56 protein-coding genes (2 of these 56 cut by a window edge) are annotated in these 55,821 nt (G+C 58.5%); 18 read left to right on the top strand and 38 right to left on the bottom strand.

Annotated elements, in window-relative coordinates; genetic code table 11:
- From AAHA39_RS11345 to AAHA39_RS11335, 3 genes are all read right to left on the bottom strand, one after another.
- Positions 1–954, bottom strand: the 5' portion of a protein-coding gene (locus AAHA39_RS11345; RefSeq protein ID WP_320656004.1) for a tetratricopeptide repeat-containing diguanylate cyclase. Its footprint begins 921 nt before the window's first position; 954 of the gene's 1,875 nt are visible here — the first part of the coding sequence; the start codon lies at positions 952–954; its stop codon lies off the left edge, out of view.
- 159 nt (positions 955–1,113) lie between these two features.
- On the bottom strand, positions 1,114–2,568 hold the full coding sequence (gene viaA, locus AAHA39_RS11340) for an ATPase RavA stimulator ViaA (RefSeq protein WP_320656003.1): 1,455 nt from the start codon (positions 2,566–2,568) through the stop codon (positions 1,114–1,116).
- A gap of 10 nt (positions 2,569–2,578) precedes the next feature.
- Complete coding sequence (locus AAHA39_RS11335) at positions 2,579–4,192, bottom strand: ATPase RavA domain-containing protein (RefSeq protein ID WP_320656002.1); 1,614 nt, start codon at positions 4,190–4,192, stop codon at positions 2,579–2,581.
- Between the two features lie 235 nt (positions 4,193–4,427).
- On the opposite strand from AAHA39_RS11335, the gene AAHA39_RS11330 reads away from it, so the two are divergent.
- From AAHA39_RS11330 to AAHA39_RS11320, 3 genes are all read left to right on the top strand, one after another.
- Entirely contained in the window at positions 4,428–4,859 is a 432-nt protein-coding gene (locus AAHA39_RS11330) for a DNA polymerase III subunit psi (protein WP_156853877.1), read from the top strand.
- Between the two features lie 52 nt (positions 4,860–4,911).
- Positions 4,912–5,361, top strand: coding sequence for a ribosomal protein S18-alanine N-acetyltransferase (gene rimI, locus AAHA39_RS11325; RefSeq protein WP_320656001.1), 450 nt, complete (start codon positions 4,912–4,914; stop codon positions 5,359–5,361).
- Between the two features lie 304 nt (positions 5,362–5,665).
- Positions 5,666–7,456: an AMP-dependent synthetase/ligase gene (locus AAHA39_RS11320; RefSeq protein ID WP_042030688.1), complete on the top strand. Its 1,791-nt coding sequence runs from the start codon at positions 5,666–5,668 to the stop codon at positions 7,454–7,456.
- 63 nt (positions 7,457–7,519) lie between these two features.
- Here the strand turns inward: AAHA39_RS11320 and gshA are convergent, their stop codons facing one another.
- From gshA to AAHA39_RS11300, 4 genes are all read right to left on the bottom strand, one after another.
- Positions 7,520–9,118, bottom strand: a complete 1,599-nt coding sequence (gene gshA / locus AAHA39_RS11315; protein WP_320656000.1) for a glutamate--cysteine ligase — start codon at positions 9,116–9,118, stop codon at positions 7,520–7,522.
- A 61-nt stretch (positions 9,119–9,179) separates the two neighbouring features.
- A complete protein-coding gene (locus AAHA39_RS11310; RefSeq protein ID WP_320655999.1) occupies positions 9,180–11,993 on the bottom strand; it encodes a M16 family metallopeptidase in 2,814 nt (937 codons plus the stop codon).
- Positions 11,994–12,019: 26 nt separating this feature from the next.
- Positions 12,020–12,457 carry a YqaA family protein gene (locus AAHA39_RS11305; protein ID WP_156853880.1) on the bottom strand — a complete coding sequence of 146 codons (438 nt, stop codon included), beginning with the start codon at positions 12,455–12,457 and terminating at the stop codon, positions 12,020–12,022.
- 79 nt (positions 12,458–12,536) lie between these two features.
- Complete coding sequence (locus AAHA39_RS11300) at positions 12,537–13,511, bottom strand: NADP-dependent oxidoreductase (RefSeq protein ID WP_320655998.1); 975 nt, start codon at positions 13,509–13,511, stop codon at positions 12,537–12,539.
- A 56-nt stretch (positions 13,512–13,567) separates the two neighbouring features.
- Here AAHA39_RS11300 and AAHA39_RS11295 point away from each other — a divergent pair, with 56 nt between their 5' ends.
- Complete coding sequence (locus AAHA39_RS11295) at positions 13,568–13,735, top strand: hypothetical protein (protein WP_162516863.1); 168 nt, start codon at positions 13,568–13,570, stop codon at positions 13,733–13,735.
- Between the two features lie 49 nt (positions 13,736–13,784).
- Here AAHA39_RS11295 and AAHA39_RS11290 read toward each other — a convergent pair whose 3' ends face one another.
- Positions 13,785–14,786 carry a Preprotein translocase subunit SecY gene (locus tag AAHA39_RS11290; RefSeq protein ID WP_320655997.1) on the bottom strand — a complete coding sequence of 334 codons (1,002 nt, stop codon included), beginning with the start codon at positions 14,784–14,786 and terminating at the stop codon, positions 13,785–13,787.
- Between the two features lie 257 nt (positions 14,787–15,043).
- On the opposite strand from AAHA39_RS11290, the gene AAHA39_RS11285 reads away from it, so the two are divergent.
- Positions 15,044–15,340, top strand: coding sequence for a hypothetical protein (locus AAHA39_RS11285; RefSeq protein ID WP_209297463.1), 297 nt, complete (start codon positions 15,044–15,046; stop codon positions 15,338–15,340).
- Positions 15,341–15,380: 40 nt separating this feature from the next.
- Here AAHA39_RS11285 and AAHA39_RS11280 read toward each other — a convergent pair whose 3' ends face one another.
- The 4 genes from AAHA39_RS11280 to rpsF form a co-directional block, all read right to left on the bottom strand.
- Complete coding sequence (locus AAHA39_RS11280; protein ID WP_320655996.1) at positions 15,381–16,121, bottom strand: ferredoxin--NADP reductase; 741 nt, start codon at positions 16,119–16,121, stop codon at positions 15,381–15,383.
- A gap of 101 nt (positions 16,122–16,222) precedes the next feature.
- Entirely contained in the window at positions 16,223–16,669 is a 447-nt protein-coding gene (gene rplI / locus AAHA39_RS11275) for a 50S ribosomal protein L9 (protein WP_005340490.1), read from the bottom strand.
- A gap of 52 nt (positions 16,670–16,721) precedes the next feature.
- Entirely contained in the window at positions 16,722–16,952 is a 231-nt protein-coding gene (rpsR, locus tag AAHA39_RS11270) for a 30S ribosomal protein S18 (protein ID WP_005308890.1), read from the bottom strand.
- A 30-nt stretch (positions 16,953–16,982) separates the two neighbouring features.
- Positions 16,983–17,369, bottom strand: coding sequence for a 30S ribosomal protein S6 (gene rpsF, locus AAHA39_RS11265; RefSeq protein WP_005308887.1), 387 nt, complete (start codon positions 17,367–17,369; stop codon positions 16,983–16,985).
- Between the two features lie 237 nt (positions 17,370–17,606).
- On the opposite strand from rpsF, the gene AAHA39_RS11260 reads away from it, so the two are divergent.
- Positions 17,607–18,830 carry an Nramp family divalent metal transporter gene (locus tag AAHA39_RS11260; protein ID WP_198038004.1) on the top strand — a complete coding sequence of 408 codons (1,224 nt, stop codon included), beginning with the start codon at positions 17,607–17,609 and terminating at the stop codon, positions 18,828–18,830.
- 108 nt (positions 18,831–18,938) lie between these two features.
- Positions 18,939–19,796 carry a hypothetical protein gene (locus tag AAHA39_RS11255; protein ID WP_320655995.1) on the top strand — a complete coding sequence of 286 codons (858 nt, stop codon included), beginning with the start codon at positions 18,939–18,941 and terminating at the stop codon, positions 19,794–19,796.
- A gap of 73 nt (positions 19,797–19,869) precedes the next feature.
- Here the strand turns inward: AAHA39_RS11255 and AAHA39_RS11250 are convergent, their stop codons facing one another.
- Positions 19,870–20,763, bottom strand: a complete 894-nt coding sequence (locus AAHA39_RS11250; protein WP_320655994.1) for a LysR family transcriptional regulator — start codon at positions 20,761–20,763, stop codon at positions 19,870–19,872.
- A 144-nt stretch (positions 20,764–20,907) separates the two neighbouring features.
- Here AAHA39_RS11250 and AAHA39_RS11245 point away from each other — a divergent pair, with 144 nt between their 5' ends.
- The 5 genes from AAHA39_RS11245 (at position 20,908) to AAHA39_RS11225 (ending at position 24,409) form a co-directional block, all read left to right on the top strand.
- On the top strand, positions 20,908–21,582 hold the full coding sequence (locus tag AAHA39_RS11245; protein WP_320655993.1) for an SDR family oxidoreductase: 675 nt from the start codon (positions 20,908–20,910) through the stop codon (positions 21,580–21,582).
- Between the two features lie 14 nt (positions 21,583–21,596).
- Positions 21,597–22,433 (top strand): MFS transporter, encoded by an 837-nt coding sequence (locus AAHA39_RS11240; protein WP_320655992.1) that lies wholly within the window; start codon positions 21,597–21,599, stop codon positions 22,431–22,433.
- 110 nt (positions 22,434–22,543) lie between these two features.
- Positions 22,544–22,966, top strand: a complete 423-nt coding sequence (locus AAHA39_RS11235; protein ID WP_320655991.1) for a VOC family protein — start codon at positions 22,544–22,546, stop codon at positions 22,964–22,966.
- Between the two features lie 128 nt (positions 22,967–23,094).
- Positions 23,095–23,868, top strand: a complete 774-nt coding sequence (locus tag AAHA39_RS11230; RefSeq protein ID WP_236350039.1) for a glycine betaine ABC transporter substrate-binding protein — start codon at positions 23,095–23,097, stop codon at positions 23,866–23,868.
- Positions 23,869–23,962: 94 nt separating this feature from the next.
- Positions 23,963–24,409, top strand: a complete 447-nt coding sequence (locus AAHA39_RS11225) for a PACE efflux transporter (RefSeq protein ID WP_320655990.1) — start codon at positions 23,963–23,965, stop codon at positions 24,407–24,409.
- A gap of 113 nt (positions 24,410–24,522) precedes the next feature.
- Here AAHA39_RS11225 and hupA read toward each other — a convergent pair whose 3' ends face one another.
- A complete protein-coding gene (hupA, locus tag AAHA39_RS11220) occupies positions 24,523–24,795 on the bottom strand; it encodes a nucleoid-associated protein HU-alpha (RefSeq protein ID WP_005340484.1) in 273 nt (90 codons plus the stop codon).
- Positions 24,796–25,125: 330 nt separating this feature from the next.
- On the opposite strand from hupA, the gene AAHA39_RS11215 reads away from it, so the two are divergent.
- Together AAHA39_RS11215 and AAHA39_RS11210 are read left to right on the top strand one after the other, a co-directional pair.
- Positions 25,126–25,608 (top strand): Rsd/AlgQ family anti-sigma factor, encoded by a 483-nt coding sequence (locus AAHA39_RS11215; RefSeq protein WP_033112959.1) that lies wholly within the window; start codon positions 25,126–25,128, stop codon positions 25,606–25,608.
- A gap of 101 nt (positions 25,609–25,709) precedes the next feature.
- On the top strand, positions 25,710–26,090 hold the full coding sequence (locus tag AAHA39_RS11210) for a PilZ domain-containing protein (RefSeq protein ID WP_041209115.1): 381 nt from the start codon (positions 25,710–25,712) through the stop codon (positions 26,088–26,090).
- Positions 26,091–26,179: 89 nt separating this feature from the next.
- Here AAHA39_RS11210 and radA read toward each other — a convergent pair whose 3' ends face one another.
- Entirely contained in the window at positions 26,180–27,547 is a 1,368-nt protein-coding gene (radA, locus tag AAHA39_RS11205) for a DNA repair protein RadA (protein WP_041209114.1), read from the bottom strand.
- A 100-nt stretch (positions 27,548–27,647) separates the two neighbouring features.
- Here radA and AAHA39_RS11200 point away from each other — a divergent pair, with 100 nt between their 5' ends.
- Positions 27,648–30,029: a PilZ domain-containing protein gene (locus AAHA39_RS11200; protein WP_320655989.1), complete on the top strand. Its 2,382-nt coding sequence runs from the start codon at positions 27,648–27,650 to the stop codon at positions 30,027–30,029.
- A 44-nt stretch (positions 30,030–30,073) separates the two neighbouring features.
- On the opposite strand, the gene AAHA39_RS11195 is transcribed toward AAHA39_RS11200, so the two are convergent.
- Positions 30,074–30,979 (bottom strand): alpha/beta fold hydrolase, encoded by a 906-nt coding sequence (locus AAHA39_RS11195; RefSeq protein WP_320655988.1) that lies wholly within the window; start codon positions 30,977–30,979, stop codon positions 30,074–30,076.
- Between the two features lie 28 nt (positions 30,980–31,007).
- Positions 31,008–32,018, bottom strand: coding sequence for a phosphoserine phosphatase SerB (serB, locus tag AAHA39_RS11190; RefSeq protein ID WP_320655987.1), 1,011 nt, complete (start codon positions 32,016–32,018; stop codon positions 31,008–31,010).
- Between the two features lie 120 nt (positions 32,019–32,138).
- On the opposite strand from serB, the gene AAHA39_RS11185 reads away from it, so the two are divergent.
- Positions 32,139–32,759: an AhpA/YtjB family protein gene (locus AAHA39_RS11185; protein WP_104016050.1), complete on the top strand. Its 621-nt coding sequence runs from the start codon at positions 32,139–32,141 to the stop codon at positions 32,757–32,759.
- Between the two features lie 67 nt (positions 32,760–32,826).
- Here the strand turns inward: AAHA39_RS11185 and deoD are convergent, their stop codons facing one another.
- The 7 genes from deoD to AAHA39_RS11150 form a co-directional block, all read right to left on the bottom strand.
- A complete protein-coding gene (deoD, locus tag AAHA39_RS11180) occupies positions 32,827–33,543 on the bottom strand; it encodes a purine-nucleoside phosphorylase (RefSeq protein WP_005340471.1) in 717 nt (238 codons plus the stop codon).
- Positions 33,544–33,623: 80 nt separating this feature from the next.
- Positions 33,624–34,832, bottom strand: coding sequence for a phosphopentomutase (locus AAHA39_RS11175; protein WP_043851167.1), 1,209 nt, complete (start codon positions 34,830–34,832; stop codon positions 33,624–33,626).
- A 14-nt stretch (positions 34,833–34,846) separates the two neighbouring features.
- Positions 34,847–36,178 (bottom strand): thymidine phosphorylase, encoded by a 1,332-nt coding sequence (deoA, locus tag AAHA39_RS11170; RefSeq protein ID WP_019445563.1) that lies wholly within the window; start codon positions 36,176–36,178, stop codon positions 34,847–34,849.
- Between the two features lie 109 nt (positions 36,179–36,287).
- Positions 36,288–37,061 (bottom strand): deoxyribose-phosphate aldolase, encoded by a 774-nt coding sequence (deoC, locus tag AAHA39_RS11165; protein WP_033112950.1) that lies wholly within the window; start codon positions 37,059–37,061, stop codon positions 36,288–36,290.
- A 389-nt stretch (positions 37,062–37,450) separates the two neighbouring features.
- A complete protein-coding gene (locus AAHA39_RS11160) occupies positions 37,451–37,621 on the bottom strand; it encodes a XapX domain-containing protein (RefSeq protein ID WP_005340467.1) in 171 nt (56 codons plus the stop codon).
- 125 nt (positions 37,622–37,746) lie between these two features.
- Positions 37,747–39,021 carry a NupC/NupG family nucleoside CNT transporter gene (locus AAHA39_RS11155; protein WP_033112949.1) on the bottom strand — a complete coding sequence of 425 codons (1,275 nt, stop codon included), beginning with the start codon at positions 39,019–39,021 and terminating at the stop codon, positions 37,747–37,749.
- A gap of 216 nt (positions 39,022–39,237) precedes the next feature.
- Positions 39,238–40,017, bottom strand: a complete 780-nt coding sequence (locus tag AAHA39_RS11150; protein WP_320655986.1) for a TatD family hydrolase — start codon at positions 40,015–40,017, stop codon at positions 39,238–39,240.
- Between the two features lie 41 nt (positions 40,018–40,058).
- Here AAHA39_RS11150 and AAHA39_RS11145 point away from each other — a divergent pair, with 41 nt between their 5' ends.
- Positions 40,059–40,694, top strand: coding sequence for a type II secretion system protein (locus AAHA39_RS11145; protein ID WP_320655985.1), 636 nt, complete (start codon positions 40,059–40,061; stop codon positions 40,692–40,694).
- Between the two features lie 296 nt (positions 40,695–40,990).
- Here the strand turns inward: AAHA39_RS11145 and luxS are convergent, their stop codons facing one another.
- From luxS to AAHA39_RS11120, 4 genes are read right to left on the bottom strand one after another with little or no spacing between them, the layout of a single operon-like run.
- Positions 40,991–41,500 carry an S-ribosylhomocysteine lyase gene (gene luxS / locus AAHA39_RS11135; RefSeq protein ID WP_033112946.1) on the bottom strand — a complete coding sequence of 170 codons (510 nt, stop codon included), beginning with the start codon at positions 41,498–41,500 and terminating at the stop codon, positions 40,991–40,993.
- 18 nt (positions 41,501–41,518) lie between these two features.
- A complete protein-coding gene (locus tag AAHA39_RS11130; protein ID WP_042030721.1) occupies positions 41,519–42,121 on the bottom strand; it encodes a transglycosylase SLT domain-containing protein in 603 nt (200 codons plus the stop codon).
- A 50-nt stretch (positions 42,122–42,171) separates the two neighbouring features.
- Positions 42,172–42,510 (bottom strand): nitrogen regulatory protein P-II, encoded by a 339-nt coding sequence (gene glnB, locus AAHA39_RS11125; protein WP_005308848.1) that lies wholly within the window; start codon positions 42,508–42,510, stop codon positions 42,172–42,174.
- Positions 42,511–42,519: 9 nt separating this feature from the next.
- Positions 42,520–44,142 (bottom strand): NAD+ synthase, encoded by a 1,623-nt coding sequence (locus tag AAHA39_RS11120; protein WP_320655984.1) that lies wholly within the window; start codon positions 44,140–44,142, stop codon positions 42,520–42,522.
- Positions 44,143–44,289: 147 nt separating this feature from the next.
- Between AAHA39_RS11120 and AAHA39_RS11115 the strand changes: the two genes are divergently transcribed.
- Positions 44,290–44,787 (top strand): GspH/FimT family pseudopilin, encoded by a 498-nt coding sequence (locus AAHA39_RS11115; protein ID WP_043851171.1) that lies wholly within the window; start codon positions 44,290–44,292, stop codon positions 44,785–44,787.
- A gap of 21 nt (positions 44,788–44,808) precedes the next feature.
- On the opposite strand, the gene tapY2 is transcribed toward AAHA39_RS11115, so the two are convergent.
- The 10 genes from tapY2 to ileS all read right to left on the bottom strand — a co-directional run.
- A complete protein-coding gene (gene tapY2, locus AAHA39_RS11110; RefSeq protein ID WP_269319552.1) occupies positions 44,809–45,072 on the bottom strand; it encodes a type IVa secretion system protein TapY2 in 264 nt (87 codons plus the stop codon).
- Between the two features lie 8 nt (positions 45,073–45,080).
- Entirely contained in the window at positions 45,081–48,686 is a 3,606-nt protein-coding gene (locus AAHA39_RS11105; protein ID WP_320655983.1) for a pilus assembly protein, read from the bottom strand.
- Between the two features lie 11 nt (positions 48,687–48,697).
- Positions 48,698–49,120: a pilus assembly PilX family protein gene (locus tag AAHA39_RS11100; RefSeq protein ID WP_320655982.1), complete on the bottom strand. Its 423-nt coding sequence runs from the start codon at positions 49,118–49,120 to the stop codon at positions 48,698–48,700.
- A complete protein-coding gene (locus AAHA39_RS11095; protein WP_320655981.1) occupies positions 49,117–50,115 on the bottom strand; it encodes a PilW family protein in 999 nt (332 codons plus the stop codon). Before AAHA39_RS11095 ends, AAHA39_RS11100 begins: the two co-directional genes overlap by 4 nt.
- Positions 50,112–50,681: a type IV pilus modification protein PilV gene (pilV, locus tag AAHA39_RS11090; protein WP_041209100.1), complete on the bottom strand. Its 570-nt coding sequence runs from the start codon at positions 50,679–50,681 to the stop codon at positions 50,112–50,114. Before pilV ends, AAHA39_RS11095 begins: the two co-directional genes overlap by 4 nt.
- 3 nt (positions 50,682–50,684) lie before the next feature.
- Positions 50,685–51,092, bottom strand: a complete 408-nt coding sequence (tppA, locus tag AAHA39_RS11085; RefSeq protein WP_033114080.1) for a type IVa pilus pseudopilin TppA — start codon at positions 51,090–51,092, stop codon at positions 50,685–50,687.
- A gap of 110 nt (positions 51,093–51,202) precedes the next feature.
- On the bottom strand, positions 51,203–52,138 hold the full coding sequence (gene ispH, locus AAHA39_RS11080; protein WP_320655980.1) for a 4-hydroxy-3-methylbut-2-enyl diphosphate reductase: 936 nt from the start codon (positions 52,136–52,138) through the stop codon (positions 51,203–51,205).
- On the bottom strand, positions 52,138–52,590 hold the full coding sequence (gene fkpB, locus AAHA39_RS11075) for an FKBP-type peptidyl-prolyl cis-trans isomerase (RefSeq protein ID WP_320655979.1): 453 nt from the start codon (positions 52,588–52,590) through the stop codon (positions 52,138–52,140). The genes ispH and fkpB overlap by 1 nt, the downstream gene beginning before the upstream one ends.
- Complete coding sequence (gene lspA, locus AAHA39_RS11070; RefSeq protein WP_182927160.1) at positions 52,587–53,084, bottom strand: signal peptidase II; 498 nt, start codon at positions 53,082–53,084, stop codon at positions 52,587–52,589. The genes fkpB and lspA overlap by 4 nt, the downstream gene beginning before the upstream one ends.
- Positions 53,084–55,821: the 3' portion of an isoleucine--tRNA ligase gene (ileS, locus tag AAHA39_RS11065; RefSeq protein WP_320655978.1), read on the bottom strand. 124 nt of this gene lie beyond the right edge of the window; only the last 2,738 of its 2,862 coding nucleotides appear in the window; its start codon lies beyond the right edge, outside the window; it ends in the stop codon at positions 53,084–53,086. The genes lspA and ileS overlap by 1 nt, the downstream gene beginning before the upstream one ends.

The raw sequence follows: 55,821 nt of genomic DNA, 5'->3' as shown, positions 1-55,821 counted from the left end.
TCCCATCACCAGTTGCCAGTGACCCTGAGTAACGCTGTCGATGTCGTCACTACGACGAATGATCATCTCGGCCTGGCGTAATTTTGCCATGGCCTGCTCACTCAGCCCCTGCAAGTGCAAGACTGTAGCCAACTCAATCTGGCACCAGACCAGAGCTCCTTCCTGCTGCTGTCGCTGATAGTATTGCTCCGCCTGTTCCAGTAACGGGCGAGCACGCTCATACCCCCCCATCTCGCTATAGAGCACCCCCTGCTGCGAGACAATCTCCATCTGGCGATCTACATCCCCCTGAGCTTCGTACTCTTTTTCCAACTCATTGAAATAGCCCTCGGCCCGCTCATAGAGACCCATCCGCCGGTAAGCATTGGCAATGTGGCTCAACGTCTCCCGCGCCTTGCTATCGAGCCCCAGAGCTTCATAACTGCGGTGGGCATCCATCAGCTCCTGCAACCCTTCCGCCAGCTTGCCCTGATAGGCATACAGATCACCACGCTGACTGAGTATGTCCGCTTCCTGCAACCTGTCACCCAGATTGTGCGCCAGCTGCAAGGCATGCTCGTAACCGGCCTCTGCCTCCTTCATGTTGCCAAGCAGCTGCTGATGAAAGGCGCGGCAGGTGAGTAGGCCCGCTTCGGTGAGGCCATCCTTGCGTTCACGGGCCCGCTGCAGTGCCTGGTCGGCAAACTCCACCACCCGGCGATATTCGCCATCCCGCTCGGCAGGCATGGCCCAGCACTGCAGGCGCACAATGCGCCCCTGCACATCAGGTGGATAGGCATCATAGTTTGCTGCAAGCACGGCAACACGCAGCCGGAAAACACGCTCGCTGTGACTACCCTCTTCCAACTGTTGCAGCTCTCGGGAGAGTTTTGGCTCGGCAAGCGGCTCTCTGGCTGCCCATACGGAGCTACTGCAAAGCGCGGTCAGCAAGAGCAGGGCGAGAAAACGTATCATGCGGGGTCACTTCTCCAGTCAGAGAACACAGCCATTGTGCAGCAAATCATAACTGCTCATCCCACAACGTACAGCAACCACTGACAGCAACCAAACAACGCGCCATATCAATCAGCTAAAGGCAGCCTCAAGTGGATTATGACTTGGCAAGACGTCGGCTCAGTGCTGTTGCCAGCGCCGCAGCAAGCGGCCGCGCAGGCCACAATCGAGCAACCAGCTGTTGTCGAACACCCGCAGCAGTGCCTGCTTGGCGTGACGGGACATGGCGACGGCGTGGAAACGTGTCTGGCGCTGACGATAGCGGTTCATCTGATCGAGCAGGGCGTGGGGCAGGCTCTGGGCGATAAAATCGGAGATGACCAGCACGTCCGCCTTGGCAAAGGCGGGATCATCGAGCTTGGCCAGTGCCTTCTCGAGGCAAGGCACCAGATCGGTACCGCCGTGAAAACTCATGGAGAGGAAGCGCTCCGCCTTCTCCAGTCCGGTATCGGCGGTGATCTCGAGGGTCGCCACCTCGGTGGAGAAGAGCATCAGATAGCAACCGCGCTTCTCGTCCATCGCCACCCGCAGCAGGGCCAGAAACAGTGCCTTGGCGCACTCCTCCGGATATCCGCCCATGGAACCGGAGGTATCGACGCAGACGATAAAGGGGCCGCGCTGCTGCAGCTGCTTACCCCCCTGCTCCGGGGTGCGCAGCATGATGCGCTGGCGCGGCAGGGTACCCCGCGACTGATAACTGAGCAGGCGCCGCTCCAGATAGCGGCGGTAAAACTCCAGCTCCAGTTCGGGCAGCCCCAACATCACCGCCTCGCTTGGCAGCAGCCGCATCAAATCGCTCGCCTGATGAATGCCCACCAGATCGTCCGGCACATCGTCGCTGGGTGCCGGTTCCAGCTCCAGCACCTCGACCGGCGGCACCGGCTGCTCTTGCGCCCGCCGATCCCGCTCGCTGCGCCCGAGCAGACCGGCAATCTCCGCCAGCAGCGGCTCGCGCTGCAACATGCGGGCATACTGCTTGACCAGCACCAGACTGCGCTTGTGCCAGCTCCCCTGCGCCAGATCCCACAGACCACCGGCGGAGATCTTGTTGGGGTCGAGGGCATCGGCCAGGGTACGGCTCGCCAGCAGCTGATCCTCAATCTCCTGACGCTGCTTCTCCCGCTCCGCCTCGGCGATCTGCTGCTGCAGCTGCAGCAGGCTACCCACCAGACTGGCACGCCACTTGTCGATAAAGAGCTGGCACAACCCCTCGGTGGGGTGAGCCATCAGCTGGCGCACCAAGGAGCGCGCCTCGCCGGCAAAGGGGCTGTACTGCTCCAGCGACTCCAGCAAGCTTGGTAAACGGCCAACCAGCTCGGTCATCGGCAGTTGCCGATGGGCCTGATAGAGCAGGTACTCCTGCTCCAGCGCCACTGGCACCGGTTTGTGGCGGATCTCTTCGCCCAGCTGCTCGCCCCAACTCTGCAGACGCTTTTTCAGCAGCTTGCCTTGAAGCGGGGAGCGCCTGATGAACTCGGAAATCTTGGGCGAGGCTGCCAGCAGCGCCACCACCTCGCCCGCCAGCTCCCCCTCGCCCATCAGCAGTCCCAGATCCAGCATGCCGATCTCAAGCATGATCTGCCCCTTAGCCGTCCAGTCGCGGCAACCGCTCGCGCCACTGCGCCAATTCGCTACGCAGCAGCTCGAGATCCCGTCCCAGCACGAAGAAGCTGTCTTCCACCTGCTGCAGCCAGCGCGAGGCGATAAAGAGGTGCTGCTGATGACGTTCAAACAGGCTGCGCTGCTGCTTGAGCTCCTGCTGTACCTTGCCGGTCTGGCTCTGCAACTCGTCGAGCGCCTGCAACCAGGGCTCCAGCACCACCTCGGGGATGGCGCTGCGCTCCACCAGCACCAGCGGGATCTGCTGACGCTGGATATCGAGCACCTGCAGCCGCAGTTCGTCGTCGAGCACCAGTTCGTAGTGCCCCTCTTTCGGGTTGCCGAGCGGATGGCCAACCAGCGCCTCGCCGGTGGGGCGCCAGTGCGAGAGCAAGGTACGATCAAACATCAGGGTATCGGTCAGCCGCTCGGGATCGCTACCATCCAGCGGGGCCGGTGTGAGCAGATGGAAGTGCACCTGCTTGCCAAAGGGTCTGGCATTGGCGAGCGGGATCTCGATCCCCCGGGCGCGGCGGCCAAACCACTGCTTGCGCTGCCGCGCCTTGCAGCAGAGGCGTTGAGCCACGCTCTGTTTGAGCTGCTTGAACTGGTCGCGCAGGGCCAGCAGCTGGCGGGTCATCGCCAATTGCTGATAGCCATAGAGACGGGAGAACTCGGTCATCATCTCCAGCAGGGCAGTGCGGGACTCCTCGTCATGCCAGAGGCAATCCTTGAACAGCAGCAAATCGAGCGGGGCCACCTCGTCGCGACCATTGAAAAAGGCGCTCGCCTTAATGAGCCGTACCGCCTTCTTCCAGCGTCGATCCGACACATAGCAGCGGTGCGCCAGCTGGCTGTCGAGCTGCTGACGCAGTTGATAGATAAGCTCGAAGCAGGCATCCGGCAGCCGCACCTGTTCAATCTCGCCCTGCCACTGCTCGTACTCGTCCCCGCGGATCTGCAACAAAGCGGGCAGGTTATGGTGCGAGTGACCGTCGCTGGCCAGCATCGCCTGAAAGTTGGACTTCTCCAGCACCCGATCCATCCAGATCCGCACCAGCATACGGTCATAGAGCGCTTCCAGCCCGCTGTCCGGCGCTGGCAGCTCGTTCGAGGCGGTTACCAGCAGCCGCATCGGAATGGGGTGCTGGCTGTCACCGTTGCGAAACTGCCGCTCGTTGATGGCGGTGAGCAGGGTGTTGAGGATGGCGGGGCCCGCCTTCCAGATCTCGTCGAGGAATACCACCTCGGCCTCGGGCAGGTAGCCGGCGGTGAGGCGCAGATATTTGCCATCCTCCTTCAGCGCCTGAATGGAGAGGGGGCCGAACACCTCCTCCGGCGTACTGAAGCGGGTCATCAGGTATTCGAAGTGGCGGGCCTCAAAAAACGCCAGCTTGAGGCGGCGGGCAATCAGGCTCTTGGCTATGCCGGGCGGGCCCAGCAGAAACACGCTCTCGCCACTGAGCGCAGCCAGCAAACCGAGGCGCAGGGCATCCTGCCGTTCATAGAGCCCCTCCCCCAAGGCGGCCAGCAGGCGAGGCAGGCGCTCCTGAATGGGAATGGCACGCGCAGAGTTCGTGGCTTGAGCTAAAGGCGACATAGAGACAATTCCAGGCTGGGATGATGATAAGCCCAAGGGGTGAGGGTCACCTGTTCGTCCTTGGGGTTTCTCTTGTTATGATATTTATCCGGTCTTATTTCGCCAGAATACCCGACTCTGACAGGAAAAAAACCGGATAACCCCCGCAGAGGGCCGCAAAGGGTGCAGAGCAACCCGTTCGCGTGTACCCTGCCGGCACGATTTTCCCCAATGCAGCCAAGAGAGTGACTCCCCCATGATAGACCCCGTACGTCAAAGCATGCTAGCCCGCATGGGCATTCAGAGCTGGCAGCTGCGTCGTCCGGCCATGCTGGGTGTCGCCCCTGCCGAAGAGGCAGAAGTAGCCAGTACGGAATCGCCGCAAGAGGCTATCCCACAGGCCCCTCGCCCTGCCGGCAAGCTCTGGCTGCTGGCTCAGGCACTGCCTGCCGCGACACTGCTGGAGGATATCTGCCAGCTGCTCGCCATCAGAACCGATGAGGTCACGCTGCTGAGCACGCCCCCGGAGGCGCACTGGCTGCAACAGGAGCCGTCACCGCTGCTCTGGCTGACCGAGGCCGATTCCCGCTGGCCCGATGCCCTCGTCTGCCCGCTCGCCCCCGGCAGTGCCGAAAAGCGGGCACTGTGGCAACAGTTGCAGCCACATCTCGCCGCCCGGACAGCCTGACCCAATCCCATGCCCGTCGTTGCGGGCTTTGACGTTATCCCACGGAGCCACCATGCCTGAGTTTCGCCCCCTGCTCGAAGCCGACTTCGACCTCGTCTATCCCATCGAACAGGCCGCCCACAAGGAGCCCTGGAGTCAGGCCAACCTGCTCTCCTGCTTTGGCCCCCGCTACCTCAACACCCTGATGCAGGTCGATGGCAAGCCGGCGGGCTTCTATATCTCGGATCTGGTGGCGGGCGACAGCTCGCTGATGAACATCTGCGTCCACCCCGCTTTTCAGGGCAAGGGGCTGGGCCGGGCGCTGCTGCAACATTATCTCGCGCACAGCAAGCAGAGCGGGGCGCAGGCCTGGTTCCTCGAGGTGCGCGCCGGTAACCAGACCGCCATCAATCTCTACGAGAGCGCCGGTTTTGCCGAGTATTGCCGCCGCGCCGACTACTATGGTACCGGCCAGGATCGGGAAGACGCCGTGTTGATGTCGCGCCTGTTCGACTTCGGCTGATCCCGGCAATAACGCCCCACCGACATAGTGACTGAAAGAGGAGGAAACCAAGCCCTCCTCTCTCCTCCCCCATTTCCCGATCCACTTCGCTTGCCTACTCCCCTTGCCTTCCGGGCTTCTGCCTCTAACGTCGGATCCGGTCTCAACCAAGCCGCTCGCACTGTGCAGAAGATGGGCTATTTGCCCTCTTTGTGATCCAGAACAAACGGCGAACACTTGTAAGCTGTAATATTGGAGTTTAAACTCTAGCCCGCTTTTTAGTGCCCTCGTGGGCGTACAACTGTAACGAAAGGATGTTTGATTGATGCCGAAGCTTCATCTGGTTCAATTGATGCGCGAGCGTATTGCCCGACTTGGCAACAAGGCTGCCCTGCGCGTTCAGCAGGATGGTCAATGGCGTGCCATCGGCTGGCGCACTCTGGGTCAGGCCATGGACTACTGTGCCCAGGCCCTGATCCGCGCCGGACACCAGCCCACCGAAATGGTCGGCATCTATTCGCGCAACATGCCGGAGTGGACCCAGGCCGATCTTGGCATCCTCGCCGCGCGCGGCGTCAGCGTCCCCATCTACCCCACCAGCACCCTCGATCAGCTGCGCTATATCGTGCGCGATGCCAACATCGGCCTGCTGTTTGTCGGCGAGCAGCCCCAGTTCGATCAGGCACTGCAACTGATTGAAAGCGGCGAGATCCGCCAGATCGTCGCCCTCGACGGCAGCGTCAACCTGCGCGGCTGCGCGCAAGCGAGCCACTTTCAGGAGTTTCTGGTCTCCGGCAACCATCAGCCCAGCGAGCAGGAGCTGCGGGTACGGGAGAGCCAGTACCGGATGGATGATCTGCTGACCCTGATCTACACCTCCGGTACCACCGGCGAGCCCAAAGGGGTGATGCTCGATTTCGCCAACATCGCCGCCTGTTTCGAGATGCACAACAGCCGCCTCGATCTGAACGAGCAGGATGTGTCGCTCTGCATGCTGCCGCTCAGCCATGTGTTCGAGCGCGCCTGGAGCTACTACGTGCTCTATTGCGGTGCCGAGAACGTCTACATCCGCGATCCGCAGAAGGTGATGGATGTGATTGGCGACGTGCAGCCGACCGTGATGTGCGCCGTGCCGCGCCTCTACGAGAAGGCCTACGCCATGATCCAGGCCCGGGTTGCCCAGGCTCCGCGCCTGCGTCAGGCCCTGTTTGGCTGGGCCACCCGCGTTGGCAAGCAGATGGTCGCCACCCGTCAGGCTGGCAAGTCCGCCTCCCCCCTGCTCTACGGCCAGCTCTGGCTTGCCGAGCGGCTGGTGTTTCGCAAACTGCGCGCCCGCTTTGGCGGTCGTACCCGCTTCCTGCCGGTGGCCGGTGCCCGTCTCGCCGACGATGTGAACCTCTTCTTCCAGGCGATGGGGCTCAACCTCAAGTACGGCTACGGCATGACCGAAACCACCGCCACCGTCTGCTGCTACGAAGATCAGCAGTTCAAGCTCGGCTCCATCGGCACAGTGCTGAACGGAATCGAAGTGAAGTTGGGTGAGAACAACGAGCTGCTGGTGCGCTCCCCCACCGTGATGCGCGGCTACTATAACAAGCCGGAAGCGACCGCCGAGGTGATGACCGAAGATGGTTTCCTGCGCACCGGTGATGCCGCCGAGCTCGACAGCGAAGGCAACATCTACTTCACCGAGCGCCTCAAGGAGCTGATGAAGACCTCCAACGGCAAGTACGTGGCGCCGCAACTGGTCGAGGGGACCATCGGCAAAGATCGCTTCATTGAACAGATCGCCATCGTCGCCGATGCCCGCCACTTCGTCTCGGCGCTCATCGTCCCCTGCTTCGAGTCGCTGGAGGAGTACGCCCGCTCCATCAACCTGCAGTACCAGTGCAAGACCGAGCTGCTGCGCCACTCCCGGGTAGTGGAGTTCTTCGAATCACGCATCGCCGATCTGCAAAAAGAGCTGGCCAAGTTCGAGCAGGTGAAGAAGTTCACCCTGCTGCCGAGCGCCTTCTCCATGGAGCTGGGTGAACTCACCCCCACCATGAAGCTGCGCCGCAAGATCATCGAAGCCAAGTACCAGAGCGAAATCGAGGCCATGTACAGCCACGTCTGATACCGCTCGGGTTTCCGGAAACAAAAAAGCCGCTCATCGAGCGGCTTTTTTATTGGTCTGCCGTCAGGCAGTGCTCTTGCTGGTCCCGAAGTAGTCGGCCAGGAAGTCATCGAACGACACGCTGTCGCTGCGCTCGCGCTCCCGCTGCTTGGCCAGCGAATCCTTCGCCTCACCGGCAAAGTAGGCTTCATCCCAATACTGCAACTCGCCTGCCAGCAGCTCCTCGCGATACCGGCTCGCCAGCTTGTCGCCGTAGCAGCCATTGTCCTTGCCACTCTCCAGCAGCTCCTTGAGCATGCGAGCGGAGTAGGTGAGCTCGGGGTCGAGCAGCTTCTCCCGATGCATCGCCAGCGTCTCGCGGTAGCGGTTGCGACCACAGCAGCGATCCAGCAGATCGGCCACCTGAGCCAGCTCGTCGAACAGCTTGAGGCCGTACTCTTTGAGACCAATGGCATTGCCCTGCTCATCTTCAAGCGTCAGGCCGGGGCGACGCCCCTCCAGCACCACCTTGCTCTGGTTGCGGCGATTGCGGGCAATCTCCTCCTCGCTCAGCACCGGAGAGGGGCGCAGCAGACACCAAACCAGGAACAGGTCGAAGAAGCGGATTTGATCGGCGTCGATCCCCAGCGGCGTGAAGGGGTTGACGTCAACGGTACGCAGCTCGATGTACTCTATGCCGCGCTGCTCCAGCGCATCCGACGGCTTCTCGCCGCTACGCGGGGTGCGCTTGGGCCGGATCGGGGCATACAGCTCGTTCTCCAGCTGCAGCACGTTGTCGTTGAGCTGGCGATACTCCCCATTCACCTTGACCCCGATCTTGGCGAACTCGGGATCATGGGTATTGATGGCGCGGCGCAGACTGCTGACATAGGCCGGCAGATTGTCGTGGCTGATCTTGAGCCCCGCCTGGGAGCTGTTGGTATAGCCCAGATCGGAGAGACGCAGCGCGGTGGCGTAAGGCAGATAGAGGGTGCCCTTGCCGGTCTTCTCGAACGGCAGGTTGCTCTTGCGCCCTTTGAGGAAGGATTCGCAGATGGCCGGCGAGGCACCAAACAGGTAGGGCACCAGCCAGCCGAAGCGGTAGACGTTGCGAATAAGCCCCATGTACTTGTCGGAGATAAAGCGCTGGCTACAGCACCCTTCGCACACCAGATCCTGCCACTCACTCCAGAAGCTGTCGGGCATGGAGAAGTTGAAGTGTACCCCGGCGATCACCTGCATCAGACTGCCGTAGCGATTCTTCAACCCCTGCCGGTAGAGAGTCTTCATTTTGCCGATGTTGGAGCTGCCGTACTGGGCCAGCCGGATGCTCTCCTCACCGCCAACGAAGCAGGGCATGGAGAGCGGCCAGATCCGCTCGTCACCCAGATGACGCATCACATGGTGATGGATGTCACCCAGTTGCTCCATCAGGCTGTCGAGGGAGTCGGTGGCCGGGGTGATGAACTCCAGCAGGCTTTCCGAGTAGTCGGTGGTGATGTTGGGATGGGTCAGGGCCGAGCCCAGCGACCGGGGATGGTCACTCTGGGCGAGTCGGCCATCCGGCGTGATGCGCAGACATTCACGCTCGATCCCGCGCCGAATCCCCTTGAGAGCAGTCAATCGCTCGGGAGATCCCAGCGCAGTCAGCAACTCGGTGAGTGACAAGCTTGTTGTAGTCATATTCACGGCTCATGTGAGGCCGCCCCATCCGGGGCGGCTCTTGATTTTTATAAAGCGTCAGTTACGGCAACTGCAGCGGATAGATGGGAAGATGAAGCTCCTTCAGGGGTTTTTCAAGCTTTTGCTTGTCTCCCACCACCACGATCACCATGTCGGCCGGATTGAGCCAGCGGGCAGCACTCGCCTTGAGCGTCTCGGCCGACACCGTCTTGATCAGGTTGTTCTGGGCCTGCACATAGTCCGGTTTCAGGTCATACATCACCATCTGCAGCAGGAAGCCCGCCTTCTGGCCCAAGGTCTCGTAAGAGAGGGCATCCTGCTGGGAAACTGCGCTACGCATATAGGCGAGCTCGACCGGGGTAGGGCCGCTCTTGCGGTAGTTGTCCATCTCCTTGAGGAACTGGCGAATGGCATCCACGGTCGCATCGGTACGCACATTGGCACCGGTGGCGAAGGTGCCCACCTCGCGGTTGGCGGAGAAGCCGGAGCTGGCACCGTAGGTGTAGCCCTTGTCTTCACGCAGGTTGAGGTTGATGCGGCTGTTGAAGTTGCCACCCAGGTTGAAGTTCATCAGCCCGGCGGTGAAGTAGTCACCCGTGGTATCGAACGGCATGGCACGGCGGCCGATGCGGATCACCGACTGGGGCGCCCCCGGTTTGTCCACCAGATAGATGCCCGGCTTGGCCTGCTTGCCCTTGAGTTTGAGATCCCCCAGAGCCGGCGTCGCCCCTTTCCAGTCGCTCAGGAAGCCGAGCTGCTCTTCGATCAGCTTCTGGCTCACATCGCCCGCCACCACAACCTTGCCATTGGAGGGGTTGTAGTAGGCCTGATAGTAGTGCTTCACATCCGCCAGCGTCAGCTTGGCCACATCGGCAGGTACCCCGTCGGAGGGTTGGCCAAGGCGGTTGTTCTTGCCATAGACCAGCTCGCGGAATGCCTGTCCCGCCAGCCATTCAGGCTGCTGCTGGGCCTGTTGCATCCCCTGCAGCATTTGCGCCTTGACCCGCTCAAAGTCCGCCTCCCGCATACCGGGGCGCTCGAACACTTCGCGCACCAGCGCCAGCGTCTGTGGCAACTTGTCAGCCAGCGAGCTGATGGTGATCAGCGTGTTGTACTGGGCACTGGAGACATCGATGCTTGAGCCCAGCTTTTGCAGCTCGTCGCTGAGCTGCCCCTCGGTCAGGCGTACTGACCCCTGCCCCATCATGGCGGCGGTCAGATTGGCCAGCCCCAGCTGCCCCTTCTCCTCGGCCCGGATACCGCCCGGCAGGGCGATCATGATGGAAACCGCCGGGATCTCGTCACTTCGGGTGCCGATGATCTCGATGTTCTTGTCGAGTTTGCCGTGCCAGATGGCTGGCACCTTGACGCTCACCGCATCGGCCGCCTTGGGCTGTACGCTGCGATCGAAACTGTCTTTTACCGGTCGCTCGGCCAGCGCCTGATCATGCTTGCTGTAGTCCGGCAGCTCGCGTTTGGCCGGAGTGAAATTCGGGGTGGCGACCTGCCACTCGGCCTTGCCTTTGGGCACCACGCTCAGCACTACCGCCGGCTTGTTGGCAATGAACTGGTCGTAGGCGGTTTTGACCTGCTCCGGCGTCACCTTGCCGATGGCGTCGAGGGTCTTGAAGACGTAGTTAGGATCCTGGGCAAACACCTGACCCATGGCGAGCTGGCTCACCTTGCCGGAGACGCTGTCGAGCCCCCAGATAGCCGAGGCACGATAGCTGTTGATCGCCTTCTCCAGATCCTCCGGCTTGAGGCCGCGCTGGGCGAACTCGCCGATCACCTTGTCCACTTCGCTCTTGAGGGTCTTGAGGCTGCCATCGACTGCCGGGTTGGGGTAGGCGTAGACGGTCAGGGTACAGGCCAGCTCTTCGCAGTAGTGCGAGGCGCCCGCATCGATCGCCTTGCCGGTCTTGACCAGCGACTGGTAGAGCATGGAGCTGGCGCTGCCGCCGAGCACATCGGCAAACATGTCGAGTGCCGGCTCCTGCGGATCACCCAGTGACACGGTCGGATAGCTGATATAGAGCAGCGGCAGGTGCACCTTGTCCTGCAGCGTCACGTAGCGGGTCTCGGGCAGGGTGACCGGTTTTGGCGTCGGCTCGGCCACTTCCGGGCCGCGCGGGATGGAGCCAAAGTACTTCTCGATCCAGTCGAGGGCCTGCTTGCTGTCAAAATCACCGCCCAGAGTCAGAGTCGCGTTGTTGGGGCCATACCAGCGCAGGAAGAACTGCTTGAGGTCGTTGACATCAACCCGGTCGAGATCCTCCACATAGCCGATGGGCTGCCAGGAGTAGGGGTGAGTGCGCGGATAGAGCGCCTCGCCCACCTTCTCGCTCACCAGGCCGTAGGGCTGGTTGTCGATACGCTGGGCCCGCTCGTTCTTGACGGTGGCGCGCTGGATCTCGAACTTCTTCTGGCTCACCGCGTCGAGCAGGAAGCCCATCCGGTCGGCCTCCAGCCACAGCACCTTCTCCAGCTGGTTGGCCGGCACGGTTTCGTAGTAGTTGGTGCGGTCCTTGTTGGTGGTGCCGTTCATGTCACCACCGGCTTCGTTGATGATCCGCATATGCTCCTGATCACCGACGTGCTTGGAGCCCTGGAACATCATGTGCTCGAAGAAGTGGGCAAAACCGGACTTGCCGACCGTCTCCCGTGACGACCCGACGTGATAGGTGACGTCGAGATGCACCAGCGGATCGGATTTGTCGGGCGCCAGAATGACGGTCAGGCCGTTGTCCAGCTTGTACATCTGGTAAGGGATGGCGAGCTTGCCCTCCTCCTTGACCTGCTCGGAGACCAGAGTCGGAGCCGCCAGCACGGGCAGGGTAAAGCCCAGCAGAATGGTTAAAGGTATGACTTTGTTCACGGTAACCTCGTGAGTGACAAAAAGGGCTAGAAGATCTGACTGGCCAGTAGAAATACCAGAGCGTAACGCAACAATTTGCCGAGCCCTATCAGGACAAGAGAGCGCCAGAAGGAGAGGCGCAGCCAGCCGGCCAGCAGACAGAGTCCATCACCGACCACCGGCGTCCAGGCAAGCAGCAGACACCAGTGGCCATGTTGTTTGAGCCAGCCGAGGGCTTTTTGTTCCCCACGGCCTTGAAAATCTTCCGGTTTTTTCTTGAAGGTGGCGAGCCAGCCAAGCCACCAGGTGGTCATGGAGCCGAGGGTGTTGCCCAGCGTCGCCCACAACAGCAGGCTCGCCATGCTCCACTCCCCTTTGGCCGCCATGGCCCCCAGCAGCACTTCCGAGCTGCCGGGCAACAGAGTGGCTGAGGTAAAGGCGCTCAAAAAGAGCCACCCCAGCCCCATCTGCATCAACTCATTCATGCTGCGCTTCCCCACCACAGAGGCAAGGACGCGAGGCACGCAGCAACAACCACACCATGTGCCATCGCCATCATCCCGCTCATGCAGGATAACCATCGGCGGCGGGCATGCGCAGCAGCAGCTTGCCACGTACATGGCCCCCTTCGATGCGCTGATGGGCCAGAGCCCCCTCGCTCAGGGCAAATTCACCGGCGATGGCAATCTTTACTTCGCCCTGGCGCAGCAGCATCAGCATCTGGCTCAACTGCTTCTGATCGGGGTGTACCAGCATGCCGACCACCTCGATGCCGGCAGCCGCGCCGGCATCCTTGATAAGCTGGGCTGTGATGGTGGGCACAGTCACCAGCCGGCCACCCGGCTTGACGCACGCCAGCGCCGCCTTGCCGCTCTCGCCACCCACCAGCTCCAGCACCAGATCGAACTGGCCATCGGCGATCGCCTCGGCAAACCATTCGGCCTGATGGTAATCCACCATCCGGCTCGCCCCGAGACTATGGAGGAAGCTGTGGTTGTCGCCGCTCGCCGTGGCTACCACGTGGGCACCATAGGCAGCGGCAAACTGCACCGCCAGATGACCGACACCGCCAGCACCGGCCAGAACCAGCACTCGCTGCCCCGCCTTGAGCTCACCATGCTCGAACAGTCCCTGCCAGGCGGTGAGTCCCGCCAGCGGCAACGCCGCCCCCTGCTGGAGGCTCACCCCGTCAAGTTTCACCAGCTCATGCTCGCTCGCCACCACGGATTCAGCGTAACCACCGGCAGCAAGGGGAAAACCGACCATACCGCACACCAGATCGCCCTCGGCCAGCGAGGCTACGCCGGGGCCTACTCGCTCCACCACGCCAGCCACGTCGTAACCGGGCGTCCAGGGCAGCTTGTCCTTGTTCTGAGCAGCCGCCCAGCCGAGACCGGCCCGGGTCTTGGCATCGATGGGGTTGACCCCCGCAAAGCAGATGCGCACCCGCACTTCGCCATCGGCAGGCACCTTGTCGAGAGAGGAGTTGAGCTTGAGTACCGAGGGGTCGCCGAATGCGGTAATCTGTAGTTGCGTCATTGCACAAGCCATCCTGTTGATGCATCGAGGGTCAACAGAATAACAGCGAGGAGACCATGGCTCGAATGTTTCTTATTCCTCTGTTGCTGGCGCTGGGGTGGTGGGCATTCCTGCTCTACTTCCGCATCCCGCTCAAACAGGGGGCCAAGGGGTTTTACTGGATCATCGGCATCGGTGGCGGACTGGCTGCCTTCCTCAGCCTGATGATGGTGCTGACCAACTGAATCAGATACGAAAAAGGCCACCTCATCGGTGGCCTTTTTGTCGCTGTCGTTACTGCACCGGCTGCGAATTGAGGTAGTAGTGGCGATTGCTCCCCTGCCCCAACACCCCCTGCGACAGCAGATGGTGGAACACCCGATCCACCTCCTCCAGCGAGAGTGACAGCGCCTGCGCCACCGAGCGTTTGCTGCACTTGAGCTCACCGCTCTCCAGCGCGCCGCGCACCTGTGCCAGCACCTCGGGTGCAGGCTCCGGCGGCTGCATGGGCTCGAGCTGGGCTGCCTGTGCGAGCGCCTCCTGCTCCTCGGCACGGGCGCGAGCCTGCTGCCAGCGCCACATCCGGCGAAAACGGCTCTCCTCACCGATCAGGCTGACGAAGAAGGCACCGAATACGTCGAGTAGCACCGACAGGAAACAGACCAGCAGAAACTGCACCTGGCTGATGCTCATCCCGACCCCGTCCGCCAGACTGCTCATCAGCCCCAGCATGGAGGATTGCTCGTTGACCGGCTTCGCATCGCGCTGCTGACGCAGTTCATCCTGCTGCAAGCGCAGCTTGGTGTTGGCGTGCTGCAACGAGGAGACGCCGCTGGAGATGCGCTCCAGCTCGATATATTTGCGGGCCGCCTCTTCGTTTAGCTGGATCTGCCGCTCGATGCTGGCGATCTGTTCGTCAAAACGGGCGATCTCCCGTTCATGGCGCGCCTGCTGGCTCAGCACCGTATTGGTGGCACTGTTGATACCACCGATACTGCCACCGATAGAGATGGCCGCCAGCACGCTGTAGAACAGCAACGACCAGAAGGCACCACTCAGATCCCGGCGCGCCTTGCGCTCGCCGTACTCGTACCAGACGTAGAACTTGCCCAGCTCGAAAATGATCGCCAGACCGCCAAACAGCCACTTCATCAGCGGGTTGTCATCGATGGAGAGAAACAGCAGCAGGGAGAAGATAATAGAGGCCAGAATGGCCAGCCCGGTAAAACTGTATACCGTGGTGAGCGCAAACCATCCCTTGGGATAGCGCAGCGCGGAAGCGTCCTGTGTGGTCATGGTGGAACTGTGGTGCAGTGCAGGAAAAGTTGGCTGCCGATTATAGTCGGCAGAGCCGTTCAGAGAAGGGCAAACACCTGAATTCCTTCATATTGCAAACCAGCTGCCCAGAGTGCGACCAAAACGGACAAATTGGCAGCAGAAAAGCGCTACAATCCCCCTCCTGACTTCATCGTGTGGCGAGATGATATGCGATTCCGCCCGGGTTCAGCCCGCAGACGTATACTCATCCGCCGTTGCAATTATCCGAGGCCATCATGAACAGAACGACCCCTTTGCTTCTCTCACTCTTGCTGCTCGCCGGCGCAGCCCATGCAGACCAAACGACCCAGGAGAGCAGCGGCTCAACCTTCTCTGTCGATGCGATGACCTTCAATCTGGACTGGGATGACAAGCAGTTTGGCTGGAGCCAGAAAGAGTGCCTCGATCTGGGGGTAAACGACTATATTCCCTCTGATTGCAAGGGGATGAGAGTCAATGTCGAGAGCGAAGAGAATCGCAATCAGCCCCCCAGCACCAACCAGATGCCCACTCCACAGGGCAATAACCAGTAATCATGAACAGGGGCCGAACCGGCCCCGCCGTTATGCTGCGTTACCAGTAGTTCTCCGCACTGATATTGCCGGGCGCCCGCCGCAGGTTCTTGGCCAACCCCAGTGCCAGCAAGGTTTGCTGGGTCTCTTTCACCATCTCCGGATTGCCACAGATAAGCACCTGACTCAGCTCGGGTGAGAACTCCAACCCTACCCGCTGCTGCAACTGGCCGTTGGCAATCGCCGCCGGGATCCGTCCCGCCATTGCATCGAGCCAGGGCTCGCGGCTGACAAAGGGGACATAGCGAAAGCGCTCGCCATATTGCTCGGCAAAGCTGGCTATCAAAGCCTGATAGCTCAGCTCTTCGCCTTTGCGCACCCCGTGTACCAGCACCAGATTGTCGAAACGGTTGAAGGCCTCTCCATCAGCCAGCATGGAGAGGAAGGGGCCGATGGCGGTACCGGTCGAGAGCAGCCAGAGATCGCGTCCGGCCGGTACCTCATCCAGTGTCAGAAAGCCGGTGGCCAGAGACTGCACCAGCAGGGTATCGCCCGCTTGCAGTGAGCCGAGGGAAGGGGTCAGCTCACCGCTCGGGATCTCGACCAGATAGAACTCGTGGTATGGCGCAGAGGGAGGATTGACGAAGGAGTAGGCGCGCTGAATGCGCCGCTCGCCCTGCTCAAGGGCCAGTTTGGTGAATTGACCTGCCTTGTAGGGGGCCAGATCGGCCGCTACCCGCAGGGAGAACAGAGTGGGTGTCCATTCGATGCGTTCGATGACGCGACCTTCGACCCAGGCCATAGAGATCTCCTCCAGAGGAACAGAGCTTCACTCTACCCCCGGGCCTGAAAATAAAAAACCCGCGCAAGTGCGCGGGTTTTTTCTGCAAAAGCGAATCGCTATTACAGGGCAACAACCTGGATCTGTACGGTTGCTTTAACGTCAGCGTGCAGCTGAACAGCAACTTCGTAGTCACCGGTGTTACGCAGAACGTTGCCCATGCGGACTTCGCTCTTGGCAACGGCTACGCCGGCAGCAGTGATGGCTTCAGCCACGTCACGGGTACCGATGGAACCGAACAGCTTGCCTTCGTCGCCAGACTTGGAAGCGATAACCACGGTAGCCAGTTCGGCCAGCTTGGCAGCACGCTCTTCAGCAGCAGCTTTGTTGGCAGCCAGTTTGGCTTCCAGCTCAGCGCGACGAGCACCGAAAGCTTCGATGTTGGCCTTGGTGGCCATAACAGCTTTGCCTTGCGGGATCAGGTAGTTACGGGCATAACCAGATTTCACGGAAACTTGGTCACCCAGACCGCCCAGTTTGGCGATTTTGTCGAGCAGGATAACTTGCATTACCTTTCCTCTATAAATTTCGTTGAGTTAGGCTTAAGTGCCGGACCGATTCTTACTTGTTGTGCAGATCGGTGTACGGCAGCAGAGCCAGGTAACGAGCACGCTTGATGGCGCGTGCCAGCTGACGCTGATACTTGGCGCGGGTACCGGTGATACGGCTCGGTACGATCTTGCCAGATTCAGTGATGTAGTTTTTCAGAGTAACGATATCTTTGTAGTCGATCTCGGTAACGTTCTCGGCGGTGAAGCGGCAGAACTTACGACGACGGAAATAACGTGCCATGGCCTTTATCCTCTAGTCAGTGATCCAGAATTACTCTTCGGAAGCAGCTTCAGTAGCTTCTTCGCGGCGCTCGTCGTCACGACGGGTGAAGCGCTCTTCTTTGGCCTTGGCCATCGGAGAAACTTCAGTCACGGCGTGCTTGGTGCGCATGATCATGTTGCGGATAACGGCATCGTTGAAGCGGAAGTTGGTTTCCAGCTCATCGATAACGGCTTGCTCTGCTTCTACGTTCATCAGAACGTAGTGGGCTTTGTGCAGTTTGTCGATCGGGTAAGCCAGCTGACGACGGCCCCAATCTTCCAGGCGATGAATGGTACCACCGGAAGTGGTGATGGCGCCGGTGTAACGCTCGATCATGCCGGGAACTTGCTCGCTCTGGTCCGGATGAACCATGAAGACGATTTCGTAATGACGCATTTTAGCTCCTTACGGATTAATTCAGCCTCCGCCCAGGTGCAGCCAGACCTCGGAGGCAAGGAACATAATGGTGTTTAGTCGCTGCTTTTCTAGGGCGGCGTATTGTACGAAATCGCATCCCTCACTGCAACTGACGACCTCAAAAGTTTTTCCCGATTGATATGATACAAAAGACCAATTGATAACAATTATCATTTAGATCTATTCTCTCTCCATATCCTGATGGAGGGTGATGCCATGCAACCCGCACTGACTACAACGATTCCAAGCCGCAAATTCAAACTGACCCTGCTCGGGCCCGCCTTTATCGCTGCCATTGGCTACATAGATCCGGGCAACTTCGCTACCAATATTCAGGCCGGATCTACCTTCGGCTACCAGCTGCTCTGGGTGGTGGTGTGGGCCAACCTGATGGCCATGGTGGTGCAGACCCTCTCGGCCAAGCTCGGCATCGTCACCGGCAAGAATCTGGCGGAGCATATCCGCGACCGACTGCCGAAACCGGCGGTCTGGGCCTACTGGGTGCAGGCCGAGATCATCGCCATGGCCACCGATCTCGCCGAATTTATCGGCGCCGCCGTCGGCTTCAAGCTGCTGCTTGGCGTGACCCTGCTGGAGGGAGCCTGTATCACCGCCGTGGTCACCTGGGGGATCCTGATGTTGCAATCCCGCGGCCAGAAACCGCTGGAGTTTGTGGTGGGCGGTCTGCTGCTGTTTGTTGCGGCGGCCTACATCGTCGAACTGATCTTCTCCCGCCCCCATCTGCCGAGCCTGCTGGAGGGCGCCCTCTTCCCCGGTCTGCCCAACAGCGATGCCGTCTATCTGGCCGCCGGTGTGCTCGGTGCCACCGTGATGCCCCACGTCATCTATCTGCACTCGGCGCTGACCCAGCACACTCAGGATCAGGGCTCGGTCAGCCAACGGCTGCATACCACCCGGGTCGATGTGGCCATCGCCATGACCATCGCCGGCTTCGTCAATCTGGCAATGATGGCAATGGCGGCGGCCGCCTTTCATAGCTCGGGCCACCAGCAGGTAGCGGAGCTGGAGTCAGCCTACCAAACCCTCACCCCGCTGCTGGGTCAGGCGGCGGCCACCCTGTTTGGCCTCTCGCTGGTCGCCTCCGGCATCAGCTCTACCGTGGTGGGGACGCTGGCCGGGCAAGTAGTGATGCAGGGTTTTGTCCGCTTTACCATCCCGCTCTGGCTGCGCCGCGCCATCACCATGACCCCCGCCTTCGTGGTGATCGCCATGGGCTTCAACACGACAGAGATATTGGTATTGAGTCAGGTAATCCTGAGTTTTGGCATCGCGCTGGCGCTGATCCCGCTGCTGATGCTGACCGGTGATCGGGCACTGATGGGAAAACATCGCAACCATCCGGTCACCCAGGCAATCGGCCGTCTTATCGTTGCACTGGTTATCGGGCTCAATGCCTACCTGCTGGTCGCCATGATCTAGCAACCAGTCACTAAACAGGAGGCTCATTAACACTGGTTAATGAGCCTCCTCGCACTTTGGCGTATGCTGCCGCTTTCTCTTCTCATCTATCGTTGCGGGAGCCTTGCCATGGAACATACCCGAGTCAGCTTCGTACTGGGCCATCATCAGGAGCAGGCCAGCGTGGTCTGCTGCCAGCCCGGTGACACCACGCTGCTGGTCACCGACCTCACCCCCTTTCATCCCCAAAGCCATCTCTGGCCCGATCAGCCGGGAGATGTGGGTCATGCATGCTGGGAAGGGGGCGAAGCCGCTATTGGCCCTTGCCGGATGGGGGCTCTCAGCCCGGATGGCGAGTTGTTCGTCGACGCCGATATTCCGGTCAAACGGGGTGCAGAAGGATGGCGGTTCGTCGTGGTACACCCCTTGGCGGGCGAGTACAGCTTGCCTGTCGGCAGTCGGGTCGAGTTGCAGGTCGATAGCGCGGCACGCCACGCCCTGAGTCTGGGCCACAGCGGCTGCCATCTGGCTGCGCTCGCTCTCAACCGGACTCTCACTCCTTACTGGCGTAAAGAAGTGAGCGAGCTCGATGCACTGGGTCAACCGGACTTCGACCGCCTCGCCATTCAGAGCTCGCGGGTCGAACCTTGTGGTTCGCGGGAACAGTACCGCATCGGCAAGAGCCTGCGCAAAAAGGGGGTCAACAACGAGGCACTGCTGGCAGATTTGGCGGTGATTGAAGAGAAGGTCAATCGGCAGCTGGCCGACTGGATTACAGCCGGGGGCGAGATCCGCCGTAGCCGCGCAGGCGAGGCGATCATCGATTCGCGCTACTGGCACTGCATGCTGGAAGGTCAGGAGGTGACCATCCCCTGTGGCGGTACCCATGTTACCTCGCTCGCCGAGTTGGGAGAGGTCAGGGTGCAGCTCACTCTGGTGGAGGAGGGCTTTGCCATGCTGACCCGGGTCACCCCGACCCACCACTAACCCCGCCGCCTTCACAACAAGCGCCCCCATGTGGCGGCGCTTGTTGAGCGCACTCTCTCGCAAGGGACCCCGGCTAGCGAGGGATCCCGGCACCCAGCTGGTCAGCGATCGCATCCATCAAGGCCCTCACCCGGCGCGGTTGACTGCGACTCGAGGGATAGACCAGCTGCAAGCGGGAAGGGGTGGTCGAAAAGGGGGCCAGCACCTCCAGCAGCGCACCTCTGGCCAGATCCTCCTGCACATCCCACCAGGATTTGAAACAGAGCCCCAGTCCCTGCAAACACCACTGACGTACCAGCAGACCGTTGTTGGTCACCCGTCGTCCGGCCACCTGCACCCGATAGGGGTCACCACCGACCTCGAATCCCCAGCTGCGATCAGGGGTATCGCCAAAGCGCATCAGCAGACAGTCGTGCCGCTGCAACTCGTCCGGATGACGGGGGATACCCCGCCGCCGCAAGTAATCCGGGGAGGCGCACACCATCCTGCGGGACTCGCCCAGCGAAATGGCACGCAGCGAACTGTCGGCAAGGGTTCCGTAACGCAGGGCGAAGTCGATCCCCTGCCCCACCAGATCCACATACCCGTCGGTCAGGTTGAGATCAATGGTAACGCCGGGGTGCATCTCCATGAACTGATCCAGCAAAGGGACCAGCCGGGTACTCCCCAGATCCACCGGTGCACTGAGGCGAATCGGGCCCGCCATCTCCTGACTGCCCAACTGGATGCGACGCTGCAGATCGTCTGCGTCGGCCAGCAAGCGGCGCCCCTCCTCCACCAGCAGACGCCCCTCCTCGGTAAGGCTGATGGAACGAGTCGTACGCGTCAGCAGGGCAACCCCATAGTGACGCTCCAGGGCGGCGAGGCGCTCGGAGACGGTAGCCGGGGAGAGTCCCAGCTCGCGCCCCGCAGCGGAGAGCCCCCCTTTCTCCACGATGGTCAGGAAAAGTGCCAGATTATCCAACATTATTGTTCGCCATTTCCGAAATATGAATTCAGCTTAAGCGAGATTATCAGAAATATCTGTCGAATATATCCTCTCTCCATCTCGTGCCAACCCGTGATGACCCTCATCCGGATCGGCTATCTGCACCTTTTTAGAGAGGAATCGATGATGTCATTTACTGCACAAACGCTCTCCGTGGTGATCGGTGGTCACAGTGGCATTGGTGAGGCGGTCGTCGCTGCCCTGAGCAACCGACCCGGCCGGGTGATCGCAGCCAGTCGCCGCGACGGGGTCGATGTGACCGACCCCGCCACGCTGGAGGCATTCTTCCAACACCATGGCCCGCTGGATCATCTGGTGATCACCGCAGGCTCCCAGGCGCCGGGGGGCCATTTTCTGGCCCTCGACAACGCCGCCGCCAAATCGGCCTTCGACACCAAATTCTGGGGCACCCTTGCCATCATTAAGGCTGCCGCCCCGCACTTGAAGCCCAATGGCAGCATTACGCTGACCTCCGGCTTTCTGGCCCGCAAAACGGTGCCCGGCACGCTGGTCAAAACTGCCATGAATGCGGCGCTGGAGGCCAGTGCAAAAATCCTGGCGCGCGAGCTGGCCCCCCTGCGGGTCAACGTGGTCAGCCCGGGCCTGACCGACACCAGCGCCTATCAGGCGATGTCCCCCGAGTCACGCCAGGCCATGCTGGAGCGGGCCGTCACAACCTTGCCTGCCGGTCGCTACGGTCGCGCGCAGGACATCGCCGCAGGCTACCTGCTGGCCATCGACAATCCCTTTATGACCGGCGCCACCATCGATCTCGATGGCGGAGCCCTCATCAACTGAACCGCAGGGGAACCATGATGAACCACACCAACCGATTACCGAGCCAGATCTGGATCCTGACGCTCTCGGCCTTTGCGATTGGCACCGCCGAATTCGTGATAGCAGGCATCCTGCCACAAGTGGCCGAAAGCCTTGGGGTCAGCGCAGGTGGCGCAGGCAACCTGATTACCGTCTATGCACTGGCCATTGTCATTGGCGGCCCCATCCTGACCCTCTGGCTGGCCCGCTTCGATAAAAAACGGGTGTTGATGGGCCTGATGGGGCTGTTTATCGTCGCCAATCTGCTCTCGGCCTTTAGCGACGACTACCTGATCCTGGCAATCAGCCGGGTGCTGGCCGGTCTCACACAGGGGCCTTTCTACGGCATCGGCGCCGTGGTTGCCACGCGCATGGTGCAAGACAAGATGGCCGGGCGAGCGGTAGGTCAGATGTTTGCCGGCCTCACCCTTGCCAACGTACTCGGCGTTCCCGCTGGCGCCTGGATCGGCAACAGCTTTGACTGGCATACCACCTTTATGGCCGTAGCCGCTCTGGGGGCGGTCGCCCTGCTGGCCATCGCCGTCGCCATCGAACGCCAGCCAAAGGAGCTCCCCACCTCCATCGCCAGTCAACTGGCTGCGTTTCGCAACTGGAACTTGCTCGCCAGCCTGCTCTTCACCGTGCTTGGCTGGACAGGCTTCATGACGCTCTACGGCTACATTGCCCCCTTGGCAGAAGAGGTTGCCGGATTCGATCGCTCCGCAATCACCGGCGTGCTTGTGGTAGTCGGTCTGGGATCATCGGCGGCACTGTGGTCGACAGCCACTTCGGCCCGGCCGCCTTGCCCTTCTTTGCCGCACTGGTTCCGCTGACAGGACTGCTGTTTATCCTGAGCCAGGAGCGTAGCCGCCGTGCAGCCCTGGCTTGCTGACCCTTTTTCGCCATGACCATCGCCCCCAAGAGGGGGATAACAGGAGTCAGGATGACCATACGCGCCATCGACCACTTCACGCTGCGCACCCGCGCGCTGGAGCAAACCGTCGCCTTCTATCGCGAGGTAGTGGGCTTGCAGGAGGGGGTTCGCCCTCCCTTCCCCTTCGCTGGCCGCTGGCTCTATGCCGATGGCCGCCCACTGCTGCATCTGGTGGCCAGCGGCACCGACGAGGGATTGGCAAGCTATCTCGGCGTGCGGGGCGAGGATCACGGCAGCGGCTGCATCGACCATATCTCCCTGTGCGCCGAAGGTGCTGACGAGGTACAGGCCCGCCTGTTGCGCCTTGATATCCCCTTTGTCAGCCGCCCGATCCCGGAGCGGGGTGAGCTGCAGCTGTTTTTGCAGGACAACAACGGCGTCATGGTTGAGCTGCTATTTCTGGATGACACATCCCAAGAGGACAAGATATGACCAGCAGACGCAATTTCATCAAAGGAGGCGCCGCCATCGTCACGCTGGCGGCCACGAGCACATCACTCACCGCGCGGGCAGTGACGCACTCGAACACCACTCAGCCATCGCACAAAGGAGACGGCCCCATGATCCGGCTTGGTATTACCGATCTATCGTTTCACCGCATGACCGGGGCGTTGGTCGCCACCACACTCGAACTGCGCGGTTATCGGGTCACTCGCAGCTACGCACCCCATGAGGCGAACTTTGCCCGGCTGGCCAGCGGAGAGATCGACATGCTGGCATCGGCATGGTTGCCCTCCAGCCACGGCATCTACAAGGAGCAGGTCGAGCAACAGGTCGATACCCGCGAGTTCGGGCTCCACTATCAACCCTATGCCCTCTGGGGAGTGCCGGACTATGTGCCCGCAGATCAGGTCGCCGAGGTGGCGGATCTGCTGCACCCCGAAGTGCGAAAGCGCATGACACCGGTGATCCAGGGGATTGGCCCGGGGGCGGGCATCAGCCGCTTCTCCCGCCAGATCATGGCGGAATATGGCCTGGAAACCGCCGGTTACCGTTTTTTGAACGGGTCGCAAGAGGAGTGCCTCGCGGCATATGAGCGGGCCGTCGCAGAAGAGCGTTGGGCGGTCGTCCCCCTGTGGCGCCCCCAGTTCCTGCACGCGACCTACCGGATCCGTGAACTGAAAGAGCCAAAAGGGCTGCTCGGCGGGGTAGATCGGGCGGTGCTGCTGGCACGCAGCGATCGGCTTCATCTGCTGGCCAGCGAAGATATCAGCCATCTCGATGGGCTGAGATTTGACAATGCCACCATTGAGCAGCTCGACCACCGTGTCAGTCGGCTGGGGGAACCACTCGATCAGGTCGCCAGAAGCTGGCTGGAAGGGCAAACTGCCTGAAGTACCGCAGTCATGGCAAGGGGAAGCGATCTCATCGCTTCTCTTTTAACCAACCCCTGATTAGAATGCGCCTCCCACAGGAGGCACATCACCCATGAGTAGTACCCATCTGCGCACCACTTCGGATCGGATCCGCTATCTGGTTCTCTATGAAGGCATTGGTCTGGCCATGGTTGCCCCGCTTATTAGCCAGCTGTTTGGCCAGGGTGTCGCCGAGGTCGGTTCACTGGCGATCTTCTTCTCCATCGTGGCCACTGCATGGACCTATGGCTGGAACCTGCTGTTTGACAAGGCGCTACTGACTCTGTGCGGGCGCACCAACAAGCGCCCTCTTGATCGCTTCCTGCATGCGTTTGGCTACGAAGCGAGCTTTATGATGCTCTCCCTCCCCTGCGTCATGTTCTGGCTCGATCTGGGGTTGTGGGAAGCGCTACTGCTGGATCTCGGCTTCGTTGCCTTCTACCTCGTCTACATCATTCTCTTTACCTGGGCCTATGAGCGGATCTGGCCATTGCCAGCGACCGCGCAGCAAACGGTCTGACGCGCAGAGTGCGCTTGCGCAAACCAAGGTAGGGAAGGGTAAAACCGAAAGCCCCAATAAAAACAATGCCAGTCAGCAAGCTGACTGGCATTGGACAAAACAGACTTTAAGACTTACTTGACGGCGTCTTTCAGAGCCTTGCCAGCCACGAATGAAGGCACGTTGGCTGCAGCAATCTGGATCTCTTTACCAGTTTGCGGGTTACGGCCGGTGCGGCCTGCGCGGTGGGTGACCTTGAAGGTGCCAAAACCGACCAGCTGCACAGCATCACCTTCTTTCAAGCTCTGGGTAATACCATTGATGATCTCTTCCAGAGCCACTTTGGCCTGAGCTTTGCTCAGATCTGCTTTGGCGGCAATCGCATCGACAAGTTGAGCTTTGTTCATAACATTTCCTTTATGATCGGGCATTTAGCGCTGGGTCACTCTATGCAAAAAAAAACGCTCAAGCAAAGGCTTTATCGAGCAGGGGGCGTCAAACGCTGGGGTTTTCATCAAGATCTGCGGAAAAAGTCACATTCCAGCCCTGAAAAACCCTGAACCAACCGGCCTCTCACCCTTCAACAAGCTCGATTTGACACCCACCTCAATACCACTTAACAATATCCCGGCAAGCCTATTGACGCTTGGTCAGATTTTCCCTAGTTATAGGGTGTGTCACTGTTCAAACGGCTAGGAAGCCCCATCAATCGCCCGGCCTTGCCCCATGGAGGGATTATGTTGACGAAACTGGAACAGACCAAACAGGCGCTGGCAGGAAAACACAAGGCTATCGACGACTGGCTGGATGCACGGCAAGCCCTGCTGGTCGAATACATGCGGCTGGCTGGCCTTACCCCGGCCCGAACCAAACAGCGATGCCTGCCCAAACCCGAAGAGCTGCAGCACTTCTGTGACAGACTGGTCGACTACGTCAGCGCAGGCCACTTCGAAATCTACAATCACGTGGTCACCGCCTTCGAACAAGCCAGCGGTGAAACGCTGGAGCTCGCCAAGCGCATCTATCCCCATATCCGCACCAGTACCGAACTGGCTCTCGAGTTCAACGACAAATACAGTGAGGCCGATGAAGCCCAACTGCTGCTGCTCGATGATGACCTCAATGAACTGGGTCCTGTGCTGGAGGAGCGCTTCAAACAGGAAGATCGTCTGGTCAAGGCACTCCATGTGGTGGAATCCCTTAGTGCACAACAGGCTTGAACGCCATTTTCGGAGCAAGTTCAAGATACGGGCAGTCAAGGTGGATTACACTCAAAGCAATGACCATCGGGTCCACACTGATTGCATACAAGGAGATGAGCATGTCTGAGCGCCGCCGTTTTGCACGGATCCTCTACTTGACCATGGCTGAACTCACGCAGGGGGAACGCAAGTGGCGCACTCAGCTTGTCGATATTTCCCTGCAGGGTGCGCTGCTAATCCGGCCTGACGACTGGGTGAGCAATGAGAACAAAGAGTACCAGCTGAGCTTTGTCCTGAGCGGCAGTGACATCGAGATCAAGATGCAGGTAGAGCTGAACCATGAGGCCAGCAAGAAGCTGGGCTTCTACTGCCATCACATCGACATCGACAGCGCCACTCACCTGAGGCGGATGATCGAACTCAATGTGGGCGATGAGGAGCTGCTGCACCGGGAGCTGGAACAGCTGCTGAGCGAGCATCTGGAACACAGCCAGCCATGACGTTCCACATTTACCGTAAATAAGAAGAGCGCCAAGGCGCTCTTCTTATTTTCGTTCAGCCCAAGACATAGTCTTTTGGCTGCACCGACTTACAGCGCCTCAAGCGCATCAGACAACTTTTTGACAGGCACCACTTCCATCCCTTCGATAGGGTGCTTGGGGGCGTTGGCGTGCGGCACGATGGCGCGACGGAAACCGTGTTTCGCAGCCTCTTGCAGTCGCTCCTGACCGGACGGCACTGGGCGAATTTCGCCGGAGAGCCCCACTTCACCAAACACCACCAGATCCTTCGGCAACGACTGGTCGCGGAAGCTGGAAACCATGGCCAGCAGCAGGGCCAGGTCAGCACTGGTCTCTTCCACCTTGACCCCGCCAACCACGTTGATGAAGACATCCTGATCCGCCATCTGCAAGCCGCCGTGACGATGCAACACCGCCAGCAGCATGGCGAGACGGTTGTGATCCATCCCCACCGCCACCCGGCGCGGATTGGAGAGCTGGGAGTAATCCACCAGCGCCTGCAGCTCCACCAGCAGCGGTCGGGTGCCCTCCCAAATCACCATCACGATGGAGCCGGGAGCCTGCTCCTCTCCCCTGCTAAGGAAAATGGCAGAGGGATTGCTGACCTCCCGCATTCCCTGCCCGGTCATGGCAAAGACGCCAAGCTCGTTGACCGCCCCAAAACGGTTCTTGTGGGAGCGCAAGGTACGAAAACGGGAGTCATGGCCACCATCGAGCAGCACGGAGCAGTCGATACAGTGTTCCAGCACCTTGGGGCCGGCCAACGTACCATCCTTGGTCACATGGCCCACCATGAAGATGGCCACGTGGTTCTGCTTGGCGTAGCGAGTGAGCAGCGCTGCCGCCTCCCGCACCTGCGAGACGGAACCGGGCGCCGACTGCACATCCGCCACATGCATCACCTGGATGGAGTCGATCACCATGATCTGCGGCTGCTCCTGCTGGGCAATCAGGCAGATCTGCTCGACGCTGGTCTCCGACAGCATCCGCAACTTGTCGGTAGGCAAGCCGAGGCGATTGGCGCGCATCGCCACCTGCTGGAGGGACTCCTCACCTGTGACATAGAGGGTTTTCATCCGCTCCGCCAGACCGCACATGGTCTGCAGCAGCAGGGTCGACTTGCCTGCCCCCGGGTTGCCGCCGATAAGGATGGCAGAGCCCGGCACCACGCCGCCACCAAGTACCCGATCCAGCTCCTTGAAGCCGGAGGAGAAACGGGGGATCTCGGTGGTAGCTATCTCTGCCAGTGTCTGCACCTGACTGCCAATTGCACCGGCATAACCGGTATAGCGGGCACTCTTGCCGGCAGGAGTCACCGACCCGAGGCGCACCTCGGTAATGGTGTTCCACTCCTTGCACTCACTGCATTGGCCCTGCCAGCGTGTGAAGTCGGCACCACATTCGGAACAAACATAAGCAGTTTTATTTTTGGCCATTGATAACTCGGGGACAGGATGAATTCCTGCTTGATATACTTGTTTGCGACCGACAGATCAAACCCAAAATCGGAAAAGTGACTTTCCGTGGCAGGAACACATGGATTCAGAACACCAACAATATCTGATTGAACAACTTGTCCCCTTGTTGCGGGAGAAAGATTTCGAGGAGATCTTCAACCGCATGACCCAGGAAGAGAACAGCAACAGCCGTTTTATGCTCAAAATGGAGCTAAAACGCAAATGCTCTCCGTGCCGCAGGGTCATCGACATGCGCGATGAGCTGGCAGATGAGTGTCTGATCCATGAGTTCGACGGCATTACCCACTTCATGCCGGCCGAGGCAATCAACCTGTTCCAGTCCCAGTGCTATCTCTACCGTGACGCCTATACCATAGGGGTCAACGAGGCACTGCAACAGTGGCAAAAACAGCAGCACCACGCTCGCGTCGATGGCCACCTCACCCCGCCGGCCAGCCCTTTCAGGCAATACGATGTCAATACCATCGCCTTCGCAAGCTACTACGGCCGCCGTCAGGAGCGGATGCACTTCAGCTCTCCGGTACTGCTCAAGCTACCGGATGGTGAAAAGCTGTTTGCCAAGAGTTCAGATCTCTCCCTCGGCGGGATGCGCATCTCGGTACCCTATCTGCCCAGTTACCATACCGGCGCTCAGGTCGAGGTCTTCTTCACCGGGCTGGAACGCGACAACCCCAACCCGGTACTGCACCAACCGGTCAATTACCAGATCCTCGGGGAAGAGAGCAAAGAGGGGAAATTCTGGCTGCGACTGGTGCGCACGGGCGAGCAACCCGCCTTTGACGCTTTTTTGAAAGAGTTCATCGAAGTCAACAAGGTGCGCTACCGGGTCAGCGTCGACTACCTGCTCTCGGCCGCCATTATCAAGGGATACGAGCAGTTCTACCTGCCGCGCATGACCGGCATGCCGCTCTTCTTCGGGACCGGCGACAGCCCCTGCCTCGAGATAGCGCTGCGCACCGAGAACAACCAGCATCTGCTGGAGTACTGGCGTGACGAGAAAAACCGCGATGCGCTGGCGGGGCTCTTCTCCGCCGAGCGGATGAAGCGACTCTGCCCCGCCCCCGGTGCCACCAGCGAAACCCTCATTTACTGCTTCACCCACACGGTGCGCAGCCACATCTACTTCTTCTCGGCAACTGCCGAAGAGCTGCGCCAGAGCGGCCTGACCGCCCTCTTCTTCCAAGTGGGCTCACGCCGCCCCAGCTGGCGCGTCTACAAGTTCACGCTGGAGGCGTGCGAACTGCTCGAAGCGGATGTCGGCCAGCTGCAGGGGCTCGAAAACCCGCAGTTGCAGGACATACTGCTGCTCGAGCGACTCAAGCAGATTGGCTATTGCGGCCTGCTGCAGGAGATCAGTCAGGAGTCCCAGCGCGAAGAGTTCTATCAGGAGGGGGAGGCTGGCAGCAACGCCAACGAGTTGCAGCGTTTTGGCCACGAGCAGGGGGTTGCCCCCTTCGAGATCGAGACCCTGCACTATGTCCAGCTGCGCAAGGAGCTGCGCTACATCCACAAGACGGCAGTCGCCATCCACCACAACGGCAAGTCCTGGCTGGGCTGGACCCGCGACATCTCGGCCCATGGCCTGCAGATCGAGCTGGAAGAGGCGTTTGTCGGCGAGAAAAACGATGTGGTGACCATTGCCCTGCCCCGCCTGCAGGAGCTCTCCAAGAGCATGGATTTGCAGCATCTATCCTATCGGCTGGTCAGTCTCAACATGACCCGCACCGTGCTGCATCTCTGCATCGAGGGGGATTCCGATCGCCATACCGGTCGCCAGTTCTTCAGCCTGCTGATCGAGAGCAACCAGAACAAGCTCAAGGCTGCACAGGAGCAGCGTCGCTACCGCGGGCTGGCCCGCGCCCTGCGCAACATCTACACCCACCACCTGTTCAACTCGCCGGTCTACATCAACAAGCTGAAGGGGGCGCCCAAACCCGCCTCCATCGGCAAGTCGCTCAAGCCGCGCAGCCTGCAACGCCTGCTCACCGCCTGCGCCGAGCTGCCGGAGCAGGAGAACCTCTATCCACTGTTTCAGGGAGAGCTGCTCAAGGAGCTGCTGATGACGCCGCTGCGCAGCATAGAGCGGGAAGACAAGCCGAAGGAGGATGAGGTCTACATTGCCAGCATCCAGACCAGAGCCGGCCTGCCCATCTTCCGCAGCCGTCTCGCCAGCGAGTTCACCGGCGTGAAGGAGAAACGCCAGTTTATCGAGCTGGCGCTACAGGAAGGGGAGTTCTACTCGGTGCTGGTAGGCGTCTCCCGCACCGGGCGCCCCGACACCAACTTCATTGCCAACGAGCTGGACTACATCGCCAAATTTGCCATTCACAAGGCGAAAAAGCTGGAGGAGGAGCTCTGGAGCGTCGTCGGGGTCGGCGAGCTGACCGACACCACCCAGGCGACCCTGTTCCGCCTCGGCATCACGCCGCCACTCAACTGATCCCGGCCACAAGAAACAGGGCGCATCATACGCCCTGTTTTTTATCACGCGGCCTGCGGATCCAGCAGCCAGTCGAGGATCCGGGGGAAGTGATCCTCCTGCGCCTGCGGGGCGGTCAGCATATTGATATGGTCGTAATCGAGCCGGTTGCCGTTGTCCCGGCCAAGCCGGGTATGGCGGGTCTTTGAGCCCATCTCGTCGCTGAAACGGCGCACGTCGGTGGGGTGGCCCAGCACCTTGTCCGCCTTGGCCGAGATCATCCAGAGCGGCGGCCAGTTGACCCGGGCTGCCGCCTCGTCATAGGCAAAACCGTCGTGAGGGTCCTGCCAGGGGCCGCACTTGACCCAGGGGATGGTCTCCTGCAGGTAGCGCAGCGGCTCGTCATCGGCACCAATCTTGAGATCCCGGGCAGCCAGAAAACCGCGGCGACGCGCCAGCCAGGGGGCCAGCCGGTTCCAGATCAGATCCACCTTCAACCAGCGCTCGGGATTTTGCACCGACACCCCGCGCTTGGTGCCGAAGAAGAGCAGGCTGGCCACCTGCTCTGCCAGTTCGGGAAAGCGCACCAGCGTGGAGGCCATGATGACGCCGCCCCAGGAGTGAGCCACCCAGTGCACCTTGAAGCCGTGGTGACGCGCGGCAATCCAGCGGTGCAGGGCGGGCAGATCCTCGGTGATGAGTTCATGCTGACCGTGCTCCGCCTGCTCGGCGATGGCGGGGATACTGAGCCCGCGCCCGCGCAGATCGGCGACATAGACCTGAAAACCGTGGCGAGCCAGAAAGCAGGCCAACCCCTTGCCCGACTCGGTATAGAAGATGCGGCCGTTCTCGATGGCGCCGTGCACCATCAGGATGGGTTCACCATGAACGGCCGCCCCCGGTTTGATATGACGGACGTGCAGTTGATGCTCGCCACAGGGGACAAAGAGTGATTGCTGCAACAATTCCATTTCGATTGGTTTCCTCCATGAAACAATATCAGGGGCGATCCCAGCGCCTTTCGCTACAGCTGCGTGCCGAGAGCAGGCAGAGCACACCCTCCAGATCATGATGATTGAGGGTCGCTGCAGCCTGAGCCCGCACCAGCGGTTTGGCATGGATGGCGATGCCAAGACCTGCTACCCCCATCATTTTGAGATCGTTGGCGCCATCGCCGATGGCCACGGTCTGGGCGGGAGCAATGGCATACTCGGCCGCCAGCTGCTGCAACACCTCGGCTTTGACGCCGGCATCGACGATGCTCCCGCTCACCTTGCCGGTCAGCTGGCCCCCCTCCACCGCCAGTTCGTTGGCGAAGATGGCATCCAGCCCCAGCTCGCGCTGCAACTGGCCAGCAAAACGGGTAAAACCGCCGGAGGCGATGGCCACCTTCCAACCCGCCCCTTTGAGGGTATCGACCATCAGCTGCAAGCCCGGCATCCAGGGCATCCATGCCGCCACCTCGTCGAGAATAGTGACCGGCGCCCCTGCCAACAGGGCAACCCGGTTACGTAGACTGTCGGAAAACTCCAGCTTGCCCTGCATGGCAGCCGCGGTCACCGCCGCAACCTGATCGCCCACCCCCGCCAGCCGCGCTATCTCGTCGATGCACTCGATGCAGATCGCGGTGGAGTCCATATCCATCACCAGCAGGCCGGGCTCACTCAGAGTAGGCAGTGCCGGCAAATGACAGAGATCGACCTCCCACTCCCTCTCCTTGAGCGCGGCCACCAGCTCGGGCGAGAAGCGGTCGGTACCGAGCAGCAGCAACGGGCAACCCGCTACCTCGGTCACCGGATAGAGGGTCGCCGCCACCCCGTGCTCAGCCAACAGGGGGGCCAGCTCTTCCAGAGAGGCCGGCCCCAGCGCCTTGCCAAACAGCACCAGCCAGCCAGCCGCAAGGGGCGTCCCGGTCGGTTGCAGGGCATCCGGGGTCAGCTGCCACCAGGGGGAAGATGACAGCTGGGCGGGCCATTCGGATAAGGAGGTGGAGAGCCGGGACAACAACATAAGCGATACGCCTTCCATGGTGATCAAGGGGTTAACAATAGTGGCCCAGAGTAGCGTATTGCTTTTTGCGCAGGCAAGCGCCAAGATCCCGCAACTCCCGGTCAGCATGAGGTCTCGCGCTTGCAGCGTCATCTTCCCATCAAACGTGTGCTCAGTCTGGTAGCCGGCCTGCTGCTCGGCTGCTGGGTACTGGTTGTGCTCCTCCATATGCAGGGAGAGAGTCAGGCCGCCCTGCACAGCGAAGCGCGCAACCGTGCCCAGGCGCTGGTCGCCTATGCCGCCCGCGACATGAAGCGCTGGATCAAGGAGGACAACAGCAGCGAGCTGGAGCGACTAGCCCGGGATCTGGCGACCGAGCCGGAGATCCTCGATGTCACCCTCTATGATGGACGCGGCATCCCGCTCGCCCAGTCGGAACAGGCCGTACCGCTGGAGAGCCTGCTCCCCATCGGCAGCGACAACAAGTCGATGCCGGAGCAGGGCAAGGGACGCATCCAGTTCGTGCAGGAGATCCAGGACGGAGCCCAGACCCTCGGCTATCTGCGCATCACGCTGGAAGAGCAGCAGATGCTGGCGGACAAGGATACCCGGCTCAAGGTGACACAGGAGAAACAGCGACTGATGCTGCTGGTCGCCCTGCTGGCCGGCGTACTCATCTCCTACGGCATTCGCCGCAACTACATGCGGGTGCGCAAGCACAAGAAAAAGAGTACGCCCCCCTCCCCGCCACCGGAAAACTGATGGCCCGGACAGAGAGCAGATAAAAAAACGGCGGCCCGCAGGCCGCCGTTTTTTATTCGCAAGGGGATTACTTGTCGCCCAGCAGGACGGAATCCAGTGCGATTTCGATCATGTCGTTGAAGGTCAGCTGACGCTCTTCAGAGGTGGTCTGCTCACCGGTACGGATATGGTCGGAGACGGTGCAGATGGTCAGTGCCTTGGCACCGTACTCTGCGGCCACGCCGTAGATACCGGCGGCTTCCATCTCGACACCCAGGATGCCGTATTTTTCCATGACGTCGAACATGGAGGGGTCCGGGGTGTAGAACAGGTCGGCGGAGAAGATGTTGCCCACGCGCACGGCAACGCCCTTGTTCTTGGCAGCCTGCACAGCATTGGCAACCAGGTCGAAGTCAGCGATGGCAGCGAAGTCGTGATCCTTGAAACGCAGACGGTTTACTTTGGAGTCGGTGCAGGCACCCATACCGATTACCACGTCACGCAGTTTCACATCTTCACGCACGGCGCCGCAGGAGCCGACGCGGATCAGGGTCTTCACACCGTAATCGGTGATCAGCTCTTTGGCGTAGATGGAGCAGGAGGGGATACCCATGCCGTGGCCCATTACGGAGATACGACGGCCCTTGTAGGTACCGGTAAAGCCGAACATGTTGCGCACGTCGCAGATCTGCTCGACGTTCTCCAGGAAAGTCTCGGCGATGTACTTGGCGCGCAGGGGGTCGCCCGGCATCAGCACGGTATCAGCAAAGGCGCCATCTTTCGCATTGATATGAGGAGTTGCCATTCTCTTGATTCCTTCACACTTGGGTTGAGTTTTATTGTCTTTATTAAAATTGCCCGCCACCGGAGTAGCGGGCGGGTAAATTACAGGAAGCTGGTACCGTATGCCAGTTTGGGCAGACCGTGGTACGCCGCAATGCTCTGGCCGATGTCGGCGAAGGTCTCGCGACGGCCGACGGAGCCGGCCTTGACCGGCTTGCCGTAGAACAGTACCGGGATGTACTCGCGGGTATGGTCGGTGCCGCTCCAGGTCGGGTCACAACCGTGGTCTGCGGTCAGCACCACCACATCGCCATCCTGCAGCAGGTCGAACAATTCCGGCAGGCGGGAGTCGAAATACTCCAGCGCATCGGCGTAGCCCTTCACGTCGCGACGGTGACCGTAGGAGGAGTCGAAGTCGACAAAGTTGGTGAAGACGATGGTATTGTCACCGGCCGCTTTCACCTCTTCCAGGGTGCGATCCCACAGCTCGGTCAGACCGGTCCCCTTCACCTTCTTGGTGATGCCCTGCTCGGCATAGATGTCGGCGATCTTGCCGATGGAAACCACCTGACCACCAGCGTCCTTCATGTAGTCCAGCACGGTCGGTGCCGGCGGCAGCACGGAGTAGTCGTGACGGTTGCCGGTACGCTTGAAGTTGCCTTTGCCGCTGCCCACGAACGGACGCGCGATAACGCGGCCGATGTTGTATGGCTCCAGCAGCTCGCGCACGATGTGGCACAGCTCATAGAGCTTCTCGAGGCCGTAGGTCTCTTCGTGACAGGCGATCTGGAACACCGAGTCGGCAGAGGTGTAGAGGATCGGCTTGCCGGTGCGCATATGCTCTTCGCCCAGATCATCCAGCACCTGGGTACCGGAAGCGTGGCAGTTGCCGAGGTAACCTGGCAGACCGGCCTTCTCGACGATGGCATCCAGCAGCTCCTGCGGGAAGCTGTTGGTGTGATCCTTGAAGTAGCCCCACTCGAACAGCACGGGCACACCGGCGATTTCCCAGTGACCGGACGGAGTGTCCTTGCCCGAGGAGAGCTCCTGAGCGTAGCCGTAGGCACCGACTACCTCGATATCTTTCTTAAGACCTGCCGGGAAGGTGCCGGAAGCCTGTTCGCAAGCGTGGCCGAGGCCCAGCTTGCTCAGGTTCGGCAGATTGAGGGCACCGCGGCCCTGCGCTTCACCAGCCGCACACGCCTTGGCGATATGGCCAAGGGTATTGGCGCCCGTGTCTCCGAACTTGTCAGCGTCGGCGGCAGCGCCGATACCGAAAGAGTCCATCATCAGGATAAAGGTACGTTTCATGGGACTTCCCCTTGTTACAAATCAGCCAGGGTGATACGGCGGTACACTTCAGGCAGTGCCTCGGGCCGCTCGCCACCAATCCGGACAGCCGCCTGCACCATGCTGGCAGCCTGAGCATATTGCTCTTCAGTCTGAGCGTGGATCATCGCGATCGGCTTGTCAGCATCGACGCTCTGACCCAGGCGGATAAAGTCGGTCAGACCAACCGCATAATCAAGTTTGTCACCGGCAGCGCGGCGACCACCGCCCATGGCGACCACGGCCAGACCCAGTTCGCGGGTATCCATGGCGGTCACGAAGCCGCTGTTGGCTGCATAGACCGGGCGCACAATGGCAGCTTTGGGCAGGTAAGCGTCGTAACGCTCCATGAAATCGGCCGGGCCACCCAGGCCAGTCACCATGCGACCGAAGATCTCGGCCGCCTTGCCGTTATCCAGCACCGCCTGCAGCTTGGTGCGGGCATCGCGCTCGTCGCTGGCAAGGCCCGCGGAGATCAACATCTCGGCGCACAGTGCCATGGTCACTTCGTGGATGCGCGGGTTGCGATATTCACCGGTCAGGTAACGCACCGCTTCACGCACTTCCACCGCGTTGCCGGCGCTGGAGGCCAGTACCTGGTTCATGTCAGTCAAGAGCGCTGAAGTGCGGCAGCCGGCGCCGTTGGCCACGGCAACGATGCTCTTGGCCAGCTCTTCGGAGGCTTCAAAGGTCGGCATAAAGGCGCCGGAGCCCACTTTCACATCCATCACCAGCGCTTCGAGCCCGGAGGCGAGCTTCTTGGAGAGAATGGAGCCGGTGATCATGGCGACAGATTCGACGGTGGCAGTGATGTCACGTACTGCATAGATACGCTTGTCGGCCGGGGCGAGATCGCCAGTCTGGCCGATGATGGCGACACCCGCCTCTTTCACCACTTTCAGGAAACGATCGTTGTCGACCGAGGTCTGGTAGCCGGGGATGGCATCCAGTTTGTCGAGGGTACCGCCTGTGTGGCCCAGGCCACGGCCGGAGATCATCGGCACGAAACCGCCGCAGGCGGCGACCATCGGGCCAAGCATCAGGGAGACAACGTCACCCACACCGCCGGTGGAGTGCTTGTCGACAATCGGGCCACCCAGATTGAGGTGATCCCAGGTCAATACCATGCCGGAGTCGCGCATGGCGCAGGTCAGGGCAACCCGCTCATCCATGGTCATATCTTTGAAGTAGACCGCCATCGCCAGCGCCGCAATCTGGCCCTCGCCGATGGTGTTGTTGGTAATGCCCTGAACGAAGAATTGAATCTCTTGGGTACTGAGCGCTTCACCGTTGCGCTTCTTGCGAATAATTTCTTGAGGCAAAAACATCTTTCATTCCCTCCGCCATTGCTGGCGTTACACAAGCCTGAATCCTTGCCCGCGCACCACAGGTGGGGGCTTAACAGGGCGGACAGCAGTCCGCCCTCTCATCAACCTATTAGTAACCGCTGGTGTTGGCCGGCTTGTCGCCATGCCCCAGAGTGGCCAGCAGACTGGCCAGCAGGCTGGATGCACCAAAGCGGAAGGTACGGGCGGATACCCAGTCCTTGCCGAGGATCTCTTCGGCCATGGCCAGGTACTGACCCGCCACGGCGGCATCTTTCACGCCACCGGCCGGCTTGAAACCGACTTTCGGATTCTTGGCCTTGATCACTTCCATCATGATCCGCGCCGCTTCCGGGGTCGCATTGACCGGCACCTTGCCGGTGGAGGTCTTGATGAAGTCGGCACCGGCATCGATACAGATTTCGGAAGCGCGACGAATCAGCGCCTCTTCTTTCAGTTCGCCGGTTTCGATGATCACTTTCAGCAGAACATTGGCACCACAGGCCTCTTTACAGGCTTTGACCAGATCAAAACCGATCTGTTCGTTGCCAGCCATGAAAGCGCGGTACGGGAAGACCACGTCCACTTCGTCGGCACCGTAGGCGACAGCTGCACGGGTCTCGGCCACGGCGATCTCGATGTCGTCGTTGCCGTGCGGGAAGTTGGTCACGGTCGCAATGCGCACGTCGGCAGCGCCGATCTCACGCAGGGTCTTGCGAGCGATGGGAATGAAACGGGGGTAGATGCAGACGGCGGCGGTCAGACCGGCCGGTGACTTGGCCTTGTGGCACAGGTCAATCACCTTCTGATCGGTATCGTCGTCGTTCAGGGTGGTCAGGTCCATCAGGTTCAGGGCGCGCTGGGCGGCCAGTTTCAGATCACTCATTCTGTTCTCCAAAGTCTCGATTTGATCCAGATAACCGGGCACCACCACAAGCTCCGAAAAGGAGATAGCAGTAGCAATTCCCAGCTATACGGGAATGGAATTACAGTGCGAAGGCTGAGGCACAACGACTGTAAATAAGGCAAGAGCCCTGTCACTTTCTTACAAAAGTGCGGACTTGGTTCCATGAAGACTTGAGAAAGGCAGAGCAACTCCGACCCGACTTCCCAATCAATTCCATTTGACCGCCAACACCCGATTTCATCGAGCATTAGTCATTGCCAGCACCCTGCTGGCAACGCCTATTTCAGCCGAGATACCCCCTGTTTGCAAGCCGGATTTGCCAATTTCAGAGGTACCTCACATCTGGCAAATCCGCATTCAAAAATGCCTTACGAAAAGAAGCGCGTCAGGATCCAGGAGTAGGCCAGCCCCCCCAGATAGACCCCGACAATCCCCATCACCCCGGACAAAACGGGAGGAGCCGGGATCGGCAATTTGAGGAAAGAAAACAACAAACCGACTATAAAGCCGGCCACCATCGCCAATAGCACTTCATTCATATAACCTCCGATTTGACTCATTTTATTATTAGTTTAGATAGGAAAACGGTTGTCACCGCTCCATACGCGAACGCCACGGCAGATGCCGTGGCGTTCGTGTTTATACCCTGTCAGTCAGGCTGATATTACATGCCGGACAGTGCCAGGAAGAAGCCTGCGATGGTCGCAGACATCAGGTTGGACAGAGAGCCAGCCAGTACGGCTTTCAGACCAAATTTCGCAATGGTGCCGCGGCGGTTCGGTGCCATCGATCCCAGACCACCCAGCAGGATGGCAACAGAGGAGAGGTTGGCAAAACCACACAGGGCAAAGGAGATGATTGCCTTGGTGTGATCGGACATGGCCACACCGTTGATCAGCACCTCGTTTTTCAGGTACGGAGCGAAGTTCAGATAAGCCACGAACTCGTTCACTACCAGTTTCTGACCGATGAAGGAACCGGCAACAATCGCTTCACTCCAGGGCACACCGATCAGGAAGGCCAGCGGGGAGAAGATCCAGCCCAGCAGCAGTTCCAGAGAGAGCTGCGGATAACCGAACCAGCCACCCACACCGGAGAAGATACCGTTGATCATGGCGATCAGGCCGATGAAGGCCAGCAGCATGGCGCCGACGTTCAGAGCCAGTTGCATACCGGCAGAAGCGCCAGCAGCAGCGGCATCAATCACGTTGGCCGGCTTGTCGTCCAGCTCGGCATCAGCAGAGCTTTCGTCATAGTTCGGGGTCTCGGTTTCCGGTACCAGCAGCTTGGCGAACAGCAGACCACCCGGTGCAGCCATGAAGGAGGCAGCGATCAGGTACTCCATCTTGACGCCCATGGAGGCGTAGCCAGCCAGAACGGAACCGGCAACAGATGCCAGACCACCACACATGACCGCGAACAGCTCGGAGTCAGTCATCTTGGAGATGTAGGGACGAACCACCAGCGGGGCTTCAGTCTGACCTACGAAGATGTTGGCAGTCGCAGAGAGGGATTCGGTACGGGAAGTGCCCAGCACTTTCTGCAGACCACCACCCAGCAACTTGATGACCATCTGCATGATGCCCAGGTAGTAGAGCACAGCGATCAGGGAAGAGAAGAAGATGATGACCGGCAGAACACGGAAGGCAAAGATAAAGCCGCCGCCACCGAACACTTCAAACATCTTGTTGCTGACCAGACCACCGAACAGGAATTCGATACCATTCTGGCCATAGCTGATGACGCTGGAGACTGCATCGGATACACCGACCAGAATATCGCGCCCTACCGGTACATAGAGCACAAACGCACCCAGACCAGCTTGAATTGCAAACGCACCGGCTACGGTACGGACGTTGATTGCCTTGCGGTTGCTGGAGAACAGCACCGCGATAAGGACGAGCGTCGCCATCCCTACCAGACCCATGAACAAATTCATTATTATCTTCCTCTAGTAGCACCTAACTTGTTAGCGAGTTGTAAACAAACCCAGCTAATCAAGGGGAGCGCATTATACTAATTAAAGTCCGATAAAATAGAATGCTGGTCACATTTTATCGGTATCAAATTATTCAAGTGTCACAAAATTAGACAGCAAACGATTTTTACGCTTATTTTTTTCCCTGATAGCTCAACCACTTGTTACACCAATGTTTCATTGCCTTTTGCGATGCCGGAAAAGTCGCTCGGCATTATCAACTAACATAGTTGAAACATATTCTGCAGGTTCTTCTCGTATCCCCATCAATATCGCCGCAATTTCCGGCAGCGTTTCCGGTGTATTTCGCTCTCCTTGCCGCCCCTGTAGCGGCATATCCGGTGCATCGGTTTCCAGCACCAGCGATTCAAGCGGCATGGCCCGAAATACCTCACGGGTTTTGTTGGCCCGCTCATAGCTGATGACCCCGCCGACACCAAGATAAAAGCCCAACTGCCAGAACGCCTCTGCTTGTTGCAGCGAACCGCTGAAGGCGTGGATCACGCCACCTCGAACCGGTTTGAAGCGACGCAGCAGCTTGGCCACAGTGTCATTGGCCCGTACCGAATGAACTATCAATGGCAGCTCGACATCGACTGCCAGCTTGATCTGCGCCTCGAACAGTTCGAACTGCCTCGCCTGAGGTACATGGGAGCGCAGATCCAGTCCGCACTCACCGATGGCAACCAGCCCCTCGGGACGGCTCGATACCAGCTCCCGCAGCCGATCTACTGCCCCCTCCTCTTGTTCACCGGCATACCAGGGATGAACACCCAGGCCATAACACACGCCCGTGTGCTGGTTGGCCAGCGCCATCACACGGTGCCAGTTGGTCTCGGCAATGGCAGGAATGATATACTCCGTCACCCCGGATGCCTGGCAACGAGCCAGCAATGCCTCCCTGTCCTCGTCAAAGTCAGGAAAATCGAGGTGGCAATGGGTATCTGTCAGCTGCATATCACTCACACCTGTTTGTGGGATTTAATGGGTCATTGAAGATGATGAACAACAAACACCGTGGTTTTACCCTGATTGAACTGGTGCTGGTCATCATAGTGTTGGGGATCCTGGCCGTCACCGCCCTGCCCCGCTTTATCAATATCAAGGACGATGCGCTGAAAAGCACGGTTTCGGCGACAGCTGGCAGCTTTGCCAGTGCGGTACAGCTGGCTAATGCCGGATGGGCAGTAGTTACACAAGGACAGGCACTGGCTCTATATAATCTTGGAAGCTTTGGTGCCAAGAATATGGATATCAATATGTATGGCTGGCCGGTTGGAACCAAAGAAGCAAGCGGAAAAGGCATAAACGAAACATATGAGCTGGCCAACTTACCATCAGACTATATATCCATCTCTGGAGACGATGACTGCGAGCTCGTATTTCAAGGTCTGCTAGATACCGAATATACAGTTGCAGCCAGCGTTCGAGATCAAGACATTCGCGACAAGGCTGACTACATATCCTCGGTCAGCAGAACTTCTACTACCGACACACATGGTCAACATCACCAGAACTGTCTCTATATCCTGCGCGACTCTATGGGCCGCTTCCAGACTGGCTCGGAGTATGAAAACGGCCTCGGCTTCGAGTACAACAGCGTTACCGGTGCCGTGACCCGCAATTTTCAGTAAGTGAATCATCACTACCGGGATTGCACTCTTTCGATGGCTCCTCATCATAACGAACCGGCGTACAACAGCGCCGGTTCTCCTGAGTAAGTCCCCACTCTTCACACCACTCGTCGTAACGGGCCAACCAGCGTAGCAACACCCCTTTCATCGGCACTCCCTCCCGCAGTTGAAACACAAGCAGGAGAACATCCTAGCAGAGCGGAGAAAGTGAACAAGTCATCGCGATGCGACGCAAACAGCGATAAAAAAACCGGCCAGCATTGCTGACCGGTTTTTCTCATCTTGACTCGATAGCCTTAGAGGCTTTTGAGCTTCTCTTCCGGCAGGGCCAGCTCGTCGTTGTGGTTGACGCCGATGCCGCGCTCCAGCACATGGCGAGCGATGGCATGGGCCTCTTCCAGCGAATGCATGCTGTAGGTACCGCACTGATACTCGTTCAGCTCGGGGATCTTGCCCTGCTCCTGCACAGTCAGCACATCGCTCATGGCTGCTTGCCAGGCGGCACCGACACGGGCCTCGTCCGGCGCGCCGATCAAGCTCATGTAGAAGCCGGTACGGCAACCCATAGGGGAGATGTCGATGATCTCCACACCGTTGCCGTTCAGATGATCACGCATGAAACCGGCGAACAGGTGCTCGAGGGTATGGATACCGCGCTCGGAGAGGATCTCCTTGTTCGGTACGCAGAAACGCAGATCGAACACAGTAATGGTATCTTTGTTCGGGGTCTGCATGGTTTTGGCCACACGCACCGCTGGCGCTTCCATACGGGTGTGGTCAACGGTAAAACTGTCCAATAACGGCATTTCTGACTCCTGATTGGGTTACCAGAACCAGCCCCCGCGGGAGAGCTGATCCTTGCATTGTCGATACTGGGCGCCGTAGCGCTGGGCGCGAGCTTCCACCTTGCGCGAGGTTTTCATCAACCACCCCTTGCTGCGATAGCTGCCACGCCGATAGCCACCCCACCCTTCGTGATAATTGAGATACTGGCCATAGGCATCCCACTTGGAGGTGCCATTGAGCCGCTGAGCCTTGTTAGTGTACCAGCCCATAAAATCGATGGCGTCGGCAAAGTCATCGCGATCACTCCAGCTATTGCCGGTCTCTCGCTGGTAATCGGCCCAGGTCTCGTCTTTCACCTGAGCGTAGCCATAAGCCGAGCTCGCCCGTCCGGTCGGAATAAAGAGGAAATACTCCATCGGCGGCTGGGCGTCGTGTACGAAGGAGGACTCCTGATACATCATGGCCATCACCACATGGATCGGCGTCCCCCACTTCTCGTTCATCTTGAGCGCAGCCTTGTGCCACTCCGGCTTCTCGCGAAAGATCTGGCACAAGTTTTCCGGCTGGGCCGGCGGGCGGGTACTGCACGCGGTGAGTACTGCCAGCAGGCCGGCCACCGCCACGATGCGCTTTCGGGACATCAGAGCAGAACTTGATTTGCTCTCCTGAACATAACGAGGCAAAAACGACATCAGATAGCGTCTTCGTTCTCTTCGCCGGTACGGATACGAATGACGCGCTCCACCTCGCAGACGAAGATCTTGCCGTCACCAATCTTGCCGGTACGAGCAGTGTTCTGGATCGCTTCCAGACAGGCATCGAGATCCTCGTCCTGCACTACCAGCTCCACCTTCACTTTCGGCAGGAAGTCGACCATGTACTCGGCACCGCGATAGAGCTCGGTGTGGCCCTTCTGGCGGCCGAAGCCTTTGACTTCGGAGACGGTCATGCCGTTGATGCCGATCTCGGCCAGGGCCTCGCGCACATCGTCCAGCTTGAACGGTTTGATGATGGCTTCAATCTTCTTCATGGTGACTCCTTACCAGTTCTGTTTGCCGAACCCGGATGTAATGGGGTAACGGCGATCCTTACCAAAATTGCGGGCCGTAATACGGGGCCCGACCGCCGCCTGACGGCGCTTGTATTCGTTGAGATCCACCAGACGGATCACCTTGCGCACTACAGCCTCTTCGAAGCCCTCCGCCACCATGTCGGCCACGGAGGCATCCTCTTCCACGTAGCGCTTGAGGATGGCATCCAGGATGTCGTACGGCGGCAGGCTGTCCTGATCCACCTGATCCGGCGCCAGCTCTGCTGAAGGCGGGCGGTCGATAACCCGCTGCGGGATCACGTAGTCGACCGAGTTGCGATATTCGCACAACTTGAAGACCAGCGTCTTGGGCACATCTTTCAACACGTCAAAACCGCCCGCCATGTCACCGTAAAGAGTCGCATAGCCGACCGCCATCTCGCTCTTGTTGCCGGTGGTCAGCACGATGCGGCGACGCTTGTTGGAGAGCGCCATCAAGAGCACCCCACGGCAGCGAGCCTGCAGGTTCTCTTCGGTAGTATCGCGGGCGGTACCTTCAAACAGCGGCGCCAGCTGGGTCATAAACCCTTCGAACATCGGCTCGATAGAGATGATGTTGAACTCAACCCCCATCCGTTCGGCCTGCTCCTTGGCATCCTCCACGCTCATCTGGGCGGTATAGCGGAACGGCATCATCACCGCTTGCACCTTGTCGGCACCGATGGCATCGGCCGCAATGGCCAGCGTCAGCGCCGAGTCGATGCCGCCGGAGAGACCCAGTACCGCCCCGTGGAAACCGTTCTTGGTAACGTAGTCGCGCACTGCCAGCACCAGCGCCTGATAGGTCTCGGCCAACGGCTCCAGCGGTGCTGCTGGCTCCCGCTCTTTCACCGGCTGGCCATCGGCAAAGCGTACCAGCGCCAGCTCTTCAGCAAACGGGGCGAGCTTGTGGGTCAGTTCGCCCTGGCTGTTGAACACCTTAGAGCAGCCGTCGAAAATGAGCTCATCCTGACCGCATACCTGATTGAGGTAGACCAGCGGCAGACCAGTCTGATCGCAGCGTTCAGTCATCAGTTCACGGCGGATCCAGGGTTTCTCCTGATCGTAAGGAGACGCATTGATGGTGAGCAGCAGATCGGCTCCTGCCGCCTTGGCGGCCAGCGCCGGGCCCGGCTGCCAGAGGTCTTCGCAGATAAGCAGCCCCAGATTGTGACCACGGAAGGGAACCACACAAGTCTCGGTCGCGGCGGTGAAGTAGCGCTTCTCGTCGAATACCCCGTAGTTGGGCAGGTCCTGCTTGAAGTAACGGGCAATCAACTTGCCCTGCTCATAGAGGGAGGCTGCGTTATAAAGCGCCTCACCTTCACGCCAGGGATGCCCGACCAAAATGGCGCAGTTACCCTGCCATTCGGCAATGCGAGCCAGCGCAGCATCGACCCGGATCATCAGATCGGCGCGCAACAGCAGATCTTCCGGTGGATAGCCGGTCAGGGCCAGCTCGGAGCAGACCAGCAGATCGGCACCTTGCTGTTCGGCTTGGGCGGCCGCAGCGAGCACTTTGTCAGTGTTATCTTCGATGGCGCCTACCGTCAGATTCAACTGGGCAAGCATCAGAGAGAGGGCTTTTGCCATGGCGATGCATCTTGAATTCGAAAATGATGGGGAATGATAAAGAAAAGGGGGGCGATCTGCCAGTTCAAGACTGGTGTAACCATGTGACAGCCATCGGCAGTAAGGATAAGCTGTAGATAGTCACGGAACGACACACCTCAGGCCACCATGAAACAACGCGGATTTACCTTGCTGGAGCTGATGATCGCCATTGCATTGGGGGTCATACTACTTGCCATTGGTATTCCTGCCCTAAGCGACCTGCTCAAAGAGAACACCGCCAACTATGAAAGTGAGCGGTTGATGAAACACCTGCGCTTCGCGCGTAACGAAGCAATCAGTGAACAGCAAACCGTAAGCGCATGTCTAATCAACAACACAAGCCAGTGTGTTTCCAGCAATTCAACACAGTTCTTGGTATTTGCCGATACCAATAACAACTCCCAACTTGATAACGGTGAAACAGAGTTGGCACGTACCCCAACCTTTTCATCCAACGCAGCCATCACTTCCACCAGAACCCGGGTTCTGTTTGCTCCAGACGGCACCAGCCTGGGCACCAATATGACCATTAAAGTCTGTGTGAGCCAAGAACCGGAGATTGACCTCGTTATTGCCGTTTCTGGCCGCAGTAGCAGGACAGATACCACAACAATCTGCCCTTGAGCCAATCATCTTGCACTACTGCTATCTTGGCTGCTCTTTCTCTTGTTTTCGGGCGGACTCGAGAGTGAAAGGCCGATCAACAGGCTGACATTCCAGCACTGTCCTCACCATCAGCAGCTGCCCGTTTATCTCAAATCCCTTCTCCTTGAAGGCAATCTCAGGCTTTTTGTTATCCGCAATAGCGCCCTGCAATACAACATTCGCCCCATTTTCCAGTTCGACATAGCACTTACGATCTACAGCTGCATGGGCGCAGCTAACGCCCAGCAGAGTCAACAACAGCATATTCACTCTCATTGGGGTTCATCCTCGTAGAGGTATATCTTCTTGGGTGTCATATCCATTTCGGCCTCATCAGCTCCCTCTGAACATTGCCCGGCCCCGGTACAACGGGTAGGTTGATTATTCCCGTCATCTTTCAGAATAACCTCCTCGCCCGGAGCACCACCGATAATACGGATCTTGGCATCATCACCAGCATGCACCACGAGGTCATCCGCCACTTTATTATTGACCTCGACATAACGTTCCGGAGACTGATTACCAGCCTGGTCGACCGTATAGCGGAATGATGTGCCATAGTGCATATCGACCATGTATTGCCGCATGGCTCCTATCGACTGAATGGTACACTCCTCAAAAGATTGGACCTGCGGCAGGAAGGAGGTGAAGTAAAGTTTGCCCTGAAGAACAACCCCAGCCCCCATCGACTTCTCTCCCGTTGCATCCAGCCAATATTTCCACCCCATCTTGCTGGTCAGGGTTTTCTTGATCGCCAATATCTGCGTATCCGTTTTACCGAGGAAGGGGTCAGTTGTTACATCGTAGAGTTGATCAATAGTGATCGCCGATGGAGGAGTGACGGTGCGGTAGGATTTGGGTACAACCTGATAGTCCCGCAGCATGAAATAGGCATTGTTGACGGTCGATTCTGATGATGGGCGATTACGGTCACCAGAACCAATCAAGACCGCATCGAAGGGGCGTTCGCTATAAACATACTGGCTATTTTTTACTTCCCACCCCTTATTGATTGTTCTTACCAATACAGGTTGAGTGAAGAAACGCCGATCTTCATTTTGCTGTGTGTCAGAACCCAGACTGGCAAATTTGAATACACTCCAATCTGTTTTATTGGTTCCTGGCAAATCCATTCGCCAGATATTTCCGCCAGTATCGCTGGCATAAATACGGTCGACTTTACCATCCCCATCACTGTCAAGAGTCGCCACACCACCAGGCATACTGTCCAGCATGGTGCTGACTTGCAGGTTTGTCGTACTGTTGGCTGCTGGCGTTGCACTGTATATCAGAGCACCGGTATTGGCATTCACTATATAAATACCTGCTCCACTGCTATCAGAACTACCCAGCCCGAGAGTACTTTTATTCAGATCATAACCACCGGCAAAGATCACTACCGGATCGGTCACGCCGGGAACAAATGCCACTTCAGGGACAGACCAGGTCTGCCCCAACTGCGAGAAACCACTCGAATCAGGTGTAATGGACCATTTCAGTGTTGGTGCTTCAGGATTCGTGACATCAAAGGCATAATAGTTTTTACCGCCACTACGCAACCCGACAAACATCCAGACATAATCGCCCTCTGATGCTTTTATCACCCCATTCTGGTTAGCATCTTTGATGAGTGCTACGGGAGAGGAGTCGACACCAAATACGTGAGCAGATGACTCACTATTTTGCCGTAAAGCTTTTTGAGTGGCTAGCAGCGGATAAGGCATCATGGCCCAAGTTTCATCAACAGATGAACCCAGATCCTTGAACATATGCAGGAAACCGGCATTGGTCCCCATGATAATACGCAAGTCCGGCGTACAACTAGTCTGCCCTTGTGCAACCATACAACCGTAGTTGATGACCAAAGGTCTGGAGTGCAGGGGATCACCCAATATATATTTCCTGACTGTCGTACTGCTGTCGTTATCTTCATTGTCGACATCACTACCAGTGATCCAGTTGAACATATTATCCAGCTCAGAGACGTCAGATAACTGCATCAGTGAACGTAGTGCCTCAGCACTGCCAGCCATTATCTGGGCGTTGCTGCGCGTAAAACTGTCAAGGCGCTTGGGCGATGCCTTGTCATTGATAAGATAAAGGTTGCGGTTGCTTTTATCGGCAAGCATCTCCTGCACACCACCTTTTGCAACCAGATTACCGTCATCCTCTGATGACCAAAAAGTTCTGGCCCCTTCCAGAATTGTGCCATCACTTTTTATCGCCGGTAATGTAGTGGTATCAACTACATATCCCTTGTCAGACAAGACCAGCTTTTTCAGATTACCTTTCCATCGTGGACCGGTATCAGGTTCAAACATGGCATAGTAAATATTATTAAGACTTCTGGTCCGGTCAAAGTTATTTGTTGCAATAGCCGGAGATACCAGAGAGGTATTGATGCGCAATATGGCAAGTAAAGATGACTTCAGTGCCTGACTGAGTGCTTCGGCACTGGTCGCAGGATAATATAGTCCGCCACCACGACGAGCAGTTTCCGCTAACAGGTTACCTGCACCACTAACAGCATCATCTCCGAACCCGACAGTAAAGGTGGTAACAGTCTGAACTCCGGGAGAACCCGGGTTTATATCCTTGTTTTTCATATAGCCAGCCAGTGCGGCAATATAGCTGGTGCTGCCACTACTGCCATATCCAACTGTTGTACCATATGCAGCTTTTTCAGTCGCATTGAGATTATCCAGCAACCCCTGCACTAACGAGTTGGCATTGGTATCCTGGGTTGGCTCACCATCAGTTATATAAATGACATAGCCATTGTTAGAGCATTTATCATAAGGAGCTTTATAGGTTCCGACAGGGTTTTCCGCCAATGTATCCCGAGCAGGAGTTCGCGAGCTATCGTCATCACCATAATAAACTGAACGCCCACCAAATAGACGATAGGCTTCATATAGCGTTTCACATAGCGGCGTATTAGTTTCCGCTCCAAGGCTATCTATGGTCGACAATAAATTCTGTTCTGCCGTAACACCATTACCGATATCGGTATCGTTACTCAGAATACGACGAACGATGCGCCCACCATTTCGGCCACCATTGCTGTCATTGTAGTTATATACAGCCAGTCCAAAATCAACGCCGGGAGTTGAAGATATCAATCCCTTCACAGCATCCTTGGCAACCTGAAGTCGTGACTGGACACTATGTCCTGTCGGCCCATAATACCACCTGATGTAATTCGCACTATATAAGGTAACTGCAGTATTACTCCCCGCAGCAGCATTGCTGATATTCGTTGTGTAATACCATAAGCCACTACTATTTGAAGTCTTATTTACTGGATAACCATTCGAGATGCTTCCAACAACCAAGCTTGGGCCAGAGTAGGGGTTACTGTTGTTACTGGAAATTATATCTTGCTTGCAATCAACCAATACAATGTTTGATTCGGTTCGGCCAGAAACTGATCCCCATGTACCCTGCCGCGGCTTCCCTCCAGAATAACTAGAGTAGGTATAGTTCCAGACTTGTGACTGAAAGTAACCAATGCTCGACAATGGTGTTTTTGAAGATGCACAGGCATTTATACTGTCTTGAAATCGCTGGGTATTGGTGATAGTTGGAACTGTACCATCGGTAGAAAAGTAGACATACTTTTTACTATTTCCGGTATCTGGATCATTACTGAGTGCTGGATATGTCGTATTTGGATCGTAAGCTTCTCTAACCACATCCATGGTTGAGCTCATACTCCCTGAATTATCAAAGATAACCAGGATTTTGGGTCTGAAGTCACCTGCTTTTGAAAAATCATAAATAAACAGCTCGGTGTCATCAGAATAACTGCTGCTTGCCAAGACCGGCATGGCGGCCATTACGGTGCAAAGCAGCAAGGCTCGTCCATGTTCGCGCATATCCTATGCTCCTATTCCGCCTTTAACAGGGGTTGCTCTACCCCAGCAGTCCAAATCATTGCACGACTGTTCTTGCCATATGTTGCTGCAGCCTGCAGCTCAACATAACGACAAGAAGGGATAACATTCTGGCTACTGGCATCCACTTTCCGCTTGCAGACACTTTCACCACGCCGTTCCATATTGACCGTATTTCCATTAACCGAAATTGCAGAACTGGCTCCCATTGTTGCAATCTTGCTCGACAGACCAGCTTGCAATAATGCGCTCTCTATCATCCCTTCAATCCGATGCTCGGCCTGCTGCAAACTGGCAGCAGCCCCCGCCATTTTGAGATCCACACCACTGGACTGCATCATCACGACAGCAATCAGGGTCAGCGGTACCAGAATGACCAAAGCCACGATCAATGCAACACCTCTGGCTCGTCTCATTTGCCACCTCCAGCAATGGCAGCAGGGTTACGCAACGCGATGGATGTCTCCAGAAGCAATCGTCGAAAACCATCACCGCCACCGGCGACCTGAATATTACCAACCTGATATGTATTGTTATTTATATATTTCGATGAAGCTTGCAGAGAGCGAACAAGAATAAACAGACGGGCAGCAATGACACGCCCTTCATTCCATTCATTACTGGCAACAGAACTGATTGATACATATTTATCTATTCGCCCATCCTGAACTGGACTGGTATCTACACCGTATAGCAAAGTTATTTTTTCTATACCTTGTGCCAGTGCGCCAGATATATCCCATGATCCATCGTTGGCAGTCAGCATTCGCTTGTGTAATTCAGGGACTCCACTGTTATCCACAATATGGTAGATGTAATGCTGATACTCCCATAACTGTCTATTTGGCATAGCAGTATTATCAGGAGGGGCTTCGTTGCCGCGAAATATAACAGCAGACTGAGGCGTCGTTGCCATATAGAACCTATTTGCAGAGAGTGCACTGTCTGCCAAGGGGAAACCTATCAACCGCTTGATGCTGATGATGTCTGAATTCGCAACCCTGTTGGCCGATGCAATACAGCTGAATGCATTGCCTGTGATCAGCTTGTTGGCATCAATATGTGTCGCCCATACACCACGTACTGGTGCGGATGCTGATGGGAAACTTCCTTCACCACGCTCATCCAAGCAATCTTTGCTAGAAGTAATAACAGCACCAGAAGTTATCGTTACCCCTGAGTTCAGCTGCATCGGCATACCGGTATAATCGCCCCAAAAATCGGCCCACTTGAGATCCTGAGCTATCAGACGCATCGCCAATCGCCCGTTTTCCTGCAACTCGCTCTGGTCAAACGCATCTTCAGAAGTCGTTCTGGAAGCAACGAACACACTCAGCACACCACCTAGCAGAAAAACACCGATCACCATAGCAATCAGCCATTCCACCAAGGTAAAACCACGGCTATTCATAAGGTGGTCGTCAATACGTATTGACGCCTCGTCAAGTCGACCCCGGATATGCCGCAAGCATTGGTTGTGGCTGATGCGATAGCACTTGAACCATCATGGGAGGCCTTGCGACCAGCCCAGAAAATGGCCACGGTCAGCGAGTCACTCGCCCCCTTGATGATGCAACCGACAGGATTGTTGAGCGTGGAGCCAGCACCCGATGCGGCACTACCTATCAGGGACTGACGCCAGTAGTAGAGATCGAGCGCCAGCATATTGGCATCACTGCAGTTGCTCATGGTGCCATCAGCATTGGCACAGGATGGTAGCGATGATGTACTCGAACTGACGATCCAGGTATTACTGGATTGCGCCTCCCAGATAGCCCGATTGACCTTGATCCGCTCCACCATGTCGTTCGCCAACCAGCTGGCTATGGTGCGCTGTCTCGCCTCATATCCTGCGAATTTGGATTGCGCCTGCATGGCGACCAGCCCCAGCAGACCAAAAGAGAGCACAACAGCAGCAATCATCACTTCAAGCAGGCTGAAACCGGAGGGCACACTATCAAAACCTGTGCGTTTCATGACCTAGTTCCAGCAATTATTGTTGGTTGCATTGCTGATATTTTTTGCGCTCTTGGTGCCATTTTGGTCGATAGAGAAAATAATGCAGTCTCGGTCAGAGCCCTGTGCACCTGAGGCTGTCGCAGTCAGGGTATAGGTATTAGCGGCAGCAGAAATAACCAGATGGTAAAAACCTGAATCTGAATTGTCAGAGATATTGAGTGCCGACGCCGAAGAGGCGTACTGATTGAAGTCCATAAAATAGCTCTCTTGCCGGTTGGCGGCATCAAGCAGCATCTTTTTCGCATCGACACGATGACTGGTCAGCAAATATTGCTGATAGGCGGGATAAGCGATGGTGCCAAGGATCGCCACAATGGCGACAACAACCATCAACTCAATAAGAGAAAAGCCACGAAAGTATCCAATCATATCCCATCCTTGGTGACAGACTGCTTCATAAGTTTAACGCCGAGCCTGTCACTAGAACAAACCCGGCGTCAATATCATTGCACTTTATTCTTAAGCCTTGCTGGCGTCACTCAGATGATTCTAAGTTCCGGCGGCACTTCAAACACTACGTTCTCTTCACGACCAGGGTGCTCGGCAACCACCTTGCCACCCAGCTCGCGCAGGCGAGTAATGACGGATTGCACCAGCACCTCGGGGGCGGAGGCTCCGGCAGTCACGCCAATAGCCTTGACCCCTGCCAGCCAGCCGGCCTCGATCATGGAGGCGTCGTCGATGAGGTAAGCCTTGGCCCCCACCTTCTCGGCCAGCTCCCGCAGACGGTTGGAGTTGGAGGAGTTACGTGACCCCACCACCAGCATGGCTTCCACCAGCCCCGCCATTTCCCGCACCGCATCCTGACGGTTCTGGGTGGCGTAGCAGATGTCATCCTTGCGCGGCCCCTGAATGTTGGGGAAGTGCTTGCGCAGCGCATCGATCACGTCCGAGGTCTCATCCACGCTCAGGGTGGTCTGGGTGACGAAGCAGAGGTCATCCGGGTTCTTCACCTTGAGTTTGGCCACATCTTCCGGCGTCTCCACCAGATACATGCCACCCTCACGGTTCTCGTACTGACCCATGGTGCCGATCACCTCGGGGTGGCCGGCATGACCGATAAGCACGGCTTCTGAGCCCTTGCGGCTGGCGCGATGGACTTCCATGTGAACCTTGGTCACCAGCGGACAGGTTGCATCGAATACCTTGAGGGCGCGGGACTTGGCCATCTCGCGCACCGCCTTGGAGACACCGTGGGCGGAGAAGATAACGATGCTGTCGTCCGGTACCTCGTCCAGCTCTTCGACGAAGACGGCGCCCGCCTCTTTCAGCTTGTTCACCACGTAACGGTTGTGTACCACTTCGTGACGGACATAGATGGGGGCACCGAACTTCTCCAGCGCACTCTCGACGATGCTGATGGCACGGTCGACACCGGCGCAGAAGCCACGGGGGTTAGCCAGCAGAATATCCATCAGTGAACCTTCTCCTCGTCATCAACCCCCAGGATCTCCACCTCGAAGGTGACGGTGTGACCGGCCAGGGGGTGGTTGAAATCGACCGTGACCGACATCCCTTCCACCGCCCGGATGATCCCCGGCAGCTCGCTGCCGTTGGGCTGGTCGAACAGGATGATGGTGCCGACCTTGGGCTCCACATCGGCGCCAAACTTGGCGCGATCCAGATGGTAGATGTTGTCGGGGTTGGAGAGGCCAAAGGCCTCCTCCGGCGCCAGCGTAAAGCTCTTGCTCTCCCCTTCGCGCAGCCCCAGCAGACACTGCTCGAAGCTTGGCGTCAGACTGCCATCGCCCATCCGCAGACGGGCCGGTTTACCGTGCCGCGCAGTGCTGTCGGCCACCGAGTCATCTTCCAGCTTGATGGTGAAGTGAAACAGCACGCTGCTGTCAGCGGTGATCTGCTGGCTCATGCCTGCTCCTTTTTCTCGCCACGGAAACCATCCAGCACGATCATGGCGGCACCGATGAAGATGAAGCTGTCGGCTAGGTTGAACGCAGGCCAGTGAGCGGTACCCCAGTAGAAATCGAGGAAATCGACCACATGGCCCAGCACCAGTCGATCAAAGACGTTACCGAGGGCGCCACCGATGATGAAGGAGTAGGCGATGCCGCTCCAGTACTGGGTCACCGACTGCTTGCGCAACCAGTGGGTCAGCAATCCACAGATGGCAAAAGCGAGCAGGGCAAAGAACCAGCGCTGCCAGCCCCCCTGATCAGCCAGGAAGCTGAATGCGGCCCCCTTGTTGTAGACGTGAACCAGGTTGAAGAAGGGGGTGATCTCCACCCCCGGGTAACCAAATGGCAGCAACTTGACCACGGCGAGCTTGCTCGCCTGGTCCAGAACAAAGGCCAGCACCGCCAGCCACAGCCAACGCAGGCCGCTTTTATGTTGAGTCATGTTCATCAGGCAAATTGACGCGTTTCGCCGTCACCCTCGACGTTGGTAACGCAGCGGCCACAGATCTCTTCGTGACCCGCGATGGTGCCCACATCTTCTACGTGGTGCCAGCAGCGGTCGCACTTGGCGGCGGCAGACTGGGCCACGCTCAGCCACAGGTCATCGCGCTCGGTCGCCACGGCATCTGCCGGTGCGGCATCGACGCTGACTACCTTGGCCTTGGAGGTGAGCAGCACGAAGCGCAGCTCATCGGCCAGCGCGTTCAGACGCGCAGCCAACTCCGGCTTGGCGAACAGGGTCAGCTCGGCCTGCAGGGAGCCGCCGATGCGCTTCTCGCCACGAGCCACTTCCAGCGCCTTGTTCACTTCACCGCGCACGGTGAGGATCTCGGCCCAGAACTCGTCGTTCAGCACTTCGCCCGCTTCCAAGCCGAACAGGCCATCGTACCACTCCTCGGTGAACACGAACTCGCCACGCTCGCCCGGCAGCAAAGCCCAGATCTCGTCGGCGGTGAAGCTCATGATCGGCGCCATCCAGCGCACCATGGCCTCGGCGATGTGATAGAGGGCGGTCTGGCAGGAGCGACGGGCCAGGCTATCAGCCTTGGCGGTGTACTGACGGTCCTTGATGACATCCAGATAGAAGGAGCCCATCTCGATGGAGCAGAACTGCATCAGCTTCTGGGTTACGCCGTGGAAGTTATACTCGTCGAACGCAGCCACGAGCTCGGCCTGTACCGCTTTGGCGCGGCCCACGGCCCAGCGATCCACCACTACCATGTCGGCAGGCGCCACCATATCGGTCGCCGGATTGAAGCCGTTCAGGTTGGCCAGCAGGAAGCGGGCAGTGTTGCGAATACGACGATAAGCATCGGCAGAGCGCTTGAGGATCTCGTCGGAGACGGTCATCTCGCCGGTGTAGTCAGTGCTCGCTACCCACAGACGCAGGATGTCGGCACCCAGCTTGTTCATTACGTCTTGCGGGCTCACCACGTTGCCGATGGACTTGGACATCTTGCGACCCTGACCATCCACGGTGAAGCCGTGAGTCAGCACCTGGTTGTAGGGAGCCTTGTCTTTCATCGCCACGCCGATCATCAGGGAGGACATGAACCAGCCACGGTGCTGGTCAGAACCTTCCAGATACATGTCGGCCGGCTTGCCGTTGAACTCGGGACGGGCATCGACCACGGAGGCGTGGGTAGAACCGGAGTCAAACCAGACGTCGAGGGTGTCAGGCACTTTCTCGTAGTTGTCGGCATCGGCGCCCAGCAGCTCGGCCTTGTCCAGATCCCACCAGGCCTGGATACCGGACTGCTCGACCCGCTTGGCCACCTCTTCCATCAGGCGGACAGATTCCGGATGCAGTGCCTGAGTCTCCTTGTGAACGAACAGGGAGATGGGCACACCCCAGGTACGCTGACGGGAGATACACCAGTCCGGACGGTTCTCGACCATCGCCTGAATGCGGTTTTTACCCCAGGCCGGCACCCAGCCGCTCTGACCGTGCTGGGCAATGCCGTCCTTCTCGATACGCTCGATCTCTTCCAGCGCGCGCTTGCGCAGACCCTTCTGCTCCATGCTGATGAACCACTGCGGGGTGGCACGGAAGATGATCGGGGTCTTGTGACGCCAGCAGTGCGGATAGGAGTGGTTGAACACCTTGTGGTGCAGCAGGGCGCCACGCTCGGTCAACACCTCGACAACCGCTGCGTTGGCCTTGAATACGTGCTGGCCGGCAAACAGTTCGGTATCCGGCAGATAGACGCCGTTGCTGCCAACCGGGTTGGCCACTTCCAGACCGTACTTCTGACCGACCACAAAGTCTTCCTGACCGTGGCCAGGAGCGGTGTGAACGGCACCGGTACCGGCATCCAGAGTGACGTGATCACCCAGTACCACCGGCACATCGAAGCTGTAGAAGGGGTGGTTGAAGCGCAGCAGCTCAAGAGCCGCACCCTTGGCGTAGCCCAGGTTGTGGTAGTGCTCGATACCGGCGCGATCCATCACGTCCTTGACCAGCTCGGCGGCCAGGATCAGACGCTCGGGGTTCTCCCCTTCAACCTGAACCAGTGCGTAGTCCAGATCGGCGTGCATGGCGATGGCGCGGTTGGCCGGCAGGGTCCACGGGGTAGTGGTCCAGATCACGGCAGAGAGGGTGCCTTTGCCGGTGTGTCCTTCGGCGCAGTCAAACTTTGCGGCAACGGCCGCTTCGTCGACGGCCTTGAAGCGCACGTCGATGGAGGGGGAGTTCTTGTCGTAGTACTCAACCTCGGCTTCAGCCAGCGCGGAGCCGCAATCGGTACACCAGTGCACCGGCTTGGAACCTTTGTGCAGGTGGCCGTTTTCAACAATCTTGGCCATGGAACGGATGATGTTGGCTTCGGTGCCAAAATCCATGGTCAGGTAGGGGTGTTCCCAGTCACCCAGCACGCCCAGACGGATGAAGTCGGTCTTCTGCGCTTCGATCTGGGTCTTGGCGTATTTGCGGCACTCGGCGCGGAATTCGGCAGCGGAAACCTTCTCACCCGGCTTGCCGACCATGCCTTCTACTTTCAGTTCGATAGGCAGACCGTGGCAATCCCAACCCGGCACATAGGGGGAATCGAAGCCAGAGAGGCCCTTGGACTTGATGATGATGTCTTTGAGGATCTTGTTGACCGAGTGACCGATGTGAATGTTGCCGTTCGCATAGGGGGGGCCATCGTGCAGAATGAAAGAAGGCTTGCCCGCTTTGGCGCGGC

Source organism: Aeromonas sp. SE22, assembly GCF_038739755.1.
Taxonomy (GTDB): domain Bacteria; phylum Pseudomonadota; class Gammaproteobacteria; order Enterobacterales; family Aeromonadaceae; genus Aeromonas; species Aeromonas jandaei.
Note: the sequence above shows the minus strand (reverse complement) of the source record. Positions and strands in the feature narration are given on the sequence as shown.

What these genes read in the sequence shown, in the direction of transcription:
- viaA (WP_320656003.1), bottom strand. Translation starts at nt 2,568, where the DNA reads ATGCTTGAGATCGGCATGCTGGATCTGGGACTGCTGATGGGCGAGGGG.
- AAHA39_RS11335 (WP_320656002.1), bottom strand. Translation starts at nt 4,192, where the DNA reads ATGTCGCCTTTAGCTCAAGCCACGAACTCTGCGCGTGCCATTCCCATT.
- AAHA39_RS11330 (WP_156853877.1), top strand. Translation starts at nt 4,428, where the DNA reads ATGATAGACCCCGTACGTCAAAGCATGCTAGCCCGCATGGGCATTCAG.
- rimI (WP_320656001.1), top strand. Translation starts at nt 4,912, where the DNA reads ATGCCTGAGTTTCGCCCCCTGCTCGAAGCCGACTTCGACCTCGTCTAT.
- AAHA39_RS11320 (WP_042030688.1), top strand. Translation starts at nt 5,666, where the DNA reads ATGCCGAAGCTTCATCTGGTTCAATTGATGCGCGAGCGTATTGCCCGA.
- gshA (WP_320656000.1), bottom strand. Translation starts at nt 9,118, where the DNA reads ATGACTACAACAAGCTTGTCACTCACCGAGTTGCTGACTGCGCTGGGA.
- AAHA39_RS11305 (WP_156853880.1), bottom strand. Translation starts at nt 12,457, where the DNA reads ATGAATGAGTTGATGCAGATGGGGCTGGGGTGGCTCTTTTTGAGCGCC.
- AAHA39_RS11300 (WP_320655998.1), bottom strand. Translation starts at nt 13,511, where the DNA reads ATGACGCAACTACAGATTACCGCATTCGGCGACCCCTCGGTACTCAAG.
- AAHA39_RS11295 (WP_162516863.1), top strand. Translation starts at nt 13,568, where the DNA reads ATGGCTCGAATGTTTCTTATTCCTCTGTTGCTGGCGCTGGGGTGGTGG.
- AAHA39_RS11290 (WP_320655997.1), bottom strand. Translation starts at nt 14,786, where the DNA reads ATGACCACACAGGACGCTTCCGCGCTGCGCTATCCCAAGGGATGGTTT.
- AAHA39_RS11285 (WP_209297463.1), top strand. Translation starts at nt 15,044, where the DNA reads ATGAACAGAACGACCCCTTTGCTTCTCTCACTCTTGCTGCTCGCCGGC.
- AAHA39_RS11280 (WP_320655996.1), bottom strand. Translation starts at nt 16,121, where the DNA reads ATGGCCTGGGTCGAAGGTCGCGTCATCGAACGCATCGAATGGACACCC.
- rplI (WP_005340490.1), bottom strand. Translation starts at nt 16,669, where the DNA reads ATGCAAGTTATCCTGCTCGACAAAATCGCCAAACTGGGCGGTCTGGGT.
- rpsR (WP_005308890.1), bottom strand. Translation starts at nt 16,952, where the DNA reads ATGGCACGTTATTTCCGTCGTCGTAAGTTCTGCCGCTTCACCGCCGAG.
- rpsF (WP_005308887.1), bottom strand. Translation starts at nt 17,369, where the DNA reads ATGCGTCATTACGAAATCGTCTTCATGGTTCATCCGGACCAGAGCGAG.
- AAHA39_RS11260 (WP_198038004.1), top strand. Translation starts at nt 17,607, where the DNA reads ATGCAACCCGCACTGACTACAACGATTCCAAGCCGCAAATTCAAACTG.
- AAHA39_RS11255 (WP_320655995.1), top strand. Translation starts at nt 18,939, where the DNA reads ATGGAACATACCCGAGTCAGCTTCGTACTGGGCCATCATCAGGAGCAG.
- AAHA39_RS11250 (WP_320655994.1), bottom strand. Translation starts at nt 20,763, where the DNA reads ATGTTGGATAATCTGGCACTTTTCCTGACCATCGTGGAGAAAGGGGGG.
- AAHA39_RS11245 (WP_320655993.1), top strand. Translation starts at nt 20,908, where the DNA reads ATGATGTCATTTACTGCACAAACGCTCTCCGTGGTGATCGGTGGTCAC.
- AAHA39_RS11240 (WP_320655992.1), top strand. Translation starts at nt 21,597, where the DNA reads ATGATGAACCACACCAACCGATTACCGAGCCAGATCTGGATCCTGACG.
- AAHA39_RS11235 (WP_320655991.1), top strand. Translation starts at nt 22,544, where the DNA reads ATGACCATACGCGCCATCGACCACTTCACGCTGCGCACCCGCGCGCTG.
- AAHA39_RS11230 (WP_236350039.1), top strand. Translation starts at nt 23,095, where the DNA reads ATGATCCGGCTTGGTATTACCGATCTATCGTTTCACCGCATGACCGGG.
- AAHA39_RS11225 (WP_320655990.1), top strand. Translation starts at nt 23,963, where the DNA reads ATGAGTAGTACCCATCTGCGCACCACTTCGGATCGGATCCGCTATCTG.
- hupA (WP_005340484.1), bottom strand. Translation starts at nt 24,795, where the DNA reads ATGAACAAAGCTCAACTTGTCGATGCGATTGCCGCCAAAGCAGATCTG.
- AAHA39_RS11215 (WP_033112959.1), top strand. Translation starts at nt 25,126, where the DNA reads ATGTTGACGAAACTGGAACAGACCAAACAGGCGCTGGCAGGAAAACAC.
- AAHA39_RS11210 (WP_041209115.1), top strand. Translation starts at nt 25,710, where the DNA reads ATGTCTGAGCGCCGCCGTTTTGCACGGATCCTCTACTTGACCATGGCT.
- radA (WP_041209114.1), bottom strand. Translation starts at nt 27,547, where the DNA reads ATGGCCAAAAATAAAACTGCTTATGTTTGTTCCGAATGTGGTGCCGAC.
- AAHA39_RS11200 (WP_320655989.1), top strand. Translation starts at nt 27,648, where the DNA reads ATGGATTCAGAACACCAACAATATCTGATTGAACAACTTGTCCCCTTG.
- AAHA39_RS11195 (WP_320655988.1), bottom strand. Translation starts at nt 30,979, where the DNA reads ATGGAATTGTTGCAGCAATCACTCTTTGTCCCCTGTGGCGAGCATCAA.
- serB (WP_320655987.1), bottom strand. Translation starts at nt 32,018, where the DNA reads ATGTTGTTGTCCCGGCTCTCCACCTCCTTATCCGAATGGCCCGCCCAG.
- deoD (WP_005340471.1), bottom strand. Translation starts at nt 33,543, where the DNA reads ATGGCAACTCCTCATATCAATGCGAAAGATGGCGCCTTTGCTGATACC.
- AAHA39_RS11175 (WP_043851167.1), bottom strand. Translation starts at nt 34,832, where the DNA reads ATGAAACGTACCTTTATCCTGATGATGGACTCTTTCGGTATCGGCGCT.
- deoA (WP_019445563.1), bottom strand. Translation starts at nt 36,178, where the DNA reads ATGTTTTTGCCTCAAGAAATTATTCGCAAGAAGCGCAACGGTGAAGCG.
- deoC (WP_033112950.1), bottom strand. Translation starts at nt 37,061, where the DNA reads ATGAGTGATCTGAAACTGGCCGCCCAGCGCGCCCTGAACCTGATGGAC.
- AAHA39_RS11160 (WP_005340467.1), bottom strand. Translation starts at nt 37,621, where the DNA reads ATGAATGAAGTGCTATTGGCGATGGTGGCCGGCTTTATAGTCGGTTTG.
- AAHA39_RS11155 (WP_033112949.1), bottom strand. Translation starts at nt 39,021, where the DNA reads ATGAATTTGTTCATGGGTCTGGTAGGGATGGCGACGCTCGTCCTTATC.
- AAHA39_RS11150 (WP_320655986.1), bottom strand. Translation starts at nt 40,017, where the DNA reads ATGCAGCTGACAGATACCCATTGCCACCTCGATTTTCCTGACTTTGAC.
- AAHA39_RS11145 (WP_320655985.1), top strand. Translation starts at nt 40,059, where the DNA reads ATGATGAACAACAAACACCGTGGTTTTACCCTGATTGAACTGGTGCTG.
- luxS (WP_033112946.1), bottom strand. Translation starts at nt 41,500, where the DNA reads ATGCCGTTATTGGACAGTTTTACCGTTGACCACACCCGTATGGAAGCG.
- AAHA39_RS11130 (WP_042030721.1), bottom strand. Translation starts at nt 42,121, where the DNA reads ATGTCCCGAAAGCGCATCGTGGCGGTGGCCGGCCTGCTGGCAGTACTC.
- glnB (WP_005308848.1), bottom strand. Translation starts at nt 42,510, where the DNA reads ATGAAGAAGATTGAAGCCATCATCAAACCGTTCAAGCTGGACGATGTG.
- AAHA39_RS11120 (WP_320655984.1), bottom strand. Translation starts at nt 44,142, where the DNA reads ATGGCAAAAGCCCTCTCTCTGATGCTTGCCCAGTTGAATCTGACGGTA.
- AAHA39_RS11115 (WP_043851171.1), top strand. Translation starts at nt 44,290, where the DNA reads ATGAAACAACGCGGATTTACCTTGCTGGAGCTGATGATCGCCATTGCA.
- tapY2 (WP_269319552.1), bottom strand. Translation starts at nt 45,072, where the DNA reads ATGCTGTTGTTGACTCTGCTGGGCGTTAGCTGCGCCCATGCAGCTGTA.
- AAHA39_RS11105 (WP_320655983.1), bottom strand. Translation starts at nt 48,686, where the DNA reads ATGCGCGAACATGGACGAGCCTTGCTGCTTTGCACCGTAATGGCCGCC.
- AAHA39_RS11100 (WP_320655982.1), bottom strand. Translation starts at nt 49,120, where the DNA reads ATGAGACGAGCCAGAGGTGTTGCATTGATCGTGGCTTTGGTCATTCTG.
- AAHA39_RS11095 (WP_320655981.1), bottom strand. Translation starts at nt 50,115, where the DNA reads ATGAATAGCCGTGGTTTTACCTTGGTGGAATGGCTGATTGCTATGGTG.
- pilV (WP_041209100.1), bottom strand. Translation starts at nt 50,681, where the DNA reads ATGAAACGCACAGGTTTTGATAGTGTGCCCTCCGGTTTCAGCCTGCTT.
- tppA (WP_033114080.1), bottom strand. Translation starts at nt 51,092, where the DNA reads ATGATTGGATACTTTCGTGGCTTTTCTCTTATTGAGTTGATGGTTGTT.
- ispH (WP_320655980.1), bottom strand. Translation starts at nt 52,138, where the DNA reads ATGGATATTCTGCTGGCTAACCCCCGTGGCTTCTGCGCCGGTGTCGAC.
- fkpB (WP_320655979.1), bottom strand. Translation starts at nt 52,590, where the DNA reads ATGAGCCAGCAGATCACCGCTGACAGCAGCGTGCTGTTTCACTTCACC.
- lspA (WP_182927160.1), bottom strand. Translation starts at nt 53,084, where the DNA reads ATGAACATGACTCAACATAAAAGCGGCCTGCGTTGGCTGTGGCTGGCG.